Source organism: Salinispora cortesiana (assembly GCF_000484695.1).
Lineage (GTDB): Bacteria > Actinomycetota > Actinomycetes > Mycobacteriales > Micromonosporaceae > Micromonospora > Micromonospora cortesiana.
Map to the genome: position 1 here is coordinate 1 of NZ_AXVR01000039.1, position 47,293 is coordinate 47,293.

42 protein-coding genes and 7 pseudogenes are annotated in these 47,293 nt (G+C 68.7%); 28 read left to right on the top strand and 21 right to left on the bottom strand.

What is annotated here, in order from left to right; all coding sequences use genetic code 11:
* Both K228_RS0116820 and K228_RS0116825 read left to right on the top strand, forming a co-directional pair.
* A pseudogene (locus tag K228_RS0116820) lies at positions 1 to 286 on the top strand (IS701 family transposase); the annotation flags it as partial.
* Positions 287 to 397: 111 nt separating this feature from the next.
* The gene (locus tag K228_RS0116825; RefSeq protein ID WP_025619485.1) at positions 398 to 1,018 is read left to right on the top strand and encodes a YdeI/OmpD-associated family protein; all 621 of its coding nucleotides are present in this window, start codon (positions 398 to 400) and stop codon (positions 1,016 to 1,018) included.
* Positions 1,019 to 1,046: 28 nt separating this feature from the next.
* Here the strand turns inward: K228_RS0116825 and K228_RS29610 are convergent.
* A pseudogene (locus K228_RS29610) lies at positions 1,047 to 1,272 on the bottom strand (ArsR family transcriptional regulator); the annotation flags it as partial.
* A 336-nt stretch (positions 1,273 to 1,608) separates the two neighbouring features.
* Here K228_RS29610 and K228_RS27345 point away from each other — a divergent pair.
* The 3 genes and pseudogenes from K228_RS27345 to K228_RS29615 all read left to right on the top strand — a co-directional run.
* A pseudogene (locus tag K228_RS27345) lies at positions 1,609 to 2,163 on the top strand (ABC transporter ATP-binding protein); the annotation flags it as partial.
* Between the two features lie 127 nt (positions 2,164 to 2,290).
* The gene (locus K228_RS0116835; RefSeq protein WP_025619487.1) at positions 2,291 to 3,433 is read left to right on the top strand and encodes a sensor histidine kinase; all 1,143 of its coding nucleotides are present in this window, start codon (positions 2,291 to 2,293) and stop codon (positions 3,431 to 3,433) included.
* Positions 3,430 to 4,066 (top strand): annotated as a pseudogene (locus tag K228_RS29615) (response regulator). Before K228_RS0116835 ends, K228_RS29615 begins: the two are co-directional and overlap by 4 nt.
* Positions 4,067 to 4,110: 44 nt before the next feature.
* On the opposite strand, the gene K228_RS25765 reads toward K228_RS29615, so the two are convergent.
* The 4 genes from K228_RS25765 to K228_RS0116860 all read right to left on the bottom strand — a co-directional run bounded on the left by K228_RS25765 (position 4,111) and on the right by K228_RS0116860 (position 5,702).
* The gene (locus K228_RS25765; protein WP_245603498.1) at positions 4,111 to 4,524 is read right to left on the bottom strand and encodes a hypothetical protein; all 414 of its coding nucleotides are present in this window, start codon (positions 4,522 to 4,524) and stop codon (positions 4,111 to 4,113) included.
* A 227-nt stretch (positions 4,525 to 4,751) separates the two neighbouring features.
* Positions 4,752 to 4,901 (bottom strand): hypothetical protein, encoded by a 150-nt coding sequence (locus tag K228_RS28380; protein ID WP_155251588.1) that lies wholly within the window; start codon positions 4,899 to 4,901, stop codon positions 4,752 to 4,754.
* Positions 4,894 to 5,361, bottom strand: coding sequence for an SRPBCC family protein (locus K228_RS0116855; RefSeq protein ID WP_025619488.1), 468 nt, complete (start codon positions 5,359 to 5,361; stop codon positions 4,894 to 4,896). The genes K228_RS28380 and K228_RS0116855 overlap by 8 nt, the downstream gene beginning before the upstream one ends.
* Positions 5,358 to 5,702, bottom strand: coding sequence for an ArsR/SmtB family transcription factor (locus tag K228_RS0116860; protein ID WP_025619489.1), 345 nt, complete (start codon positions 5,700 to 5,702; stop codon positions 5,358 to 5,360). The genes K228_RS0116855 and K228_RS0116860 overlap by 4 nt, the downstream gene beginning before the upstream one ends.
* Before the next feature lie 421 nt (positions 5,703 to 6,123).
* Between K228_RS0116860 and queD the strand changes: the two genes are divergently transcribed.
* On the top strand, positions 6,124 to 6,507 hold the full coding sequence (queD, locus tag K228_RS27350; RefSeq protein WP_080671620.1) for a 6-carboxytetrahydropterin synthase QueD: 384 nt from the start codon (positions 6,124 to 6,126) through the stop codon (positions 6,505 to 6,507).
* 18 nt (positions 6,508 to 6,525) lie between these two features.
* Here queD and K228_RS0116865 read toward each other — a convergent pair.
* A pseudogene (locus K228_RS0116865) lies at positions 6,526 to 7,227 on the bottom strand (MFS transporter); the annotation flags it as partial.
* 84 nt (positions 7,228 to 7,311) lie between these two features.
* Between K228_RS0116865 and K228_RS0116870 the strand changes: the two are divergent.
* Both K228_RS0116870 and mraY read left to right on the top strand, forming a co-directional pair.
* Positions 7,312 to 8,049: a class I SAM-dependent methyltransferase gene (locus K228_RS0116870; RefSeq protein WP_025619491.1), complete on the top strand. Its 738-nt coding sequence runs from the start codon at positions 7,312 to 7,314 to the stop codon at positions 8,047 to 8,049.
* A 408-nt stretch (positions 8,050 to 8,457) separates the two neighbouring features.
* A complete protein-coding gene (gene mraY / locus K228_RS0116875) occupies positions 8,458 to 9,561 on the top strand; it encodes a phospho-N-acetylmuramoyl-pentapeptide-transferase (RefSeq protein WP_025619492.1) in 1,104 nt (367 codons plus the stop codon).
* Between the two features lie 101 nt (positions 9,562 to 9,662).
* Here the strand turns inward: mraY and K228_RS0116880 are convergent, their stop codons facing one another.
* The 3 genes from K228_RS0116880 to K228_RS25770 form a co-directional block, all read right to left on the bottom strand.
* On the bottom strand, positions 9,663 to 10,646 hold the full coding sequence (locus tag K228_RS0116880; protein WP_025619493.1) for a serine hydrolase domain-containing protein: 984 nt from the start codon (positions 10,644 to 10,646) through the stop codon (positions 9,663 to 9,665).
* A gap of 153 nt (positions 10,647 to 10,799) precedes the next feature.
* Positions 10,800 to 11,594 carry a thioesterase II family protein gene (locus K228_RS0116885; RefSeq protein WP_025619494.1) on the bottom strand — a complete coding sequence of 265 codons (795 nt, stop codon included), beginning with the start codon at positions 11,592 to 11,594 and terminating at the stop codon, positions 10,800 to 10,802.
* 10 nt (positions 11,595 to 11,604) lie between these two features.
* A complete protein-coding gene (locus K228_RS25770) occupies positions 11,605 to 12,141 on the bottom strand; it encodes a hypothetical protein (RefSeq protein ID WP_025619495.1) in 537 nt (178 codons plus the stop codon).
* A gap of 283 nt (positions 12,142 to 12,424) precedes the next feature.
* On the opposite strand from K228_RS25770, the gene K228_RS0116895 reads away from it, so the two are divergent.
* From K228_RS0116895 to K228_RS0116950, 12 genes and pseudogenes are all read left to right on the top strand, one after another.
* On the top strand, positions 12,425 to 13,012 hold the full coding sequence (locus K228_RS0116895) for a TetR/AcrR family transcriptional regulator (protein ID WP_025619496.1): 588 nt from the start codon (positions 12,425 to 12,427) through the stop codon (positions 13,010 to 13,012).
* 128 nt (positions 13,013 to 13,140) lie between these two features.
* Positions 13,141 to 13,383: a hypothetical protein gene (locus K228_RS0116900; protein ID WP_188116212.1), complete on the top strand. Its 243-nt coding sequence runs from the start codon at positions 13,141 to 13,143 to the stop codon at positions 13,381 to 13,383.
* Between the two features lie 206 nt (positions 13,384 to 13,589).
* Positions 13,590 to 14,057: a hypothetical protein gene (locus K228_RS0116905; RefSeq protein ID WP_025619498.1), complete on the top strand. Its 468-nt coding sequence runs from the start codon at positions 13,590 to 13,592 to the stop codon at positions 14,055 to 14,057.
* Entirely contained in the window at positions 14,057 to 15,466 is a 1,410-nt protein-coding gene (locus K228_RS0116910) for a hypothetical protein (RefSeq protein ID WP_025619499.1), read from the top strand. Before K228_RS0116905 ends, K228_RS0116910 begins: the two co-directional genes overlap by 1 nt.
* The gene (locus tag K228_RS0116915) at positions 15,463 to 16,806 is read left to right on the top strand and encodes a VWA domain-containing protein (protein WP_025619500.1); all 1,344 of its coding nucleotides are present in this window, start codon (positions 15,463 to 15,465) and stop codon (positions 16,804 to 16,806) included. Before K228_RS0116910 ends, K228_RS0116915 begins: the two co-directional genes overlap by 4 nt.
* Positions 16,807 to 16,821: 15 nt before the next feature.
* On the top strand, positions 16,822 to 17,934 hold the full coding sequence (locus K228_RS0116920; protein WP_025619501.1) for an ATP-binding protein: 1,113 nt from the start codon (positions 16,822 to 16,824) through the stop codon (positions 17,932 to 17,934).
* Positions 17,931 to 20,753 (top strand): DUF5682 family protein, encoded by a 2,823-nt coding sequence (locus K228_RS0116925; RefSeq protein WP_025619502.1) that lies wholly within the window; start codon positions 17,931 to 17,933, stop codon positions 20,751 to 20,753. The genes K228_RS0116920 and K228_RS0116925 overlap by 4 nt, the downstream gene beginning before the upstream one ends.
* A gap of 19 nt (positions 20,754 to 20,772) precedes the next feature.
* Positions 20,773 to 21,633: pseudogene (locus tag K228_RS0116930) on the top strand (DUF4132 domain-containing protein); the annotation flags it as partial.
* Complete coding sequence (locus K228_RS0116935; RefSeq protein ID WP_025619504.1) at positions 21,630 to 22,766, top strand: ATP-binding protein; 1,137 nt, start codon at positions 21,630 to 21,632, stop codon at positions 22,764 to 22,766. The pseudogene K228_RS0116930 and the gene K228_RS0116935, both read left to right, overlap by 4 nt.
* Entirely contained in the window at positions 22,766 to 25,039 is a 2,274-nt protein-coding gene (locus K228_RS0116940) for a DUF5682 family protein (protein WP_025619505.1), read from the top strand. Before K228_RS0116935 ends, K228_RS0116940 begins: the two co-directional genes overlap by 1 nt.
* Positions 25,036 to 26,181, top strand: a complete 1,146-nt coding sequence (locus K228_RS0116945; protein ID WP_025619506.1) for a VWA domain-containing protein — start codon at positions 25,036 to 25,038, stop codon at positions 26,179 to 26,181. Before K228_RS0116940 ends, K228_RS0116945 begins: the two co-directional genes overlap by 4 nt.
* Positions 26,178 to 28,274 carry a hypothetical protein gene (locus K228_RS0116950; protein ID WP_025619507.1) on the top strand — a complete coding sequence of 699 codons (2,097 nt, stop codon included), beginning with the start codon at positions 26,178 to 26,180 and terminating at the stop codon, positions 28,272 to 28,274. The genes K228_RS0116945 and K228_RS0116950 overlap by 4 nt, the downstream gene beginning before the upstream one ends.
* Before the next feature lie 278 nt (positions 28,275 to 28,552).
* Here the strand turns inward: K228_RS0116950 and K228_RS28890 are convergent, their stop codons facing one another.
* Positions 28,553 to 29,116, bottom strand: coding sequence for a phosphotransferase family protein (locus K228_RS28890; protein WP_025619508.1), 564 nt, complete (start codon positions 29,114 to 29,116; stop codon positions 28,553 to 28,555).
* 679 nt (positions 29,117 to 29,795) lie between these two features.
* Between K228_RS28890 and K228_RS0116965 the strand changes: the two genes are divergently transcribed.
* Positions 29,796 to 30,455, top strand: coding sequence for an acVLRF1 family peptidyl-tRNA hydrolase (locus tag K228_RS0116965; protein WP_025619509.1), 660 nt, complete (start codon positions 29,796 to 29,798; stop codon positions 30,453 to 30,455).
* 174 nt (positions 30,456 to 30,629) lie between these two features.
* On the opposite strand, the gene K228_RS0116970 is transcribed toward K228_RS0116965, so the two are convergent.
* The 5 genes from K228_RS0116970 to K228_RS0116990 all read right to left on the bottom strand — a co-directional run bounded on the left by K228_RS0116970 (position 30,630) and on the right by K228_RS0116990 (position 35,550).
* On the bottom strand, positions 30,630 to 31,139 hold the full coding sequence (locus K228_RS0116970; RefSeq protein WP_025619510.1) for a Pycsar system effector family protein: 510 nt from the start codon (positions 31,137 to 31,139) through the stop codon (positions 30,630 to 30,632).
* A complete protein-coding gene (locus K228_RS29620) occupies positions 31,136 to 31,603 on the bottom strand; it encodes a hypothetical protein (RefSeq protein ID WP_245603499.1) in 468 nt (155 codons plus the stop codon). Before K228_RS29620 ends, K228_RS0116970 begins: the two co-directional genes overlap by 4 nt.
* A gap of 292 nt (positions 31,604 to 31,895) precedes the next feature.
* Positions 31,896 to 33,950: a hypothetical protein gene (locus tag K228_RS0116980; RefSeq protein WP_025619512.1), complete on the bottom strand. Its 2,055-nt coding sequence runs from the start codon at positions 33,948 to 33,950 to the stop codon at positions 31,896 to 31,898.
* On the bottom strand, positions 33,947 to 34,768 hold the full coding sequence (locus K228_RS0116985; RefSeq protein WP_025619513.1) for a hypothetical protein: 822 nt from the start codon (positions 34,766 to 34,768) through the stop codon (positions 33,947 to 33,949). The genes K228_RS0116980 and K228_RS0116985 overlap by 4 nt, the downstream gene beginning before the upstream one ends.
* 110 nt (positions 34,769 to 34,878) lie before the next feature.
* Positions 34,879 to 35,550 (bottom strand): Crp/Fnr family transcriptional regulator, encoded by a 672-nt coding sequence (locus K228_RS0116990; RefSeq protein ID WP_025619514.1) that lies wholly within the window; start codon positions 35,548 to 35,550, stop codon positions 34,879 to 34,881.
* A 277-nt stretch (positions 35,551 to 35,827) separates the two neighbouring features.
* Between K228_RS0116990 and K228_RS25780 the strand changes: the two genes are divergently transcribed.
* Both K228_RS25780 and K228_RS27360 read left to right on the top strand, forming a co-directional pair.
* A complete protein-coding gene (locus K228_RS25780; RefSeq protein ID WP_025619515.1) occupies positions 35,828 to 36,766 on the top strand; it encodes a YunG family protein in 939 nt (312 codons plus the stop codon).
* Between the two features lie 111 nt (positions 36,767 to 36,877).
* Entirely contained in the window at positions 36,878 to 37,078 is a 201-nt protein-coding gene (locus K228_RS27360) for a DUF1737 domain-containing protein (protein WP_080671621.1), read from the top strand.
* A 221-nt stretch (positions 37,079 to 37,299) separates the two neighbouring features.
* On the opposite strand, the gene K228_RS0117000 is transcribed toward K228_RS27360, so the two are convergent.
* Both K228_RS0117000 and K228_RS0117005 read right to left on the bottom strand, forming a co-directional pair.
* Complete coding sequence (locus K228_RS0117000) at positions 37,300 to 38,604, bottom strand: MFS transporter (RefSeq protein ID WP_025619516.1); 1,305 nt, start codon at positions 38,602 to 38,604, stop codon at positions 37,300 to 37,302.
* Positions 38,601 to 39,074 carry a GNAT family N-acetyltransferase gene (locus K228_RS0117005; protein WP_025619517.1) on the bottom strand — a complete coding sequence of 158 codons (474 nt, stop codon included), beginning with the start codon at positions 39,072 to 39,074 and terminating at the stop codon, positions 38,601 to 38,603. The genes K228_RS0117000 and K228_RS0117005 overlap by 4 nt, the downstream gene beginning before the upstream one ends.
* 198 nt (positions 39,075 to 39,272) lie before the next feature.
* On the opposite strand from K228_RS0117005, the gene K228_RS29625 reads away from it, so the two are divergent.
* Positions 39,273 to 39,848 (top strand): class I SAM-dependent methyltransferase, encoded by a 576-nt coding sequence (locus K228_RS29625; RefSeq protein WP_080671622.1) that lies wholly within the window; start codon positions 39,273 to 39,275, stop codon positions 39,846 to 39,848.
* A gap of 265 nt (positions 39,849 to 40,113) precedes the next feature.
* Here K228_RS29625 and K228_RS0117015 read toward each other — a convergent pair whose 3' ends face one another.
* Entirely contained in the window at positions 40,114 to 40,467 is a 354-nt protein-coding gene (locus K228_RS0117015) for a hypothetical protein (RefSeq protein ID WP_029723682.1), read from the bottom strand.
* 382 nt (positions 40,468 to 40,849) lie between these two features.
* On the opposite strand from K228_RS0117015, the gene K228_RS0117020 reads away from it, so the two are divergent.
* On the top strand, positions 40,850 to 41,626 hold the full coding sequence (locus tag K228_RS0117020) for an SIR2 family NAD-dependent protein deacylase (protein ID WP_025619519.1): 777 nt from the start codon (positions 40,850 to 40,852) through the stop codon (positions 41,624 to 41,626).
* Between the two features lie 403 nt (positions 41,627 to 42,029).
* Here the strand turns inward: K228_RS0117020 and K228_RS30195 are convergent, their stop codons facing one another.
* On the bottom strand, positions 42,030 to 42,224 hold the full coding sequence (locus tag K228_RS30195; protein ID WP_342667123.1) for a DIP1984 family protein: 195 nt from the start codon (positions 42,222 to 42,224) through the stop codon (positions 42,030 to 42,032).
* A gap of 480 nt (positions 42,225 to 42,704) precedes the next feature.
* Between K228_RS30195 and K228_RS0117030 the strand changes: the two genes are divergently transcribed.
* Complete coding sequence (locus K228_RS0117030) at positions 42,705 to 43,877, top strand: acyltransferase family protein (protein ID WP_025619521.1); 1,173 nt, start codon at positions 42,705 to 42,707, stop codon at positions 43,875 to 43,877.
* 89 nt (positions 43,878 to 43,966) lie between these two features.
* Here K228_RS0117030 and K228_RS0117035 read toward each other — a convergent pair whose 3' ends face one another.
* Positions 43,967 to 45,340: a HAMP domain-containing histidine kinase gene (locus K228_RS0117035; RefSeq protein WP_025619522.1), complete on the bottom strand. Its 1,374-nt coding sequence runs from the start codon at positions 45,338 to 45,340 to the stop codon at positions 43,967 to 43,969.
* Between the two features lie 11 nt (positions 45,341 to 45,351).
* Complete coding sequence (locus tag K228_RS0117040) at positions 45,352 to 46,068, bottom strand: response regulator transcription factor (protein ID WP_025619523.1); 717 nt, start codon at positions 46,066 to 46,068, stop codon at positions 45,352 to 45,354.
* Positions 46,069 to 46,321: 253 nt separating this feature from the next.
* Here K228_RS0117040 and K228_RS0117045 point away from each other — a divergent pair, with 253 nt between their 5' ends.
* Both K228_RS0117045 and K228_RS0117055 read left to right on the top strand, forming a co-directional pair.
* Positions 46,322 to 46,609: a hypothetical protein gene (locus K228_RS0117045; RefSeq protein ID WP_155251589.1), complete on the top strand. Its 288-nt coding sequence runs from the start codon at positions 46,322 to 46,324 to the stop codon at positions 46,607 to 46,609.
* Positions 46,610 to 47,104: 495 nt separating this feature from the next.
* A pseudogene (locus K228_RS0117055) lies at positions 47,105 to 47,293 on the top strand (IS1380 family transposase); the annotation flags it as partial.

Here is a 47,293-nt window from a genome sequence, read left to right on the forward strand (position 1 = left end):
CCTGGACCAGCACCAGAACCGCCGCTGGACGTCCTGGCACCGCTGGACCACCCTGGCGATCCTCGCCCACGCCTTCCTCGCCGCCGCGACCACGCACCGCAGCCGCCCCGACCCGGCCGGGCTGATCGCGCTGACCGTCAACGAACTACGCCACCTGTTCAACACCCTGATCATCGAACCCGGCCGCCGCCGCTACGACCCACTGCTCTGGTCCGTACGCCGACGCCGTCACCAAGCACGAGCCACGACCAGCCACTACGCCCGACAAGCCCTCACCGAACCGTGATCACAATCCCCGGCTGGAGTATTAGGCGTGTGGGTGGATCTCACCCCCACCCTGATGGTCCCGCGAGTGGCCGGCGCGCTGGCAGCCCGGGGGGCGGGTTAGCCTGCGGTCATGGCGAGCGCTGAACTGGACGAGTTGATTGTCGAGGATGCCGAGGCACTACGCACGTGGTTGGCGACCAACCATGCTACGTCGCCGGGTGTCTGGCTCGCTCTGACCAAGAAAGGCGGCACCGCCACCACGCTGACGTGGCAGCAGGCGGTTGACGAAGCCCTGTGTTTCGGCTGGATCGACGGGCAGGGCCGGAAGCGGGATCGGGAAACATCCTGGATCCGGTTTACCCCGCGCAGGCCCCGCAGCTCCTGGTCACAACGCAATGTCGGCCATGTGGCCCGGCTGGAGGCGCAGGGGCGAATGATGCCCTCCGGCCGAGTCGCGGTGGAGGCTGCCAAGGCAGATGGGCGGTGGGCGGCCGCCTATGCCCCGTCGTCGGAGGCCGCGGTGCCGGACGACCTACTCGCCGCCGTCGCCGCCAACCCTGCCGCCCAGGCCATGTTCGACGTACTCACCAAAACCAACCGGTTCGCTCTTATTCAACGCCTTACTGCGGTCAAACGGACGCAGACCCGCGAGCGCAAGATCGGCGAACTCGTCGCCATGCTGGCCCGCCACGAAACGATCTACCCGCAGAAGGCCAAGCCGCCGGCCTCGCCGCAATCGGCGACCTCATGATCCAGTGCACTGGTCTGTTCCACTACCGCTAGCGCTGATCGCCGGGCCAGGTTTCGGGCTGTGAAGGCGAACGTGCCCTGCTGAGGCGAGCCACGACTGCGGCCCCGGCAGCACGTAGTTCGGCGCCTTCCCCCGAAGGTCAAAGTAGACAGCGGCCAGCCACTCCTGGGCGCGTACATCGCGGGGCTTCGGGTGCTGCCGACCAGGGAGCAGCGGTCGCCGTCCGGCTCGCGGCGGCCCATCGGCGGCCGGAAGTGATGCGGGAGCCGTACCCGAGCTGGCACGGATCCTCGCCGCGGTCTAGCCACCGTGGTCATGGCAGAGTGAGAATCCCATACCCGCGAAGCCGGCGTCCTGGCTGAATTCGTAGATCTTCTACCACCACGTCGGCCCGTGGTGGGCGTGCGCTGATCACTCACGAGGGGTATGGGTCCAAGTTAGCACCATCGACGTGTCCGCCGCTTCTGGCGACCTCCGCGTGACGTACTCGTTGTGGTGCCGGGTAAATTCCGTTGTCCATCGATCGGTGGACAACGGAATTCAGTCGGGTGGTCGTCCCATACGGACTGCGGCGACAAGACGCTGGAAGCATGACCGAATCGCTCGCCGCACGAGTGCGGGGCCTACGCAAACGCTATGGGAACAACCCGGCGGTCGACGGGGTCGACCTCGACATCGTCACCGGTGAGATCTTCGCGCTGCTCGGCCCGAATGGCGCCGGCAAGACAACGACGGTGGAAATCCTCGAAGGCTACCGCCGCCGGGATGAGGGCGAGGTGTCCGTCCTGGGCGTTGACCCGCAGCAGGCGTCACGGAGCTGGCGGTACGGCATCGGCATCGTTCTACAGGACGTCGCCGACCTGTCCGAGCTCACCGTCGGCGAAACGATTCGGCACTTCGCCCGGTACTACCCCGACGCCGGGGACCCCGATCAGGTGATCGATTCCGTCGGGCTGAGCGAGAAGACGCGCGCACGGGTGCGCACGCTCTCCGGCGGCCAGCGGCGTCGACTCGATGTCGCGGTCGGCGTCATCGGCAACCCGAAGTTGCTGTTCCTGGACGAGCCGACCACCGGCTTCGACCCCCGGGCACGCCGGCAGTTCTGGAGCCTGATCCGCTCGCTGACCTGGGCGCGTGGTGCATCGGAGGTCTCCTACTGTGCCGCACGACGTTTCGCTGGCGGGGACGCCGGGACGGGTAATCCCCGGCACCCGCTCCACAACAGGTCCGACCCCCCGCTCTGGCGCGGGTGGCGGATAGTGGACCAGCGACGTGGTGTGGGAGATCTACTACGTCGTCATCGCCGTCGCCACCGCTGCCCTCGTCCTGGGGTCCACGAACCGACCGGTCCCGGCCCGCGCCGGGGCGGTGGCCACGATCGCCGTGGCACTCGTCTGGTACGCCGCGTGGCGGCGCGTGCTCTCCGGCGGGGGTGGCGCCACCTGGCGCGGCTACGCCTACTTCGCCGGCGCCACCGGGTTGTTCGCCGCCGGTGTGGCGATGGCCAACGGTGTGTCACTGCTGCTGGCCATGCTGTGCCCGCAGGCGTACGTCATCCGGCCGCGCCGGCGGGCGTTCATCGCGGTGATGACGGTCAACGTCAGCTACCTGGCGGTGGTCTTCGCCGTATCGCGTGATCTGGTGGCCCTGTTCGAGGCGCCGCTGTGGGTGGCGATGATGACGGTGGTCGTCTCGGTGGTGTGCGGTACCTGGTTCAGCCACGTCTCGGACCAGAACGACGACCGCGCCGAGCTGATCCGCGCACTCGAGGCCAGCCGTGCGGAGGTGGCGCGGCTCAGCCACGAGGACGGCGTGAACGCCGAGCGGCAGCGCCTCGCCGCCGACATCCACGACACCATCGCGCAGGGGCTGTCCAGTGTGCTGATGTTGATGCAGGCGGCCGAGGCCGACCTCGAACAGTCACCCGGGAAGGCGCGGCGGCACCTGGCCCTGGCGATGGACACCGCTCGCGACAATCTGACCGAGGCGCGGGCGCTGGTCGGAGCGCTCACGCCGGCCGCGCTCGACGACTCCTCGCTGGCGCAGGCGCTGCGCCGGCTCGTTGACCGCTTCCGGTCGGAGACCGGCCTGCACGCGGAGTTCGCCGCCGACGTCAACGGACCGCCGCTGCCCAAGGCGCTCGAGGTGGTGCTGCTGCGTACGGCGCAGGAGTCGCTCACGAACGTCCGCAAGCACGCCCGGGCCAACGCGGTGGTCGTACGGCTGGAGCACCACGACGGATCGTTGGTACTGGAGACGCAGGACGACGGGTGCGGCCGGGCCACGACGGCGGAGTCGGGAGGTTACGGGTTGGCAACGATGCGCAGTCGCGTCGAGCAGATGTCCGGCACGGTGACGGTGAGCTCCGAACCCGGTTCGGGCACCCTGGTCCGGGTCGAGGTGCCGGTCCGGTGATCTCGGTGCTGCTGGTGGACGACCATCCGGTCGTACGGGCCGGTGTCCGCGGCATGCTCGACGGTGAGCCGGACATCGCCGTCGGCGGCGAGGCCGCCTCCGGGGCCGAGGCGCTCACGTCGGCGCGGGCCCTGCGCCCGGATGTGGTGTTGATGGACCTCCGCATGCCCGGCCTCGACGGCGTGGGCGCCACTGGTCAACTACGCACGGTGGCACCGGAACACGCGGGTCCTGGTGCTCACGACGTACGAGTTCGACGTGGACGTGCTGCGAGCCGTCGAGGCGGGCGCCACCGGGTATCTCCTCAAGGACTCCTCGCGCGCCGACCTGCTCGGTGCCATCCGGGCGGCCGCCCGGGGCGAGACGGTGCTGTCACCGAAGGTCGCGACCCGCCTGCTGAACCGGATGCGGCACCCGAAGCAGGACGCGCTGTCCCCGCGCGAAGCCAACGTTCTGCGCCTCGTGGCGGCCGGCATGTCCAATCCGGACATCGGTCGAACCCTGGCCATCACCGAGGCCACCGTCAAGACGCATCTGCTGCGTGCGTTCGCGAAACTCGGCGTCTCCGACCGCACGGCGGCAGTGACTAAGGCGATGTCGCTGGCGCTCATCCCACCCGACGCCGGAACCTGACGACCTACTTGCCTGCCGGTCTACCAACACTCGATGGGCTGCCCTCACCGCACACGTGGACCACCCGCTACGCCGTAGAACCAACGCCGATCGGTCGAAGGCACCGCCGGTAGCTGATCCCGGATCAAACTCTCGATCGCCTCGGCGAGATCCGCGACCACATCGCCGGCTACCTGCTCATGCCCCCGCAGGAAGTAGGGCTCATCGTCGATCAGGTAACGCTGAGCGGCCTCCGCAGATGTGACGATCCCATGCCCACGAAGCCGGCGTCCTGCCGCCGCGATAATCGAACGGGCGTAGTCGCGCTGCTCGGTGTCCCACTCATCAAGGTCCAAGGCGAAGAAGAGGCTGGAGCCGACCCGCACCTGGGTGCGGAGGTCTTCCACCACCACGTCGGCCCGTGGTGGGCGCTGCCCGGGCGCCGTCTCCGCGTGCACCAGAGCGGCCTCCAGGAGCAAGATCCCCAGGCTGACGTCGTAGGCCCAGAACCAACGGCCCCAAACCCAACCGGCACTGTCGTGCTCACTCCATACCCTCCTCAAGGGGCGGTGCAGAGCGCCTCCGACTTCCAGCGAAGCGCCCTTGGCGTGTCGTACAGCTCAGGTTGGTGTGGCTCGCACGGCGCTGGTGGACGCCACTCGGCGGCCGATAGCGATCACGGCGGCGATGGTGACCGGGACGAGTGTCAGGTGGCAGAGGGCCAGTGTGTCGCCTTGCTCATGGCGTCGAAGTCGGCGGGCAGGGTCATGAGGGCGATCGTGCCGACGATGAGATTGACCACCACGGCGGTGACGGCACCGAGAGCGACGACCGCCGCCCGGGAGGGCCTAGGCATCAGCAGGCTCGGTTCCGCGCTGACGGGTCAGGAACGCCTCGATCCGGGCGAATACTCCGTCCCACGCCTCGTTGGCGAAAGAGTCCCGGACCTCGGGGGTCGGGAAGCCGCTCTGGACGACGGTCATCAGGGTGCCGCCGTCTTTCTCTTCGAACATAACCTCGATGCGGGTTGTCATGGTCATGCCGTCCGGGCTGGAGCCGGTGGACTCGGGGACAAGCCGGTGCGGGCGGTCGATCTCGACGAAAGTCTGTGTCTCCCGGAACAGCATATCGGCGTTGGGTCCCCACACCGCGGTCTGCTGTCCACCAACCCGAAGATCGACCTCGATCTCGAGGATGCCGGGCTGTTCGTCGAGGAGGGTGAACCAAATCTTCTGCTTCTCGGCGTCCGTGTACGCGTCGAAGGCATCCTCGGGTGTCGCGGGCAGGTGTCGCGTCATCTGCATGTCGAGCGTCATGAGTGCTGTCCCTTCGGGTCGGGCTGGAGAGTGAGGTAGGCGTCGAGCCCGTCGAGGCGGCGGGCCCAGAGCCGTTGGTAGAAGCCGATCCAGGCCATCGCCTCATCCAGTGGCGCGGCGCCGAGGCGACACTGGCGTGACCGGCCGACCTTCTCGGTGACGATGAGTCCGGCGTCTTCGAGCACCTGGACATGCTTCTTCATCCCGGTCAGGCTCATCCCGGTGGGCTCGGCGAGCTCACCGATGGTGGCCGGTCCATCGCCGAGCCGGATCAAAATGCCGCGGCGGGTCGGATCGGCCAGTGAGGCGAACACCCGGTCCAGGACATGTTGGTGAACCATGCAGTTCACCTTACGACACTGAACCTTCAAGTTCAACGAATACTGCACCGGCGCTCGTGAGCAGTCCGCGGAGTCGATCGCGTTGCTGGTCATACCGGCGTGTCGACCAACCCGCCGCACATCGTCAGGCGTTGCGACGCGTACGGGAGCCACCCGGATCACGGTGGTCGCGATTGAGGCAGCGTTGAGCGGGAACTCGCTCGCGAGCTGTGAGGTCTGCCGCGAGAACGGGAGCGTGACTACCCGCAGCGGTTGGCCGAGTTGCTTGCCAGCCGGACTGACGAGCGGCGGTGGACTCTCTCGATGCCAACGGCATGTTGCCCCGCGGCGTTGGGTAGACGGTCGCTTACCGGGTTGCGGCACACCTAGGCCGAGAGCATCCCCAGCCGATGCCGACCGAACCAGAGAGACGGTGAGCGATATGTGGCGAATCGGGAAACAGTTCACGTTCAGTGCTGCGCACTGCCTACCGGGGCTACCCGAGGGTCACAAGTGTGGTCGTTTGCACGGGCATACCTACACCGTTGAGATCATACTCGAGGGCAACTCGCTTACTGGGCCTGGATTTGTTACTGACTTCGGCAACCTGGATCCTTTCAAGCAGTACATCAAAAGCCATTTCGATCATCGATACCTCAATGAGGTGCTAGGTGAAGATGTACCACCAACCAGTGAGCAGTTGGCGCGACATCTGGCGCGATGGCTGGAAGATCACCTGACAGATTCGGTAGGGGGTCGACTGGCGGCTGTCCGAGTTTCGGAGACGCCCAGCAGTTGGGCTGAGTACATCCTGGATCGGAAGTGAGCGCCGCCGACAGCAGGGTCAATGCGCGGCGGAGAGCACGGCGCGGCGCAGTGCCGGGCTCGACCCAGCGGCGAGCCCGGCAGCGGCCGCGAGCGCCGTCCCGCCCAAGAACGCCACCGCCGGCCCCCACAGCCCGGCGACCACACCGGTGATGGCGTAGCTGACCGGAATTCCACCGAAGCCGGCCAGGCTGCTCAGACTCATCACCCGGCCCAGATACTGCGGCGGCGTCTGCGCCTGCAGCAGGGCCGTCCCGAGCGTGCCGGCCAGACCGACGCTAACGCCGAGCACTGACGACGCGGCGACCGCCCACAGCCGGGCTGGGGCAAACCCGACAGCGGCGAGCGCGACCCCCGTCAGCATGGCGAGTGGGCCAACGAGCAGGCCAGCACAGGGAAGACGGCCGAGCACGGACACCGCCACCGCTGCCAGTGCGGCACCGATACCGAAGCCGCCGACGATCAGACCGACCCCCGCAGCACCCCAACCGTGCTCCTGGGCCAGCAGCGCGATGCCCACATTGAACGGGCCGGTGAAGCCCAACTCGGCGACTGCCGAGACGAGCAAAATCGTGCGCAGCAACGGTGACCGCGCGGCCACCGCCAGCCCGGCCCGGACCTCACTCCCCAACCCCCGTGATCGGTCGGATCCCTCCGCGGGCTGGGCGACCGCCCCCGGGTGGAGCCGGACCGTGGCGAGCGCGAGCACCGAAACGTCGTAGTCGCTCCACCGGAACTAGCGAGTGTGAACTGTCACAATTGGTCTCCTTGCCCCACGCCCTGCTGCCGCGGTTTGCTCATCGACATGGCTCGCATCGCATACGACCACACGAACGCGGGCGCATTCGCATCGACCCGGCACCTCGGCGACCAGGAGGCCGGCGAGTGGCGGGCAGCTGTGGCCCGGCACCTGGACCCGCGACCGGGCATGCGGCTGGTGGACCTGGGTGCCGGCACGGGCAGCTGGGCCCAGGCGTTCTCCGCCTGGTTCCCTGGCATCCAGGTGACCGCGGTCGAGCCGTCAGCAGCCATGCGCGAACGGTCGGTATACCAACCCGTCCTCGCGGGCGATGACGCCAACATCCCGCTCACCGACGCAAGCGCCGATGCTGCCTGGATCTCCACTGTCATCCACCACGTGCCCGACCTGAACGCCGCTGCACGTGAGCTACGCCGCGTCCTGCGCCCCGGTGCGCTCGTCCTGATCCGGTCCGCGTTCGCGGGCCGACACGAGGCGATCACCCTGTTCCGCTACTTTCCCGAGGCGGTCCGGGTACTGGACACCTACCCGAGTGTGGCCCAGGTCGAAGCAGCCTTCGCCGGTGAAGGGTTCTCCACGGTCAGCCTGGAGCAGGTCCCGCAGGTCACCGCCGCATCGCTGCACGAAGCGGCGAACACCCTGCGCCGAGCGGCACACACCCCGCTGCAACTGATTACCGACGAGGAGTACGACACCGGCGTACGCCGCCTGCGTCAGGCAGCGCTCACCGAAGCCGGCCCGGTGATCGACGCCCTGGACCTGCTCGTACTGCGCAGAAAGTGATCCGAAGGCTCGGTTAGACCGTGGGGCAATACGGCGGCTCAACAATCACCCGCTGAGGTCCCGAGTGTTCTTCGCTCGCTGCCGGATGGCAAGCTCGTGTCCCGTGACCGATGACTTTGGGAAAGGACGGCCTGCGCGGCAAGCTCCGACTGAATCACCAGGCGCCGATGTGCGAGCTCGATGGACTGTCCGGGTACGACTTTGCCCGTCGGTCCCCAGAGCCGCTGGGTGGATGGCGGGAGACGGAGGGCAGCGGCCTAGGGATTGGCGTCCGGTGCGGCTCGCGAACAACTGGGCGGCAATTGAGCGGACCGCGCAGGACCGACGGCTCACATCATGCCGACCTCTCCGGCACCTGTCGGGCAGTGGGGATGTCGTGCGAGACCCTGATCTCGTCGAGGCTCACCCGTGAGGGCGGTCGTCGTCGCGGCTGCGGTCGCGTTCATCATTTCCCTGTTCGCAACGCCGGTGGCGATCCGGGTATTCACCGCGCTCAAGGCCGGACAGCCGATCCGTTCCCTCGGCCTCGCCTCGAACGAGGGCAAGAAGGGAACGCCGGCGATGGGTGGCGTCGTGTTCATCGTGGCGACCGTCATCGCCTACGTCGCCGGGCACTTAGCACTGGTCACGCTGCCCGAGGGGCAAATCGCGCAGGTGCAACCGACCATGACGGCCCTCGTTCTGCTCGGCCTCTTCGTCTTCTGCGGCGCGCTCGGCTTCGTCGACGACTTCCTCAAGGTCCGCCAGCGCAACTCCGACGGACTGTCCGCCAGGGGCAAACTACTCGGCCAGGCGATCATCGGCATCGGATTTGGTATCGCCGCGCTCTACGTGGCGAGTTCCAACGGCCAGACCGTGGCCAGCGAGCACATCTCATTCGTCCGGGACATTAGCTGGCTGGACGTCGGCAAGGTTGGCTCGGTGATCGTGTTCGTATTCGTGATCACGGCTATGTCAAACGGCGTGAATCTCACGGACGGCCTCGACGGCCTGGCCACCGGCGCGTCCGCCCTGGTGCTCGGCGCGTACGCGCTGATCGGGTTCTGGCAATACCGGCACTGGTGCGCCGACGAGGCGTACGCTCAGGCGAACGACTATTGCTACCAGGTCCGCGATCCGCTGGAAATAGCCATCATCGCGGCTGCGGCCGCCGGTGCCTGCGTGGGCTTCCTGTGGTGGAACACGTCCCCGGCGCGGATCTTCATGGGTGACGTCGGCGCGCTCGGGCTCGGCGCCCTGATCGGCGGACTCGCGGTGGCAACCCGCACCACACTCCTGTCGATCCTGATCGGCGGTCTCTTCGTCATCATCACCGTCACCTGGATGATCCAGATTGTCTCGTTCCGCACCACCGGGAAGCGGGTCTTCCGGATGGTGCCGCTGCACCACCACTTCGAGCTGGCCGGCTGGAGCGAAGTCAACATTGTGGTCCGGTTCTGGACCGTCGCCGGCGTCTGCCTGGCGATTGGCCTAGGAGTGTTCTACTCGGACTACCTGGCGGCCGTTGGATAGAAGCCATACGACCTCATCGAAAAACACCCTGAACTGGAACACTCATCCACCCGGGCGAGGCGACCTGCGGAGCGGTGGGCCCGGGCCCACCGCTCCGCCCGTCAAGCCGCTGCGGGGAGGATGACCTGCTTCAGCACCGCGAGCGGGGCCCGCCACTGGTCGGGGTCGTCGTAGTTGCCGGCGGTGATAGCCACGGTGAGGTCCAGCTCGGGCAAAATGTACAGGCGCTGACCGCCGTTGCCCATGGCAGCCACCACAAGGTGCTCGGCAATAGATTCGACATACCACTGGTAGCCGTACTGCCCGGCCCAGTTGGTCGGCAATCGTGGCTGGAGCATCGTCCGAACCCAGTCGGCGGGGACGATCCGCTGACCGTCCCAGACTCCTCCGGCCAACACCAACTCGCCGATCCGGGCGAAATCGTGGGGGGCGAGTCGCAGCCCGGACGCCGCGGAGGCCACGCCATCGGAGCCAGCCATCCACTCGAACCGACCGATGCCCAGCGGTGCGAACAGCACGTCCTGCCCATACTGCGGCAGTGATAGTCCGGTGCCGTCGGCGATCAGGCGGCCGAGCAACGCCGTGGCACCGCCGCAGTAGGTCCATCGGACGCCGGGCGGCTCGAGGATCGGCCGCTCCAGGATGTATCGGTACCGGTCCGGCGCCAACTCCATCGCGATCTCGGCGTTGCCCGGGCTGTTGTACGGGAGGTCTTCACACCATTCCAGGCCCAACGACATCGTCAGCGCGTGCTCGACGGTAAGCCGGGCACGCTGGGGATCAGCCGCCAGGTCGGGGTACTGCGGGAACCGTGGCAGGAGCGGTTCCGTCGGTGGCGGGACCAGCCCTTCGCCGAGTGCGATGCCGTACAACAGCACGGTGACACTCTTGGTGACCGACCGGAGGTCGTGCAGCGTTTCGGGCCCGAATTCGACGACGCCCTGCGAGTCACCCCAGGCGAAGTCCTCGCCGGCCCCGTAGTATTCCAGCAAGGTTTTGCCACCACGAACCGCCACGATGGCATGCAAGCCATCGGCCTGGCCGGTTTGACGTAGCTCATGGAGGCGGTCACGCCACCGCTTCATCACAGCACCCTCCGAGATCCGCAAAGCTCCACTATCCACGCCGGTGAGGCGAATATCCACTGCATGGCCTCATGCTCCCCGTAGCAGAACGTCCCCGAACGGCGGTGGGTACGTGTTCACGGTGTGGATCGAGCAGAGGCCATCCCACTGGAGCTAGTGACCCGAAGTGGTGGGTCTGGTCGGCTCGCTCGGCGACAGCCGCTCCAGCTCGGCCCGGATCAGCCGGATCACGTCGTCGGCGTGGTCGTTGAGATAGAAGTGCCCGCCGGGATACACTTGGACGTCGCATCCACCGGTGGTGTGCCGATACCAGTCGTGCGCCTCGTCCAGGGTGGTCATCGGGTCGGCGTCGCCGGTGAGCACGGTGATCGGGGCGTCCAGCCGTTGATCTGGGTCGGCCCGGTAGGTCTCCACCGCCTTGTAGTCCCCCCGCACCGTGGGCAGGATCATCGGCAACAGCTCGGGGTCGCTCAGCAGCCGCGGGTCCGAGCCACCGAGCCGGGTCAGTTCCCGCAGCACCCCGGCGTCGTCCTGGGTGTGCACGTACCGCTCGGCCCGGACCCGGGACGGAGCCCGATGGCCGGAGACGAACAGTCGCAGCGGCGGCCGGCCCGTCCGCAGTTGCAACCGCAGCCCCACCTCGTAGCCGAGCACCGCGCCCATGCTGTGGCCGAAGAGCGCCACCGGCCGGTCCAGCCACGGCCGCAGCGCGTTGAACACCCCGTCGGCGAGGTCGGTGACCGAATCCAGTACCGGCTCATGCTGGCGGTCCTGCCGGCCCGGATACTGGATCGCCAGCACGTCAACGGCGGGTGAGAGGGCCTTGGAAACCGGAAACAGGTAGCTGGCCGCACCGCCAGCGTGCGGCAGCGCCACCAGCCGGATCGCGCTGGACGGCGCCGGATGGAACCGCCGCACCCAGAGGTCACTCTCGAAGGTTGCCGTCATCACTGGTCCCTTACGGATCGGCGCTGCGGGTACCTCCGCAGCGGGACGTCTGGAGCGGGATGTTCCCGTGCCGACGCGACCACCGAGTCGACGTCCGGCAGCACGCCCCGGCGTACCGGGGGCGGGCGCGGGGCAAGGTCGACCGGGCCGGTGCCTTCAGACCATGGATCGCCCGACCCGCCAACTGGGCCCTGCCCGGGCACCGACACACGCCGCGCAGCAGCACGGCCGCCAGGAGCGCCGTCACCAGCAGGGTGCCGGTCGAGACGATCGCGGCGGCCCGCAACTCGTCGGTGACGGCCGCCCGCGCGAGCGTCACCAGGGCTTCCGCCGCGGTCGCGGGGAGCGTCCGACTCATCTCGACCGCGCCGCCCAGGGTCTCCCGGGCGGCGGCCCAGGCCTCCGGTGGCACCCCGTCCGGTGCGGCCCCCGAGAGCTCCCGCCGGTAGACGTACGCGCCGACACTGCCAGGGATCGCGACGCCGAACACCGCCGCGCTCATCATCAGCAGTCGGCGGCGCCCGATCCGGTCCCCGAGTATCCCCATCAGAATCAAAGGCCAGCCGGTACAAGGCGTAGACGTCGGTGATCCCGAGGAACTGGCTGCTGGTCGGCTCACGGTCCGCCGTAATGAACGGCAGAGCGTAGGACCGCACGGTCATGTCCATGCTGATGATCAGTGTCACCATGACGAATACCGCGAGGCCGACCCACTCGCGGCGGCCGGCCTTGCCTGCGCACTAGCCATGGCCGAAGGCTACACCGAATTTTATACGTCCGTATACATCCGGTGGATGAATCAGGAGGTGGTTCCGAGTAGGGTGACGCCCGTGGGTCATCGGGAACGCCTGCTGGTAGGGGCCAGGAACTGCATCTACGAACGCGGCTACACGCGCACCACCGCCCGTGACATCGTCGCCGCTTCGGACACCAACCTGGCGTCGATCGGCTACCACTTCGGCTCCAAGGACGCGCTGTTGACCGCAGCGCTGGTGCAGGCCTTCGAGGAGTGGGGCGTCGAGATCGACCGGGTGCTGCGCGACGGCACCCAACCCGATCTGATGGAACGACTGGAGTCGATGTGGACTGGCCTGGTCGAATCGTTCGGCACGCACCGACCGCTCTGGGTCGCCGGGATCGAGGCGTTCGCACTGGCCGAGCACCTGCCGGTACTGCGGGAGCAACTGGCGGAGAGCTACGCCCGCGCCCGCCCAGCCCTGGCCACCTTCATCATCCGCGACGGTGGCGAGAACGTCGCGGACGAGACCCGCAAGGCCGTCGGCTCGTTCCTGTTGGCACTGATGACCGGTCTGACGGTGCAGCGGCTGCTCGACCCCGAGGCCGCCCCGTCCGGCCATGCGATGGCCGAGGCGCTGCGGCTGATCGCCGGCGCGGTCAACGACTCCGCCGACGCCTGACTCGGCCCACCGGGCTAGGACTCCGCCCCTCCAGTACCCGAACTTCAAATCAGTCGTGGCGAAAGTAAAGATTCACAGCAGTGACGCCCAGAAATCAGAATTGGCGATCGCTAGTGACAATCGACGCATTGACCAGCGATCGTGCGGAATACGAACACATCCGAACACTGGTTGACTCGGTGTTCGCCCTGGACCTGCGACTCCCGAATATGGTGTTCAGAAAGCCGGGACCGAACACCATATTCACAGATTTCCAGGTCGCCCTGTCGGATGAATTTTGGCCTGCGACCCAGGCCCTGGCGAGGACCCACGGCGACGAGTCGGCACATAAGGCCGCCGGCTCGTTCCTGTTGGCACTGATGACAGGCTGACAGTGCAGCCGCTGTCCGGCCCCGAGGCCAGCCCGTGTCGTACCCGCAGTCCATGATCCTGTCGTACCCGCAGCCCATGATCCCGGTCGTGACGTACGGCGACGGCTGACTCTGCCGGCGGCGTGGTGATGGGAAGTTCGGTGCGCGGCGGACGGAGAGGTCGAAGGGTGGCGAATGTGGACGATGTTGGGTGGGCGCGGCGAAGTATGGCGCGGGTGGTAGCCCCCGCTCAGCCTCGCAAGCTGGTCAAGGTGCCATTTGTGGAGCTGGCCGATGGGCGACTGCAGGGCGTGGTGTCCAGCGGGTCGGATACCGGGCGGGTGTACGTTTCGTCGATCACGGCCAACACCCACGCCTACCACTGCAGCACCAACAACAACCGGCCGTGCGGGGGCCTCCGCGGCGCTCCGTGCAAGCATTTGGAGACCCTGGCCGATGAGGCGGTGCTGCAGTACGGGTTCGATCGGGTGGCCCGATACCTGCGAGTCGAACCCGACGTAGCGGTGAACACGGGCGCGGCGCTGCTCCACAGCCTGGACGCGCGGCACGAGCCGAGCTCGGCTGCGGTGGTATTCAGCCGGTTTCTGCGTCATCTCTCCTACCTGGAGGTGCCCGGCAGCACCACGGCCCTGCCTGAGCTGCACTGGTTCCCGTCAACCAGGACGGCTCGCTGATGCGCGGAACGCAGATCGCCGCCCTCACCGCTGACCATCCGGCCGGTCTAACCGACGCCCTCAACCTGGTGGCAGACGTTGATGCCGCCCTGACCCGAGGCTTGGCCCGGGTTGGCGACGAGGACGCTGCGGCGCTGGCCGGCCTGGCCGGGGCGGTGGCGACCACCCCGTTGGCGAATCTGGTCGCCGAGGCCGTCGACAAGATCATTGCTGGGCTGGGTACCCAGGAGTATGTCGCTGCGCTCGCCGGAGCACGATCGGCGGTGCTCGGAGCGGTGCACGATGCCCTGCTCGGGCAGGTCGACGTCGCCTTGGGTCGCAGCCGCGCGCCGTGGGTGCCGATACCGGCCGCCGTACCCGGCGCGGTGTCGCCGGCCCTGGCCGGCGCACGCGCGTGGTTGTCCGAGGTGGCGGTAGCCGGATGGCGCGGCGTTGACCACGAGTTGGTGGCCGGGGCCGGGTCGGTGGTTGAGGCGACGCTGGCCGTACCTGAACTGCGGCGGCTCGCGGTGCTGCTTGACGGTCTCGCCGCCGAGCTACGCGCCTGCGTGCCGGTCGCCATGATGTCCCAGGTGCCACAGCGCCGCTGGGCTGACCTGTGGTCCCGTGGTGTGCTGCTCGCCCAGGACACCGCCGCCGGCGATGCTGCCCTCAGCGTCACCGAACGGGTCTCGGGGCGGCTGCTGCCGCTGGCGGTGGATGTGCACGAACACGACACCGCGGTGCAGTTCCAGGTGCACGCGCTTCTCGAGCCGGCCGATGGCGGGTCGACCCGACTGGTCCGTACGGCGGTGGGTGCCGCGAAGGTGGACAGCATCGTTGGTCCGGCGCTGTGGCGGCTGCTGCCGGCGCAGCCCGTCCTGCTGGCGGCGCTGGCGCAGCGACGCGGTGTGCTGGTGGCCGACGTGCCGATCCGGGGCGCGGACGTGCACTGGCACGACGACCGGGCGCAGCTCGACGAGCCGGTCGATCCGTTCGCCGCAGCACGGGTCCTGCTGCCGGACGCCCTGGCAGCGGCACCGCATCCGTTGGACCGGCACCCGGCTGGGATCGCCGAGCCGGTCCTGATCGAGGGGTACGCCGTGACCGACCAGGAAGGTGGGCTCACCGTGGAACTCGACGGCCACCGGATCGCCGTGGCGGTCGACCGACTGCCCTCCTGCGGTCCGCTCACCCCGGAGCTGGTCGCTGCCTCGTCGGCATGTCTCGGGCTGCTGCGATGGGATGCCGGCCGGTGGCTGCTGCAGCCGGTGGCGGTGCAGGCCACCGTCAAGCGCAAGATCGTCGCCGTGCACACCGGCGACTGGGCGTGCGGGGTCACCGACGCGAAGGTCGCGAAGGCCGACGCGAAGGCGGGCGACGCCGTGACGGTGCTGCGGGAACGGGCGGGACGGTTGCTGCGCCGATGACCCTCCCCCATCACGATCGTGCCGACAAGAATCGGCGGCAGGTGCTCTACTGGCGGCTACTGGCCCGGCTCTTCGACCCGACCGAGCAGCCCACGCTGGAAGCGGCGAGCCTGGCCGTGGTCGAGGACCTGGGGCTGCCCGCCGCGCTGCTGGACCCGGCCGTCTCGGTGGACACTGTGATCCAAATCTACCCGTCGCTCGCCGCGGAGCTGCACGGCCTGCTTACCGCTGCCGAGCAGGCACCAGCGGCCGACGACGGCGTCACACCGGAACCCGGCCCAGCCGAGGTGCGGCGGGCCGCGCTGGTGTCGAAAGTACTGCTCAACGTATTCGCCGCCGATACCGGGCCGGTCAACGCCAGCCAGCTGGCCCGATGGCAGTCCGACGCCGGATGGTTCGAGCAGGCGCTCGGTGCCGAGCCGGGCGAGCTACGCCGGCAGGGCGGGACGGGGCTGGGTGGCACTCTCGCCGCGCTGGAAGCCGACCTGGTACGCCGGATGCACCTACGCGAGGTGCTCGCCGACCCGGTGCTGGCCAGCCAGCTCACCCCGAGCATGTCGCTGATCGAGCAGCTGCTGCGGGACAAGGCGAACCTGTCCGGAACGGCCCTGGCCAACGCCAAGGCGCTGATCCGTCGGTTTGTCGACGACGTCGCCGAGGTGCTGCGTACGCAGGTGGAGCAGACCAGCGTCGGAACCATCGACCGGTCGGTGCCGCCGAAGCGGGTGTTCCGTAACCTCGACCTGGATCGCACCATCTGGCAGAACCTGACCAACTGGAGCCCCGAGGATCAGCGGCTCTACGTCGACCGCCTCTACTACCGGCACACCGCCCGCCGTACGACGCCGGCTCGGCTGATCGTGGTGGTGGACCAGTCCGGCTCGATGGTCGACTCAATGGTCAACTGCACGATCCTGGCGTCGATCTTCGCCGGGCTACCCAAGGTGGATGTGCATCTGATCGCGTACGACACGCAGGCGCTGGACCTGACCCCATGGGTGCGCGACCCGTTCGAGGTGTTGCTGCGCACCAAGCTGGGCGGCGGCAACGACGGTCCGGTCGCCATGGCGATGGCGCGGCCCAAGATCGCCGAACCACGGAACACCGTCCTGGTGTGGATTTCGGACTTCTACGAGTTCGACCGTTCGCAGCCGTTGTTCGACGGCATCGAGGCCGTACACCGTTCCGGCGTGCGATTCATCCCCGTTGGCTCAGTCAACAGCTCCGGCCAACAGAGCGTCAATCCCTGGTTCCGGCAACGCTTCAAGGACCTGGGCACCCCCGTGATCTCGGGCCACATCCGCAAACTCGTCTTCGAGCTCAAGAGCTTTCTCACCTAGGAGTCCAACCCCCTCATGTCTGAGATGCTGCGTGCCCCCGTTGAGGTCAAGTACGCCGACGAACTCGACTACCTGGCGTCGGTCGACGCCGATCCGAAGCCGTTTTCCTGGCGGCTCAGCCCACGCATGGTCCGGCTGTTCGTCCTCGGCTCCGAACGCGCCGACGGCCTGGACCGGGTGATCCCGCAGAAGTGGTTCGGCGACCGCAGCTTCGTCGAACGCAGCATCGTCACCCTGGCCTCTGACCGGGGTCTGCTGCTCATCGGTGATCCCGGCACCGGCAAGAGCTGGCTGGCCGAGCTGTTAGCCGCCGCGATCTGCCGCAACTCCACGCTGGTGGTGCAGGGCACCGCCGGCACCACCGAGGACCACATCAAGTACTCGTGGAACGTGTCCATGGTCATCGGCCAGGGGCAATCCCGAAAGTCGATGATCCCGTCACCGATCATGACCGCGATGGAACAGGGCGTTATCGGCCGCTTCGAGGAGCTGACCCGCTCCACCAGCGACGTGCAGGACGCGCTGATCTCCATCCTGTCGGAGAAGTACGTATCGATTCCGGAGCTGGACCACGACAACATCGTTTTTGCCAAGCCGGGCTTTTCCATCATCGCGACCGCAAACAGCCGCGACCGTGGGGTCAACGACCTGTCCTCGGCGCTGAAGCGACGATTCAATTTCGTCCGGATCCCAGTGGTGACCAACAAACGCAGCGAGGCAGAGATCGTCCGGTTCCGCACCGAGGAACTGCTGCGCCGGCACCGCATTGAGGTGGAGGTGCCGCCCACCCTGCTGGACATCCTGCTGCAGAGCTTCGCCGACCTGCGTACCGCTGCTGCGGGGGCGACCAGTGACGACGAGAAGCTCGAGTCGGCGCTGTCCACGGCGGAGCAGATCGGTGTGTTGGAGGACGCAATCCTGCACAGCCAGTTCTTCGGCGACCGGGCGCTGCGTGCCGAAACCCTGGCCGGGTCGCTGATGGGGTCGTTGGCCCGGCGGAGCCCGGAGGACCTGGCGATCCTCAACAAGTACCTGCACGGGGTGGTGGAGCCTCGGGCCAAGCAGGACGGCGGTGGTTGGGAGGGCTTCCTCGACGGTGGCCGCCAAGCGATCGCCGCGTTGTCGTGACCGCGCCCGATGCAGGTGGTCCCTTCACTGGTCTGCGCCACCAGCTCACCGCCGCCGCCACTGCCTTCGCCGACTCTCCGGACACCCTCACCGGCATCCTCGCGGGCATGGTTGACGACGTCGACCGGGCCCTCGCCGTGCCGCTGGAGATCTTCCCGGTGTGCCACCACTCGCCGGCCTCCGCGCTGGCCATGGTGCGCCGGCTGCGTGAGAAGCAGCCCCGGGTGATCTATCTGGAACTCTGCGAGGACCTGCAACCACTGCTGGGTGAACTGGGCAACTGCCGGCTTCCGGTGGCGGTGCAGGCCTTCGCCTCCGAGCTAGCGGGGCATCCGAGCGAGTGGGGTCCGCTCAGCGTCGTCGCACCGATCACCGAGGCCTCCGCCGAATACCAGGCAATCGTGTACGCCTTCCAGACACCTGGAGTCGAACTGGTGCTGGTGGACCGCTCCACCGACCACGTTTTCCAGTGGCTGCCCCGCACCCCTGAAGCCCAGCCAGACGGCGCCCTTCAGATGGGCGCGGGGGGCGGCCGGCCCGGTGACGACGCTGCCCTGCACGGTGACGCGGTGGGCGTGGAGATCGGTGACCTGCGCCCCGGCTTCGCGGAACTGGAGGCGTACCTGCTGCACCATGGCAAGGTGCGGCACTGGTCGGAGTGGTGGGACCAGTACGTCGAGCAGCCCCTTGCCGACGCGGACCATGACACCTACCGGCAGGTGATGGTCCTCATCGGCAGCCTGTTCCGCCGGCTGCGCCCGGCTCGCTCCGAGCGGCTGGACCGCGACGAGGACCGTGAGCGGTACATGTGGACGCGAATGCGCGAACACCTCGCCACCTCCGGCATTGACCCGAGCCACTGCCTCTACATTTGCGGCGCCTTCCACGCCGCCAGTCAGGTTGAGCAGTTCGGCCTCGCCTCCGACGCCCCCGGCTACGAAATCAGCCCCCGCACCGGCACCCGCTGGCGGTACGGGCTGATCCCATCCAGCCATTCCGCCATTGAGGCGCAGTTCGGCCTGGCCCCCGGCTCGGTCTCCATCGCCGCGGCGACCTGGACGAAAGCGTTGAAGCGCTCGGGTCTCACCCCGTACCGCCTGGATGGGCAGCGCGGCACCCGCACTCGCGGCCGGGGCGGACGGGACACCGCCGGACCTGCCACCGGTCCCACCGACCGGCTCTCCGGACTTCTCGCCGCACCACCCGCGCTCAACGGCATCGACGAGGCGGAACTCCGCGGCTGGTGTGTCGACATCGTCCGACTCGCCCGACGCAACGGCTACCTCGCCAGCACCGCCGACGCGATCGCCGTCTACGAGACCTCCATCCTCCTCGCCGGCCTACGCAACCGGGCCCGCCCCACCCCGTACGACTTCGCCGACGCCGCGGTCACCTGCATCGAGAAGGACGTCGTCCCCGGCCGGCGGGACGTCCGCCGGCTCTGCGAGATCCTGCTCGGCGGCGACCGAGTCGGCCGGGTCGGCTACGAGGCCCTCCCACCGCTGGCCCGCGACGTCCTCGAACGTCTCCGCCCACTCGGCTTGGACCTGGAGAAGCGGACTGTCCAGCGGGCCCTGCTCGACCTACACGCCGACTCCCGGCTGGCGCCCTGTTCCGATCTGCTCTGGATGCTGCGCTACCTGCTTCCGCACGATGCGGTTCGTCCCATCATGGGAGAGCGGCGGCTGGGCCAACGATCTATCCAGGAGAGTTGGGATGTCGCACTCGGCCGTAACCAACGGGCCCTGATCGAGCTGGGCTACGAGGGCGTCACCGTGGAGCAGGTGCTGGAGCAGCGGCTGCGTCGCGCGATACGCGGGCCGCAGGCGACCGCTGCCGGAGCATTGGCGGCCATCGAGGACGCCATCCGACTGCTCGACAGTCCCCGTCTGGTCGACGAACTCGGCGCCCGGGCCGTGGAGCTGCTCGCCACCGAACGCACTGTCGACGACGCCCCAAACGTGCTGCGCCGCATCCGCCGGCTACTGGCCCACCACCGTGCCACTGCGACGGCTCTGCCAGCCTGGTGCGAGGCGTTCGTGGCCGCCGGCTACACGCACTACTGCACCCTGCTGCCGACCGCGTTCGTCGACGAGCAGGCTGGGGTCCGGCAGGTCGGCGCCATGCTCGGCTTCCTGTTCAGCATGGAGAACCTGGCGTTGTCCATCGGCTGCGACCGGACGCAGCTCGAACTCGCCGTTGCCCAGGCGCACCCGGAGGCACCCGCCAAGGTGGCCCTGCACTGGGCAGCCCGACACCAGCTGGGTTTGCTGCCCCTCACCGAGTTGCGCGACTGCTGCGCCGAGCTGCTGGCCAACCCGCTGGTGGTGCCGATCTTCCCGCAGTACCTCTCCGGCTTCGTACAGGCCCTCGACCCGGTACCCGGGCTGGCATCGTTCGTCGTCGAGCTGATGTCGACGGCCTTCGCTCAGCTGCCCGACCCAATCCTGCTGCCCTGGCTACCCACTCTCATCACCACACTGCGCGAGCACGGCCCGGAGCTGGTGCCACTGCTGATCCGCGAGGCGGCACACACCTTCCCCGGCGCCCTGCCCGCGCTGGACAGCTGGGTGCCACCCTGGGCCACAGCCACCCCGGCGCCGGCGCCTCCGGTCGTGCCGGCGGGGCCGGTCGTCGGCCTGCTGACCGACAATCCCGATTCCGTGGACGCGATCGCCGCGCTGCTTGGCTGCTCCGACCCGTGGCAACGGCACGACCAACCCGGTCGCAGCGCGGTAGCGGCACTTCTCGCCCGGTATCCGGATACCGCGGCAGCCGTGGTAGACCTCCTGTCGGTAGATCGGGCGACTGCGCAGTAGCGCGGAAGTGAAAGCCCATGTGGTGGGCTTCGACGAACGGCTCAAGCCGTACGTGCGGGACGCTGACGGCAAGCGGCGCAAGGATCTGCCGAAGCCGGGAGTCAAGGACGACCCTGCCCTCGCGCCCGCTGCATACCAGCGGTTCGGCGGGCTGAAGAAGGACGTCCGTACCATCGCCAGCGAGCAGATCCGCCGGCTGGAGCAGGCGATGGTGACGCAGCGACGGTGGACGGGCGCCGAGTTCCGTCAGCTCTTCGTGGGGCACCCACTGGTGTGGCACCTGGTACGGCGGTTGGTGTGGGGGCGGTACGACGAGCGGGGCGAGCTGGTCGGTGCCCTGCGGGTGGCCGAAGACCGAACATTCGCCGATGTCGACGACGACCCGGTGTCGCTTCCCGACGACGCCGTGGTCGGTGTCGCCCACCCGGTGCAGCTGGCCGATGCCGTGGCCGCCTGGGGCGAGGTGTTCGCCGACTACGAAATTCTGCAACCGTTCCCGCAACTCGGCCGGGACGTACACACGCTGGCCGAGACGGAGCTGACAGCGCACCGGCTGACCCGGTTCGAGGGGATCACCGTGCACGTGGGCAAGCTCCTCGGCCTGGAGCGCCGTGGGTGGCACCGGACGTCGCCGGAGGACGGCGGGGTCCAGGGCTGTGTCGAGCGCGAACTGCCCGGCGGGGGCGCTGTCGTGATCGGGCTCGACCCGGGCATCGTCGTCGGCCTGGTTGACGAGTTCGTTGACCAGAAGCTGGACGAGATCTGGGTGCGGCGCGCCCAGGACAGCTACTGGGGCAACGCACGGGTGGCGTCGTTCGGCGACCTGGACCCGGTTTCCGCTTCCGAGAACATCCGTGACCTTGAGGAGATCACCGAATGAGCGCGGGTAGTGGGCGAACGACGGGCGCGGCGGGCGCCGACGGCGACGCGACGCCCCGGATGCAACGGCCGCCGGCCGAGATGCGCTACGCCGACGAGTTGGCGCGGCTGCGCGCCGAGGACACCGCGGAGCGGCCGCCCGGCTGGGCGCTGAGCCTGCAGGCGGCCCGGCGGTTCATTCTCGGTGACGAGCGGGCCGGCATTCGTCGCAAGTTCGTCGGTGACCCGTCGCTGATCGACCGCGCCCTGGTCACCCTCGCCACCAGTCGCGGCCTCATGCTCGTCGGCGAGCCGGGCACCGCCAAGTCGCTGCTGTCGGAGCTGCTGGCCGCCGCGGTCAGCGGAGACTCCACGTTGACCATCCAGGGCGGCGCGGCGACAACCGAGGATCAGATCAAGTACTCGTGGAACTACGCCCTGCTTGTCGCCGAGGGCCCGTCCCGGCGGTCCCTGGTGCCGGCGCCGCTGTTGCGGGGCATGGCGGAGGGCGGGGTGGTCCGGTTCGAAGAGATCACCCGCTGTCCCCTGGAGGTGCAGGACTGCCTGCTGTCGCCGCTGTCCGACCGGGTACTCGCGCTGCCGGAGCTGACCGGCGACGACGCGATGGTCTTCGCCCAGGAGGGATTCAACGTCATCGCCACGGCGAATACCCGTGACCGTGGTGTCAACGACATGAGCTCTGCGCTCAAGCGCCGGTTCAACTTCGAGACGGTCTTCCCGATCGCCGACTTCGACACCGAACTGACGCTGGTCGTCACCGAGGCGGGCGAGCTGCTCCGTCGCTCCGGGGTGACCGCCGAGCCCCGGCGCGACGTTCTCGAGGTGCTGGTTCCCGCCTTCCGCGAGCTGCGCGTCGGCCAGACGTCCCGCGGCGACGCGATGGAGCCCCTGTCGGCCGTGATGAGCACCGCGGAGGCGGTGTCGGTCGCCCACGCCGTCGGGCTACGCGGCTGGTTCCTGCGGGGCGAACCGGGCACGGCCGCCGACCTCGTGTCGTGCCTCGCCGGCACGGCCGCCAAGGACAACCCCGACGACCTGGCCCGGCTGCGGCGCTACCTCGAGCAGCAGGCCAGTCGGCACGCCGGCGGGCAGTGGAAGGAGCTGCACACCGCCCGGCACCTGCTGCCCGGCTGATGGGAGCCACCTTCATCGGCGTGCGCCACCACAGCCCGGCCTGCGCCCGGCTCGTCGCCGCGACAATCTCGGCACTACGGCCGGCGTACGTGCTGGTCGAAGGACCAGTGGACATGAACGGCCGGCTCGACGAACTGCTACTCGAGCACGAGCTGCCCGTCGCGGTCTTCACAAGCTACCGCGATGCGGAACGGCAGCATGCCTCCTGGGCGCCGTTCTGCGCGTACTCCCCGGAGTGGGTCGCGCTGACCACGGGCCGCGAGGTGGGTGCCCAGCTGCGCTTCATCGACCTGCCCGCCTGGCATCCCGCATTCGCCGGACGGCGTAACCGCTACGCGGACGCTGAGCAGCGGTACGCCGAGGTGATGGAGTCGCTGTGCCGCACGTTCGCGGCCGACAACGTCGACACGCTGTGGGACCACCTGTTCGAGGTCCCCCCGGCCGACGGCCTCGCCGAGCGGCTCGCCGTCTACTTCGACCTGGTCCGCGGCGAGTCGACGGCCGGTCCGGAGGACGCCGCGCGGGAGGCGTACATGGCCCGGTGGGTGCGGGCGGCCGTCGCCGACGCCGGGGACCGGCCGGTCGTGGTCGTCACCGGCGGGTTTCACCGGCCGGCACTTATCCAGCTCAGCGCCACCAGCGACAGCGCCCCGGTCGACCTCGGCTGGCCGCAGACGCCGGAGCTCCCGGCCACAGCGGCCGGCGGCAGCTACCTGGTGCCGTACTCGTTCCGCCGGCTCGACGCCTTCGACGGCTACCAGTCCGGGATGCCGTCGCCCGACTACTACCAGCGGCTCTGGGACATCGGCCCGGAGTCCGCCGCGGACCAGTTGATGGCCGCGGTGGTCGGGCGGCTGCGGGAACGGCGACAGGCGGTGTCGACGGCGGACCTGATCGCGGCGCGCGTCTCGGCGGAGGGGCTCGCCCGGGTACGCGGCCACCGGCACCTCGCCCGGGTCGACGTTCTCGACGGGCTGGCCGCCACACTGGTCAACGAGGCGCTCGACGTGCCCCTGCCCTGGTCGACCCGGGGCACCCTGCGCACGGGCACCCATCCCGCGATAGTCGAGATGGTCGCCGCCCTCAGCGGCGACCGCGTCGGCCGGCTGCATCCGTCGACCCCACTGCCGCCGCTGGTGCACCACGCCGAGGCCGATCTGGAGCGGCACGGGCTCGACCGGCCCGGCGACGTATCCCTGAAGCTGACCGACCCAACCGACCTGGAGCGCAGCCGGATCCTGCACCGGCTGCGAGTCCTGCGGATCCCCGGCTTCACCCGGCACGCCGGCCCCACCACCGGCATCGACCCGGTCCTCGACGAGGAGTGGAGCGTACGCGCCGACGACAACCGCCTGCCGGCCCTCATCGAGGGCGGCGGCTACGGCCCGACGCTCGATGAGGCAGCGGCCGCGGTGCTGGCGGATCGGATCGCCGCCGCCCGGGGTGACATGGAACAGCTGGCCGCCGCCCTGTTCGGCGCGGCCCTGTGCGGCAGCGGTCAGGTCTCCGACCGGGTGCTGCACGACGTCGCCGGGGCGGTCGCCGCCGCACCCGAGGTGGGACCCGTCGGCCGGGTGCTGGCCGTCGTCCTCGCGTTGTGGCGCCACGACCACCTGCTGGGCACCGCTGGCAGCGGAACGCTGGGCGCGGTCGTCAAAGCCGGGGTAGAGCGGGTCCTGTGGCTCGCCGAGGGGGTTCACGGCGGGGCGGCGCCCGCCGAGCCGGCGCGGATCGACGCGCTGGTGGCGGCCCGCGATGCCCTCGTGCACGCCCGGTCCGCGCTCGGGCTCGACCGCGAAGCGGCCCTGGCCGTGGCAGCCCGGATCGCCAGCAACGCGCACGTGCCGCCGGACCTCCGCGGGGCGGCGTTCGGCTTCGCCTGGTCGCTGGGCGCCCAGGTCGAGCCGGTACGCGCCGTGCGCGGCGCGTTCGCCCCGGCTTCGGTCGGTGACTGGCTCGCCGGGATGTTCGCGCTGGCCCGCGAGGGGGTCCTCGCGGCCAACGGGGTCCTCGACCTGCTCGACGAGCTGCTCAGTGGGATGGGCGAGCAGGAGTTCCTCATCGCCCTGCCGGCGCTGCGCCAAGCGTTCGCGTACTTCCCACCCCGGGAACGCGAGACGATCGCCCGGCACGTGCTGGCCCGGCGCGGCGTCGCCGGGTCGGGCCGGGCGCTGCTGCGGCTGCCCATCGCACCCGACGTGGTCGCGGCCGGCCGCGCCCTCGACGAACGAGTCGACGCGCTGCTCGCCCGGGAAGGACTGATGGGCACGTGACCGACCCCGAACCCCAACCCGACCTGGAACGGTGGCGGCTCGTCCTCGGCGAGCCCGGCGACGCCGCCCTCGGCTGCCGACCGCTCGCGGCCGAGACCGCGGCCCGCGACGCCGCGCTCGAATGGCTGTACGGCCGCGACGAGGAACTCGGTCGCCGGGGCGTACGCCGCGCCGGCGGCCGGTCCGGCGGCGACGGTCCCGCGACACTGACCACGGTCGACTGGCTCGACGACATCACCCAACTCTTCCCCCGCGAAACCATCGAGCGACTGCAGCGCGACGCGGTGGAGCGGTACGAGATCCACGATGTGGTGACCGACCCCGCCGTCCTGGAACGCGTGGAGCCCAACCAAAGCCTGCTCAGAGCGGTGCTGCGCACGAAGCACCTAATGAACCCGCAGGTCCTGCGGCTGGCCCGGCGCATCGTCGAAGCGGTCATCCGCCAACTCATGGACAAGCTGGCGACCGAGGTGCGGGTGGCGTTCACCGGCGCACGGGCCCGCCGGCCGAGCCGGTTCCGGCAGGCACGCAACTTCGATGTCCGGCGCACCATCAACGCCAACCTCGGCCACTACCGGCCCGAAGAGCAGCGGCTGTTCATCGAGACGCCGTACTTCTTCTCGCGCACCCGCCAGCACATCGACCAGTGGCAGGTGATCCTGCTCATCGACCAGTCCGGGTCGATGGCCGACTCGGTCATCCACTCCGCGGTCACCGCCGCCTGCCTGTGGGGACTGCCCGGCGTCCGCACCCACCTGGTCGCCTTCGACACCGACGTCGTTGACCTGACCAGCGATGTCGACGACCCGGTCGAGCTGCTGATGAAGGTGCAACTCGGCGGAGGCACCAACATCGGCCGCGCGGTCGACTACGCCGCGCGGCTCATCGAGCAGCCCCGGCGGGCCATCGTCGCGCTGATCACAGACTTCTACGAGGGCGGATCGGAGGAGCGGCTCGTGCGTGCCGTCAGCGGCCTGGTCGAGCAGGGCACCAAGGTGCTCGGGCTGGCCGCGCTCGACGAACAAGCCAACCCGGTGTACGACCGGGGGGCCGCGCAACGCCTGGCCGACGTCGGCGCGTCCGTCGGCGCGATGACACCGGGCGAGCTCGCCACGTTCGTCGCCGAGCAGGTGGGCCGATGAGCGCACCCCCCGCCACCACCCGCGGCGACCTGCTGGCCCTGACGCCCGACTCGCTGGCCGCCCTGACCAACCGAGGGCTCGTCAAACGGGCCACCAAGGAGCTCGACCAGGCCGCGCCGGCCGTCACCCTGGACGGCGACGACACCGTGCGCGCCACCTTCCCCGACGGCACCGCCGCCAGCCTGCCACCCGGCGGCCTGGACGCTGGCGCCTGCTCCTGCGACGCCACCACGGTCTGCCGCCACCTCATCGGGCTCATCCTCGCCTACCAGCGGCAACAATCCGCTGCCAGTTCCTTGGCCGACCAGCGGCAACACACCGCTGCCAGCTCGCTCGCCGGCTCCGGCCCGCAGCCGCGTTCGGGCTCCGCCTGGTCGGCGAGCACCCGGACCGCGTCCCCAATCGACGTTCCGTCCGCCGCACCACCGAGCACCGGCACTGGCCAGGCCGCGTGGTCACCGGGCTCGTTCACCGACGAGCAGCTCACCAGCCGCATCGGCACCCGACTGATGGCCGCCGCCCGGCGGGTGGAACGCGCCGGATACCTGGCCCGGGTACGCCGCCCCACACCCACCGACCCTGTCCCCACCGTCGAACTGGGCTCGGTCACCGTACGCTTCCTCGTCCCCCACGACCTCGGCTTCGTACACACCGACGCCGTCGCCGGCACCCGCGACGACGTCGTCGCACTCGCCGTGTGGGCGTTCCGGGTCGCGGACGAGCGCGCGCCCGGCCTGGCCGAGGCGCGGGTCGAGGTCGGCGGCCCGGCCAACGACGACGGCAGCGGCTCAGGGCTCGAGGCGACGCTCCTGCTCGCCGACCGGGTGCTGCGCGACGGCGCCGTGCACGTCGGCACCGGCATGGCGGCGGCTGTCGCCGAACAGCAACAGGCTCTGGACGCCGTCGGGCTGCGCTGGCCGCTGCTCGCCCTCGGCGACCTGGCCGACCAGCTGACGGCGTACCGGGAACGCAGTGCCCGGTACCGGCCCGACACGCTGGCCGGACTGGTCCTGGAGTTGCATGCCCGGCACCGCGCGGTCTGCAACGACAGCGGCAGCCTGCGGGCCCTGGTACTCGGCACGGACGAGGCAGCCGAAACCCCCCTTCGCCGGGTACGGCTCGACTCCCTCGGCTGCCGGGTGTCGGCGGTGGGCGAGCAACGTAAGGTGGAAGTCTTCTATGCGCACGCCGAGACGGCCACGGTGCTGGTGCTACGGCGTAGCTGGGACGGAGCGGCCGACGGCGCCGCCCTGGCCCGCCGACGCATCACTGGAGCCACCCTCGGTGCCCTGGCCGCGGGCAACGTGGTGACCGAGTCCGCCGTACGCAGCGCGAGCCGCGCTGTTCGGCTGGCCACCAGCCGGGTCGCCCAAACCACAGTCAACCCGTCGCAGGGGCATTGGGACGCGCTGCCCGAGGCGCTCGTCGTGCGGGACATCGACGCGCTCGGCGGCGAGCTCGACGCGCTGCCGCCGCGGATGGTCCGGCCCCGCATCGAGGCCGAGCTGGTACGCGTCGTGGCGGTCGCCGACGTCCTGACCGTCAACTACTCGCCCGGTCAGCAGCGCCTCGACGCCGTCATCGTTGACGCGCACGGCACCCGCGCCACGGTCACCGCCACCCACACGGTTGCCGCGCCCGGCCGACTCGATGCGGTCGCGGCGGCCCTCACCGGCAAGAACGGCCGGGTCCGATTCGTCAGCGGGATCGTGCACCGCTCCGCCGGCGAAGTGATCATCGATCCCCTGGCGTTCGCCGTGGACGGAACGATGGTCGTACCGGACCTGGCGCCTTCGGTGGCGAGTCACCTAGGGTTCGACGGCGGCGACAAGCCCAGCCAGCTGGTCGCCGCGCTGCAGGAAAGCCGGACGCTACTCACCACCGTTGCTCACCAGGGGCTGCTGCACCTGCCGACCACGTACCCCGACCGCCTGCTCGGCGCTGCCCGCGAGCTGACGAAGGTTGGGCTGCGGCGGGTGGCGAGCGCCGTCAACGGCTTCGCCGGGACGCTTGGCGCAGACCCCGGCGAAGACGCAGTGCAGGCATGGGTGGACGCCGGCTTACGAGTAGAGGTGGCCCTCGACCTGTGTTGATCCGAGTCCGAGGCATGGCGTAGCGGCATCGCCTCCCCGCTCGTCGACGGACCAGCCCGCACGCCAGGCGGTGACCTGTTGGTCGAACTGCAAGTCCGGCACCGGATCCGGTTGACCGCGGTCGCGGGCAGCACAACCTGGCTTGGCTAACCGGCGGTCAAACTGGACGGGGTCCCGACGAAGCAGATCGCCCTGGTGTTCTCGCTCGGTGGCATCGGCGGGATCGTCGGCAGGAACAGGCACCCGATCAACCGTCGTCGGCTCCGATACCGAACTCGCTAGCCCAGGTCAGCGCCCGGAGGGCACCCGAGCGGATGTCGTCCAGATGGCGTGCGAGCTCCCTCTCGGAGTCTCGGAACAGTCCCTTCCGTACGGCGGTCAGGCCAGGGCCGAGCCGCAGATGCAGGCCCCGACCGGCGACCTCGCTGAGCGCCCGTAGCGTAGTCGGTGAGCAGCGCCCGCTCGTCCAGCTCGCCTGCGCCTCCGAAGAGTTGGTAGAGCGAGACGAACATCGCGAGATCGATGCCGACTGGACCGGTCCCCACGTGCTCCCAGTCAATGAGCACCAGGCGCCTGTCGTCGGCAAGGCCAAGGTTGTGCACGTGGAGGTCGCCGTGGAGCAGGGTGGGTATGATCCGGCCAGCCTCGGCGATGAGCCGGTCAAGCGCGTCCAGGCAGGCGTGCAGCCGCCGGACCCGACCGGGCGAGAACAGGCTGGCGAGCCGCGGGTCCACACCGAGCAGGCTGAGGTTGTGGTGGCCCGCCGCCACGTGATGCGCGTAGGCGGCGTAGCCGTCCCGCTCCAGCCAGGGTGCGCCGAGCAGGCTGGGGTCGGCCGCCACCGGAATGGTGCAGTAGGGCCAGTCCGCGCGCCACGTGGTGCGCGTCCGCGGGGGTCCACCGACGGTCGATGGCTTCCGCGCCGTCCCGCATGAAGATCCAGTCCCGGCCGTCGTACCGCGCCACTCCCGCGTCGGGCGGGGTGCTCAGCTGCGCGGGGATGGCCCTCGGCATCGGGCTGGAGAAAACCGGACCTCCCGCTCGACGAGCGAGGGATCATTGTGCTCCAGTAGCGACTGGTTGCGGCCCGCAGGGATTTGGCGATCCACCGGGACGCACCGCCGTCGCCTAGGTCGGCGACGACGCTCAGCACGGTGGCCTGGCCCAGTCCTGGCGAGAGGTCCTCCGTCGCGAGAACCCTCGCCTCCGGGCGGCTCAGATACTCCCCCGGTGCTCGCGCGAGCTGCTCGGGAGCGGAAACCAGCGGTCGTTCATGTCGCCCATCTCCACCGTTAGGAACTGGTGCACCCGGGAGAGTCCCCGGGTGGCACGCTTGTGCGGATGCACTCCTGCAGGTCGGTCGGCTGCACGTCCCGCCGACGCAGGTTCTCCATGATCAGAGCGGAATTCTCCGCCACAAACGCCGGTCGAGCATCAGCACCTTCCGGTCTCGAAGCACCGAAGCCCTCCGGCCTTCACGATAATGGGTGCGAGCCGGCCGTTCCGATAGGTGGTGTTCACGTGGTCAAGGCGCGACCAGCCGCGGGCGGTGGGCGGTGGGTGGAGATCTCACCGGAGCGAATTCATGGTTGGCTCGACGGCTTCTACAGCCGCCATGACGGCGCCACCGAGCAGGGCCTCGTGCTGACCGGCATGAACAACGGTGATACCGCCACGCTGTATCCGCCGCCGGGGCTTGCCGAGGCGAAGGATGTCGACATGCTGCTGGCCCGCATCATCCGACCGCCCCGGATCGCCGTGCTGCTGGCCCGTAAAGGTGCAGTTGCCGCCGGCGTCGTGGACGGAACGACCATCACCGTCTCCAAGATCGAGCGCTTCTATGTACAGGGGCGCACCGCGGCCGGCGATTCCTCGCAGCAGCGCTATGCACGTCGCCGCGCCAACCAGGCCCAGGCTGCTACTCAGCGGGCTGCGGACATCGCCGCGCGGATCATGCTGCCCCATTCACCCGATGTTGTCGCCGACCCTCACGATGCAGTCAGGTCCCTGGTCTGTGGCGGCGACCGATCGATGATCGAGGCGATACTGACAGACCGGCGTCTGTCGCCACTGGCACTGCTGCGTCATCCACACCTGCTCGAATCCGCCGAGCCCCGTCTGACTGTCCTGGCGGATGCGGCGGTGGCGGCCAGACGGATCCGCATCCATCTGATGCCATGACCACCATCAGGTCCAGCAGGTCGATGACGACCGACCAGGATGACGCACGAAGATCGCGCGGCCGAGGCGGACTGATCCGGGGCCGCCACGTGCCGATCATCCAACGTACGGGTTTCGACATCGTGACGGGACGCAACGCATCCCGCCACCATGTTCGGCGACACCGCCGACTCGTCAGACCAACCCGGCCACGAGCCAGGCCAATACTCCGAGCACCAGAAGCCGAATTGACCACGTGACATAGGCAAACTTGCGACTCGCCACCATATGCGCCGCCCAGACGTGTCCCGCCAGCATCCGGGCGGTGGCGTGTTCATCGACTGTGGTTGCCAACCACGCGTCGACGAATCCCTGGCTGTTGCGTCCGTAACGCTTGGCCACGTACGCGAAGTGCTGCAGCGGCTCCGACGCAGCCGCCTCTCGTCGCGGCATCAGCGTGTGCAACGCGAGGAGCGCACTCGTCGCGGCCGCTACCGCAGAAAGCACCGGGAGCATTGGCGACCAGGCCGGACCCAAGCCGGTCAGGGAGTCCTGGCCGGAACACAGGCTGCCGCCCAGGAGCCCGGCGGCTGCAAGGACCGCAGCCGCCTTCACGTCGGCGAACCGAATGGTCTCGTGTAGTTGCTGGAGGGCGTTCCACCCAGCTTCACTCTGCGAACCGCAGAAACGGCGCGCCCCCGTCACGTCTCGACCCGGTCACTCGGGTCCCCCAGCTGGCTGGCGAGGTCCGTGCGGTCGAAGCTACGGAATACCCGATCGAGCTGGCCGATCAGGTGCCGACGCTCGTCCGCGCTGAGCCCGGCGACGAACTTTCCGATGAGCACACTGATCGGGTCCTCCTCAGCCTGTGGGGGCGCAGTCACGTGCGCACCACTGCCAAGTTGAGCGGCGATCGTATCGAAGAGCGGGTCTGTCATGGACCGAAGATCGGCCGGGTGGTGGAGATGCCAGTACATCCGAGCCAGGTCCGGCCTGCCGAAGATCTCGTCACGCAGCCACCGAAGCTGACGCAGTTCGCCTCCACGACGCTGCTCTTCCAGAGTCTGGCGTCGTTCGGCCTCCTCCCAGGCGGTGGTCACGGCAAGCGCCTCGGCAGGCGCGGTGATCCGGACACGCAGGTGGGTGAGGACCAGGCTGGTCTGCGGCACGGCAATCTCGCTAACGCCCCTGGCATTGATTAAATCGGCCAGGTGACTCGCACCCGTGACGCGCCGGGGGGCGGCCCACCGGGCGAGGTGATCCCAAACAAAGGCACGAACCTTGACCTCGGCCTCCGGTTCACATCCCCGCCACTCAACGGTCACCTCCGCCTGAAAATTCGCGCCGGGCAACGCGCTAACGAGCGTGGCCTGAAACGTGTGTGACGGGGACGGCAAAGGATAGTGCATTTCATCCCCCGACGACCGCTCCCGTAAGATGCCCCGCAATAAATTACGCATCTCATGCTCCTATGGTGAGTGGATCGACCTGGTGCAGGCTCTCGACGACGTGGTCACGCACGTCACGCCGATCCGGGCTGGTCACGTCGCGATCGACCGACTGCCACGCGAACGTCAGCTTCGAGAGGCGCACGAGACGGCGGGTCCCGCCGTCCCCACGACGCACCACATCTCCCAGGAACTCGACAATCCGGATCCGATTCACCTCGGACCAGAGCGCCGCGTCGAGCAGACTCTCGCCAAATTCCGTACGGGCCTCATCGACCTCGGACTGATCGAAGAGTCGGGCCACGGCCGCGACGAGCCCGCCGCGCAACGACTCGTCATGCCAGGTCACCAAGACGGGATGTGCCTCACTACGGGCGAGCGCCGCGAACACCGTCCACGCCGTTTCCGTGCGACCACCAGGTTCACCTTCGGACCAGTTGGTAAGCACCTCGACGATCCGAGGGCGTAGCCGGGGTACCTCCCAGAGCCGACTCACCGCCGTCACGAGGGCGTTCCGGACGACCGGAGAGTCACGGTGGGCAATGTGGCTCAGACGGGTCAGCGACACCCGGGGATAGAGCCGGGCGAGTTCGCCTGAGCAGACTTCGGCGATGGTGCAGAGGGACTGGTCACTCGCACGCTCCAGGCGCGACCAGCGGTAGAGCAGACTCCGTACATCGGCCCCCACCTCATCGCTCATGGCAGTGGCTGTCAGGGCCTGCACCACGTGGGGCTGCAGATTCGGCCGTCCGGCCCAGCGATTCAGCCATACCAGTGGGCGGGTGTCCCGGGTCCGTAACACGATGGCCACCAGACTCCCGACAATCCGTTCCGCCAGCCGGGTCTGCCGATGGTCATTCCGTCGTAGCGGCAGGTCCATGGCCCACTCCCACAACGTTTTGTGAAACCAGGCTGAGCGGTCACCATGCAAAAAGGTCAGTACTGCCGCGCCATAGTTCGCCCGCTCGAACCGGAGCCCACCGTCCACCACCTCAGCTTTGATCTCGCTCATCAGCGCCCGAAGTCCGGTTTCCGCGAGCCCGTCTGAGCGGGCGGAGGGCAGGTCACCAAGCGTCTGCCCGAGCGAGTTGACCGCATCCAGTACCTCTGCCGGCGGCTCTCCCTCGAGCAGGGCGGCTGCGACAAGGAATAGGCGATGCCGGACACTCCTGGCTACGCTGAACCAGTTGGCCAGGACATCGTCCCAGTCACCGTAGGCCCCGCACACCTCCTCAACGAGCTTCGTCACGTCCTGCTCGGGATGGTTACGGAGGGCGGTCACGATGATCCCGGAAAGCCGCATAGCGTCCACCACCGTGGCTCGGGTCAGCAAGTCACCGATTGCGGGGTTCCCGATGATGGGGGAAGCGTCGACAGCGTGCACCGCGCACTCGCGACGGATAACCTCCGCAAGGTTTGGGGGCGGGACCTGAACGATGGGGGCGGTTCCGACGCTGCCGGCGGCGGCCCAGACGGCTGGGGTCGCCACGACCACCAGATTCGCGCCCAGAGTCGCCAGGTTCGCGGCATGGGCCTGCAACCGGCCGCCCAGGTCGGGACTCACCCGTTCCCGCTGGTGCGGCAGACATAGCAGGTACGTCACTCCCCGTTCCGCCGGAAGCTCCATCGCAGCGAACGGGCGCCCCCGCTCCTCGTCGATCAGAATTTCCTCCAATCGCCGCCCCGCCTGGCTCGACTCGTACAGCAGCGCGACCGCAGCGGTCCGCAGCCCGGAGTTCGCCGGGCCCAGCATCACCACCCATGGCTGATCGCCGACGAGGCGGGCTGCCGCGGCCCGGTCGAGAGTGAGACCCTGGTCCTGGCTGGCTAGTCGGTAGCTGCGTGGCGCGAGTGACTGCACTACCTGCTCGACATAGGCCCGTAGCAGGTGGTGCCGGCGAGTGGCCTCGTTGATCAGCTTGTTTTCGACAAAGGTCTGGTGCACGCCCCCGTGCACGGTGCCGCCGGCGACCACCTGCCCGACGTTGATGCCGCTGACAGCCTCCGGGTAGAGGTCCTCCTCGAGCCGCTCGTCCTCGGTAAGAGCGACGGTCTCCTCGAGGCTCACGATTGGCTCCCGAGGGGGTTACCGCCGAAGGACTGGTGCATTCCGCCGTGCACGGTCCCACCCCCGATCACCTGCCCGTAGTTGGTGCCCACCGGCTGCTGCGACGGCTGGTGGGCGAGCCCTCGTGGGGACGGAGGCTCCGATGCGACTTCCGCTTCGCTCGTCCGGCCCACCGGCCAGGCCCCCGACGGGGTGGGTAGGTGCAGCCACGCACGCTGCGCGAACGCCTTGCCCTCCACCCGGGCCTCCACGTCAACGAAGTGGTCCGGGTGCAGACCGGAGTAGCCAGCACTGATCACGTCGTGGAAGACCCGGTCCGAGACGATCATGGCAACCAGGGTGATGCGCGGTTTGGCACCCGTCAGCACGCTCTTGACTACCCCGGAGTCCAGGAGTCGGTGCGTCTCGTTACGTGCTGCCCCATTTCCCCCCTGCCCCACTGCAGCCGGGTCGGTCGGCAGGGGACCCACGTGCAGGCTCACCCGTAACCTCAGCGGCTCCTCCCCTCGGTGTTGGCGCCGGTGGTCGTCCAGACGACTCTGCAGCATGGCCGGAAAGGGATGGACGAGATACGCGAGTATCCGTGTGGGCAAGCCCACAGCCAGTCCGTCCCCGGTTGGGCCATAGAAGTCGGGACTCGACCACTCCGCGTCCAGCCCGGCATCCCGCATCGCGTCCCCAACGAGCCGATGAATGGTGCGGGAGACGTTCTCATGCGTACAGCCGGGCAGGTCTGTGAAGCCCTTCGCGTCAACCGCCAGCACGGCGCGGTAAGGCGGTAGCGGGCGGGACTGCTCGAACGGGGATAGCTGCTCCATGTCGCGTTCCCTTCGCAGGCGGCCGGACAGGGGCAATCGTGTCCGGCCCGCTCGGGTAGCACTGCCCACCGCTGTGCACAGCAGAAGTGATGTAGCTATCAGCCACTGTGTTATCCGGCCCGCCGGTGCAGTGCATCGACGTCGAGGATCGATACCCGCATGCGGTGGGTGTCCAGCACGCCTTCGGCGCGGAGAACCCCGAGCGCGAGGACGACCGCGTTCCGGGACGCACCGATTAGCTCTGCCAGATCCTGTTGTGGCAGCTCGAAGGCGCGTTGGCCACCGGCAGCGTCAGCCGTCACATAGAGCCGGAGCAGTGCCCGGGCTAGGCGCTGCCGTACCGGAAGGACGGCGATCTCGGTCCGCTGGACGTCAGACTGTCGGAGGCGGTTGACGGTATACCGGGCGTAGGCGGCGGTGACGGAAGGGCGTTCGATAAACCGTTTGAAACTCCCCCCTGGGACCACCCGGACCACCATGGGGGTCAGCGTCGCAACCGTGCCGGAGCGGCGGCCACCGTCCATCACAGCCAGATCGCCCACGACGTCACCAGCCCCGCGAATCGTCAGAATCGCGCTCTTTCCCACTGCTTCGCCACGAACTACCTTGACCGCGCCGCTGAGGATCACGTAAACGTGCTCCCCCTCGTCGCCCTGTCGGAATAGCGGGTAGTCGGCAGCCATGAGGCATCGGGAACCGAGCGAGCACATCGCGGTCCAGTCCGTTGGTGAAAGGAGGGAAGCGAGACCGCCACTGCTGGCGAACAGGTCGTCAACGTCCACGCACAGAAGGTAACGAGTGATTTCCCTCCGGCCTACCCTGAAGCCGCCCCCTCCGCCGGAACTGCGGCATCACGGTAGGGCGGCGCCGGAGTTCCGACGGACTGGTCGGAAGGGGCCAGTCGCCGGCGCCGAGGGCGCAGCTCTTCGCCGCCCGCTACGCCGCCGAGGAGGAGGCATCACGTTGCGATCCACTTCGCGACGTGTTCAGGCTGTTCGATTGCGGCCTCGGTCAGTTGGTCGTGTGCGAACTGTCGTACCCCTGCGGCAGAGTCCCGGCATGGTGAACGTAGAGCTGCTGCGGCCCATGTTCCAGACGGCTTGGGGACCCGACACATGCGACCCGCATGACCTGGCTGACTGGCGGCCCGAAAATCCGGCCCGGGGCCAGTGCGGAACAACCGCACTGGTAGTTCAGGAGTTGCTGGGCGGCGAGCTGATTCTCGGTGAGGTCCATGTTGAGGGCGTGAAGACTGGCTTCCACTGGTGGAACAGGCTCCCCGACGGCACAGACGTCGACCTGACCGCCGGGCAGTTCCACCCCGGTGAGATTGTCACCGGCGGCGCGGTCCGCCGCCGCGAGCCTGGAACACCGCTCAAGCGCTGCCGCGGCCAGTACGAACTGCTCGGGCACCGGGTGCTCAACACACTGGCCGACAATCACCCGAGGATGAGTGTTGACCGTCCCCATATGGCAGGCCAGGCACGCTGCCACCCACCCGCCGATGGTTCGCCCACTCGGCCGGACGGACCGCCGATCCGCATCGCTGTGGTCGCGCTGACTGGCCCGACAGGTGCGGTGCTGCTCCAACTCCGCGACCCGCACGCGGCGGCCGAGCCCGGCCAGTGGGCGCTCCCTGGCGGGCACGTCGAGGCGGGCGAAACTCCGGCGCTGGCCGCCGTCCGGGAATTGGCCGAGGAAGCCGGCCTGACCACGAGCCTTAACCCACTATGGCAGGACCTACGGCCAGACCTGACCGGCTCAGCCTCCGCCGTCGAACTACACGCCTTCATCGGCACCACCGAGGAGACGACGATCGTGCTCGGTGCGGGCCGCCCAACGCGGTTCGTGCCGATCAGGGAACTATCCGAGGTGGACCTGAGCCCAACGGCAGCGGCCGTACTGCACCGGCTTCTCACCGTCGTTGTCGAAGCGCCAGCGGACACCGATCGGTCACGGTGCTCGCTCAGCCGAGCGGGGTGCCCTGGGCGGTCATGAAAGGCACCGGGTCGATCGCGCCGGCCTCGCCACGTACCTGCGCACCCGGACGCTTGACACGGGTCTGCTACACCCCACGGGTCACATTTCGCCTCTGGCATGCTTAGTGCTATGACTGACCAGCCCCCGAATGGCCTGCCGAGCTACCGCCTGCTGACTGGACCGGACGACGAAAAATTCTGCTACAGGGTGAGCGAGCTCCTCGATCTTGGGTATCGCCTCCACGGCAGCCCAGCGGTGACGTTCGACGGAGTACGAGTGATCGCCGCGCAAGCCGTTATCTGGCCAGGCGCTACCGCGGGACGTGGTTAGCCTGAGTCCGTGGACAGTCCTCGGGGTTGTTCTCTTGGCCGGATCGAGTCAATCTTGATCGAGCCAGGTCCGGACCGCCGGCAGGGATCCGGACCTGGCTCGCGAAGACTTGCTGCGTCGCGTCGTCGGCCAACGTCGCGCGCTGCCACTGAGCGGGGACTTGCAGAACTCCCGCGATGAGGGCGGCCGGGATCCTGGCAGTGAGTCTCCTTGACCGGGAGCTACCGAATTCCCACGGTTCCCCCTTGACTGCGCTGACGGCCCCTGACGGCAAGGAGTGTGCCTGCCCCCGCCGAGGTGAAGACGGCGGCCAGCACAAGCCAGCCGATCGCACCATGGGTGAGCGCGGTGGTGGTGATGACAAGGGGAGCGAGCATGGCACCCGCGGCGACGCTGGCTTGGTTGACTCCCTGATATGCGCCGGCAGAACTGTTTGGTGCGAAGTCGAAGGCCAAGCCCCAGCTGCCGATCTCGGCGGTGACCTCGCCGACGGTGTGCAAGACGGCGGCGCTGAGCAGCAAGCCAATTGCGATGGCAGTCGGTGCGGTGGCGGACGCCGAGTAGACGAGGCAGGCCAGCGCGAGGGTGAGTCCCGCTATGTGAACTGCTCGGGCGCTACGACGAATTCCATGAATGCGCCTCGCCAGGGGGGTTTGGATAGCGACGACGAGGGCGGTGTTGAGAAGTAGCACCAACGTGACGGTGATGGTGGGCGCTGAGGTGTGTTCGGTGATCCAAAGAGGAACGCCGACGGTGAGGAGGCCGGCATGCATGGCCAAAAGCGCATTCAGCCCGCTGACGGCCAGATAGCAGCGGTCCCGCAACGGTGATGATCCTGAGCGGCTCGCGGGCCTGACGGCACACGTCTCGTCGTCGCGCGCACGTGCGGCGAGTTTGCCGCGGATGGCCAGCAAAGGCCAGGTGGAGATCAGGACAAAGATCCCGGAGCCCAGGATCGCCATCACGTAGCCGACCTTGGTGTCGGCGAGCAGGGCCAATCCACCGCAGACCGTGCCGACGCCCATGAAGACGTTGATGACCACGCCGAGGCGAGCTCGGACGAGGACGCGCTCGGCGCCGGTGAACGCATGGGCCAGCACGGTGGCCCGGGCGGTGCCCTGAGCGGCTTTGCTGGCGACGGCGAGACAGGCGACCAGGGTGAATGTGGTGAGAGTGGCAGTGGTGGGGTAGGTGAGTAGGGCCAACCCCTGGCTGGCGGTCGTGGTGACCAAGACGGCCGATGCGCCGATTCGATCTGCGGCGCGACCGGCGACGAATGAGGCGGCGATCGCGATCGCGCCAGCAATGGTTAGCCCGAGGCCGACCTGGCCGACGCCCAGACCGACGACCCTGGTGAAGAACAGGGCGCTGACTGTGTAGAACACACCGTTGCTGAACGAGGAGGCCATGGCTGATGTGGTCAGTGCCGCAGCGACTGGGTCGGCTGGTCGCAGCGTCGTAGTGGAGCTCTGGACGACCACTCTCCATGGCCTGGATGCCGGACGTGGGCGGCTCGGGGCGGTCACGAGTGGCTCGGCGGGTCGAGGGTGCGTGCGAAGCACACCGACTGAGTGGCACCCAGGTAGGGGCCGAAGGTGGGGCTTGGATCGTAGCCTTCACGCTCGTAGAACCGCACAGCCTCGGGCTGTAATGTTCCAGTCTCGAGGACAAGCTGTCGAATGCCAACGTGGTACGCGCGTGCTTCGAGGTCGTGCAGAATCGCCTTGGCAACACCGGTGCCACGGTGCGCGGGGGTCACGTACACGCATTTGATCTCCGCCGTGTCCGGTGCGAGCATTCGCAATCCGCCACAGCCGACCGCAGCCCCGGCCGGCTGCCGGGCGACGACAAAGACGGCCATGTCGTCCGCGCTGAACGTGACACCCGGTTCGTGGTCGTCGCTTCCGTACCCGGAATCGAGTTCCGCTCGTTGCGGGGCGCGCAGTCTGGCTGCGTCCGGCGCTTTCCATGGCTCAGGGGTGACGAGCACGTCCATCCGGTCCTCCCTTTTTCGTAACAAGCGTTACCGTAACAGTTGTTACCGTAACACCTGATACGGGGACCGCGTTGGGTGTGACGGTTCGACAGGGAAGGCGGGATGGCTCGTACTCGCCCTGTCTGTCAGGGGGAGTTGAGGCCAGCGGCTCGCAGCAAGTCCGCCGGACAGGGCAAGTTCAGGATCGAGAGTCGTTGAATGCTGCTCAGGCCTGCGCCACCCGTCGGTCCGCCCCGGGGGCGGTCAACGCCGTGGCCCTCACCGGAGTCGCTGGCCTGGCCGACGTACGGGCAGTTGCGCCACCAGCTTCACCGCCGGCCGGTCTGTGAGCTGGGTATAGTCGGCGACCCGGCAGGACCGGTCCGGGGGCTGCGGGCATACCGGGTTGAGAGCGTCGACATGGCGGTCGCCACCCTCATCCACACCGACGTGGGCGACTGGGCCGCCGTCGTGGCCGAGGCCCGCCGAGTGCTACGGCCAGGGGGCCGGTTCTGCTACGTGGGGGTGCACCCCTGCTTCGTGGGCCCATTCGCCAAACGGGACGGTGACACCGTACGACTGCATCCGGGGTATCGGGACCACTCGGTGACGTTCACCGGGCCCGGGCCCGGGCCCGGCGTCGGGATCCGCTCCCGGATCGGGGTGTGGCACCGCACCCTGACGGAGCTGCTCGACGCGGTCACCGGACCCGGCCTCCAACTGCTCCGGGTGGCCGAGTACGAGACGACCGGACCAGTGCCCGGACTGCTCGGCATCGTCGACGGGCGCGGCTGAACGCCCAAGCCGGGTCAGCGGCCAGGCGGAGCGGACGGCACGACTGCCGGCCCTGGCGGGGACCAGCGCGGCCTGCCCGCGCCGCAGCCGGGCGGTCTCCGTGCGCACCACGTCGCCACCCGGGCCGGCGGCGTCCCGGCCTGTCCCAGGGTTCAGCCCGTCGGCGTACGACAGCAGGCGGTGCACCATGCGCACCGTCTCGTTCAGCGAAGTCCCTGCGGCCACACTCAGGATCTCATCCTCGTCCGCTGTCACCAAGTCCCCTTCAGCAGCCTGGCCGGAACTCGTGGACCACCTCAATCAGCCCAATAATGTGCCGGTTGAACTCGTCGAGTTCCTCGGCCGGCACCCACAGCTCGAGGATGTCGCGGCCGCCAGCCTGCCGGACCGGGTAACGGGAGGCGAACGCGCGGTCGACCTCGAACCGGGTGACGTAGCCGACGCCGGAGGCGGGCACGTTCCAGTCCCGGGCGATCATGATCGCGTACTCCTCGTTGAGGACCGGGTAGAAGATCGACTGGTCGGCCAACCGCGGCGGCCACGCCTTCCAGCCGGAGGCGCGCACGAGGTCCAACTCCTCGGGGCCGGTCGGCCGCCACAGAATCGTCGTCTCGACCATCGCGGCGCTCCTTCCTGGCGGGCGAACAGTACCGGCTGGCCCACGGCGTGGACCAGCCGGTTTCCGGCTTCGTTGCCGTACCGATCAGTCGAAAGCCGAACGCCTGGGCAGCCTCAGCGCTGCCGCCGACCAGCCACTGCTGACAGCGCAGGTCAGCGTCGGAGATCCACTGAACGATCTCGTCAACCAAGCTCCCAGGGTCACCTGTCAGCACTTCGATCAACGCGACGAACGGCAGCCACAGATCTCCCACACCGGCGGTCGTGTCGCCACCCATCCGGGATGACATCCATCGTCTGCACTATGTCTATCCGGTGGTCGCAGACGCCGCCTGGCCTGCCCGAAGCGGTCGCGCCGCCACGTCGTGGCAGGATCTCCTCGTATGGAAGGTCTCCTGCCACACCGAGCTGCCCAACTCCTCGGCGACGCCCGCCGGGTCGTCATCTTCACTGGCGCCGGCATCTCAGCAGAGAGCGGCGTGCCCACCTTCCGCGACGACCTCACCGGCCTGTGGGCGCGTTTCGACGCCCAGCAGCTCGCCAGCGCGGAGGCGTTCCACGCCGATCCGGACCTGGTCTGGGGCTGGTACGAGTGGCGACGCGCCCGGGTACGCCGAGCCGAGCCCAATTCAGGGCATCTGGCCATCGCCGCCATCGAATCCCGAACCCCCGGCCCTACCGTCATCACGCAGAACGTCGACGACCTGCACGAACGCGCCGGAACCCAGGCCGCGATCCACCTGCACGGCAGCCTCTTCACACCCCGCTGCGTGGCGGCGCCTGCTCACCCGGCAACCTTCCCAGACCCACCCGACGCTGAGGCCGCAGAACCGCACGAGGGCCGCCGCATCTCGCCGCCCCGGTGCGCCTCCTGCCGGGCGCTCGTCCGCCCTGGGGTGGTGTGGTTCGGTGAGGCGCTGCCCGAGGCCGCGTTGACCGCAGCGGTCGAAGCGGCCACCGCCTGCGACGTGCTGCTGACGGTCGGCACCTCCGGCGTCGTGTACCCGGCCGCCGAGATCCCCCGGATCGCGGCAAGCTCAGGGGCCACCGTGATCCAGGTCAACCCCCAGCCGACCCCACTGGACCGGATCGCCACCATCAACCTGCGCGGCACCGCCACACAGGTCCTCCCGACCCTGGTAGCAGCCGCGTGGAGGTAACTGGAGAAGTATCGGCGCCCGGCCGCCTGGCACCACATGCACCTCAACCCCGTCTCGACAACGACCGGTAGCGCCCGAAGCTGAGCGTGCCTTTGCTGCCGGACGGTGGCGGCCCGCTATCCGGCAGTCGGGTCAGCCGTCGCCGTTCGTGTGACGCCGACAGACCTGAGCAGGTCGATGTCGTCGCGGCGCCCGGGTCCGAGGTTGCGGAAGTCCCTGTCCCACCCTCGCCGTCGTGGATCTACACCCTGTTCGCCGTCACCTGTGTGCCGTGCTGGGCATGCGATGTGCGTCGGGGAGTTGAACCCCACGCCCGCCCTCGGCGTGCCGGGAGTAGGCCGGATTGACCGCCGGCCTGCGGTCTTGGGTACGCCTCCACGTCGGCTACCTGCACCGCAACCGTTCAGTCCAGCAGCTCGGCCTCCCAGTTCGTGCGCTGGATCATCGTGTCAACCTCGCGCAGCTGCCGGGCCAGAACGTCCGCCTGCCTCCGCAGCTCCACCACCGGCAGCGCCGGAACCATCTTCAACTCCGACCACGGCTGCCGATATCCACGTTGGCCTTCCCCAACGGCGGCATTCGCGGCGACGGTGATCATGCTAAGCCGGAGCACGTAGAGCGGAGGCGTCCTCCGCGGGCGCCTCACCTTCCTGGTAGCGGGCGGCCACAGCCGCCACGACGATCAACAGCGCCGAGAGCAGAGGCTGACGCCCCGCAGTATGCCGGGTGCGCGCGGCAGTAGCTGTGTCCATCGCCGCGATCCCGCCAGAGATCGGCTCGTCCCACGGTCCTCGTACGCTGGGCTGCCGGCTGCGCTCCTCAGGACAGCGGCACGGCGCAGTGCAGGCGCCGGAACAGGTGCCCGGCTAAGTCAGCTGGCTCGTCGTGCCCGTACTGATTGGTGACGCTCGCCAGGGCGGGCTCGCTGGCCGGTTCTTGACTACTTCTTGCCCTTTTCCAGACGTACCTTCACCTTGCGCTGCCATCGTGAGGCCTGCCGAAGCTGCGCACCTCCCACTCACCGTGTCCGGCGGTGCGTCACCACCTTTGTGGATTCATCGAGTGAGGAAGACGTCTGTTGCTCAACACCAGGAGAAACGCCGTTCCGTCGACCGGCGATGAGGGGGCAAACAGTGCCACCTCCTCGGCCCTGCCAGCGGTGGGACGAGACCGCTACCTTGACCTCCTGCGGTCCGTCGCCATCCTTCGCGTGGTGGTGCTACACACCGCCGGGGCACCCTGGATGACGCTGGCCTTTCCATCCATGGGCATCATGTTCACGCTCGGTGGAGCGATGATGGCTGCGTCCCTCGATCGCCGGAAGGGAGCCACGACCGTCATTCGGGGCAGGATGCGTCGGCTACTACCCCCGCTGTGGATGGTGGCGGCGGTCGCCCTGCCGTTGATGTGGTGGGAGGCACACGGGTCGGATGAGCCGTTCCGCCCGACGTGGCAGTATCTCTTCTGGCTCCTGCCGGTGGGTGACCCGCCCGCCGGCGAGTCCGAGCTGGGTGGCGGCTTCACCGGCGTGCTGTGGTACCTGCGCGCGTACCTGTGGTTTGTGCTGCTCTCGCCCCTGCTGCTGCGCATTTTCCGCCTGAGTCCCTGGGCGGTGCTGGCTGTGGCAGGGTGCGGGGTGATTGCCCTCGACCTGTCAACCGTCGGGGGTGAGGGGACCCTGAGCTCGATGCTGAGCGGCTCGGAAGGGCTGTTGAGCAGCTTCGTCGTCTACCTGGCCTGCTGGCTTTTGGGATTCGCCCACCACGACGGTCTGTTGTCCCGCATCAGCGGCTGGGCCACCATGCTCCTGGCCACCGGGCTGACAGCGGTAGGTTTGTGGTGGACCTACCGGGCCGAGCAAGAGATCGAAATTAGCTCGCTCAGCCTCTATGACAGCCTGGTGTTGAATACGCTGTTGTCGCTCGCGTTCGCCTTGGTGTTGCTGCGCTTTCGGCCGGGTGCCGGGCTGATCGACCGGGTCACCCCGCTCCGTGTGCTGACCGAACGGATGAACTCCCGGGCGGTGACCATCTACCTCTGGCACTACCCGTTGCTGCCTCTGGTGTGGTGGCTGAGTGAGGACGGCGTATTCGTCGGATGGCCCATGCCGGAGGTGATGGCCATGATCTGCGTGGAGTTCTCGCTGGTCCTGGTCGCGGCGTGGGTGTTCGGGTGGGTCGAGGACCTTGCTGCCCGCAGACGTCCCTCGCTGCTGGGCGGGGGCAGGAAGCGGTCCCCGGCGCGTGCGTGAAGTTCCGCAGGCCGACGACACAGAGGGGGCCACGTGGCGGCCATGCACCGGTCAGGCCGAGGTTGGGCTGGTGGGCGCAGGTGCTCGGTTCAGCGCTCCGGCAGCTCGAAGCCGATCGTGGCGCCCCCATCGTCGCGGTTGTGCGCGAACACCGTCCCGCCGTGCGCGGTCACCACATCCCGGACGATCGCCAGGCCCAACCCCGAGCCTCGCATGCCCTGGGCCTCGGGAGCCCGGTAGAACCGGTCGAAGAGCCGCCCTTCGGGTAGGTCTGGTATCCCGGGTCCGCGGTCCCGCACCTCAACCCGGCCCCGGTGGATCACGATCTCCACCGGGGCCCCGGAGGAATCGAACTTGGTGGCGTTCTCGACCAGGTTGGTAAGGGATCGTTCCAGGGCCTGTGGCCGGCCGGTGACGACGGTAGCGTCGACCTGCGTCGTGATCTCCCGGCTGGATCGGGTACGGAAGCGCTGGGCAACCCTTCCCGCGATCTCCGCGAGCTCAACGGGCTCGGTCGCCTCCAGTTCTCGGGTGTCCGTCGCAAGCTCCACCAGCTCGTTGACCAGCTTGATCAACTCCCTGGACTCCATCGTGAGGTCGGTCAGCAGTGGACCGCGGGCGGCCAGGGGCAGTTCGTCGAACCGGTACAGCAGGGCGATGTTGGTCCGCATGCTGGTCAGTGGAGTGCGCAGCTCATGGCCTGCCTCCTGCACCAGTCGTTGCTGGGCGTCCCTGGACCGGGCGAGCTGACCCAGCATCCGGTCGAAGGCCGTGCCGAGGCGGCCGACCTCGTCTCGCCCGCCCGCAGGCACGGGCAGATCCAGCCGTCCGGTGACGGCTACCTCCTCCGCCACCTTGGTCAGTCGGAAGAGGCCGCTGGTCACCCGGGTCGTCACGAACCAGCCACACACCCCGGCCGCCAGCGAGATCGCGACGCCGACCGCCGTGATTCTGGTCCTGAGGCTCGTGAGTAGCGAGTCCACCTCGCTGAGCTGTTGTGCCACCTGGATAGCTCCGCGCCCTCCGCCGAGCGCGACCGTGACAACTCGTACCCGGGTGTGGTCCAGCTGCGCTTCGCTGCTCCGGGTGTGCCCCGGATCCCCGGCCGCGGCCACCGCCCGGTCCACGTCCGACACCGAAAGCGGCTGGGGGTAGCCCTCGTCAACGACCTGCCCTCCGGGTCCGAGGATCTGGCCGATGAGCGTGTCGGATCCAGCGAGGACATCACCGAGATCAACGCCGAAGTCATCGTCCAGCTCGACCAGGTCATCCGGCGTCAGGTCACCCGCATCGATCGTCAGCTCCGCCACGGCCTCCGCCGCCCGGTCGAAGTCGTCGTCGGTCTCCTGCCAGATCAACCCGGACGCCTGACCATAGCTCAGCGCGCCGACACCGACGGCGACCAGCGCCGCGACCGTGGCGAACAGCAGGGAGAAGGTCAGCCGCAAGCTGGGCCGGGTCATGTCACGCAGAGTCATGATTCGCGGAGCGTGTACCCGACTCCCCGGATCGTGTGAATGATCTCGGGTGCGCCCGGGCGGGCCAGTTTGCGCCGCAGGTAGCTGATGAAGACGCTCAGGTTCTTCGATCCAGGGCCGAAGTCGTAGCCCCAGATGCGGTCGTGAATCGTGGTGCGGTCCAGCACCACCCCGCAGTTACGTATCAGTAGTTCGAGCAGGTCGAACTCCGTCCGCGACAGGATGATCTCCGCACCACCCCGCCATGCTCGGCGCGCTGCCAGGTCGAGCCGTACCCCGGCTGCTGTCAGTTCGTCGCTGGCAGGGTTGTCCGGACCGATGCTCGGGGCCGCCCGGCGCAGCAGGGCGCGCAGCCTGGCCAGGAGTTCCTCCGGCTCGAAGGGCTTGACGAGGTAGTCGTCCGCACCGGCGTCGAGCCCAGCGACACGGTCCGAGACCTGGGTTCGTGCGGTGAGCACGAGGATCGGGGTCCAGTCGCCCTGTGCCCGCAGGACCCGGCAGACCGTGAGGCCGTCCAGGCCGGGCATCATCACATCCAGGACGAGTAGGTCCGGGTTGTCCCGGCGGATCGCGGCAATCGCCTCAAGGCCGTCACCCGCGGCGACGACATGGTAGCCCTCAAGCAGCAGGGACTGCTCGACGGCGCGGCGGATGGCGGGATCGTCCTCGGCGAGGAGGATCGTGGGCACGGACACCACCGGACTGTGCCACATCTCGTCCGACCGGAGCCACCGCACCGGGCCTCCCCACATTCCGCCAGGCCCTCGTCTTCGACACCCCTACGCTGGCCGGTCTTCGCCACCCCTGCGCTGACCGGCGCCAGAATGTGCGTCCTGCGGTCACTGACCACGCCACCCGCCGGGTCCGCGTCCTGGACACCGTACGAGCCCGGCGTGGCGGCACACCGCTCCCCCGGCCGCTGCGACACCTCGCTCCCCGCAGTGGCGGCGGAGCGGCCCGGCCTTCATGTGGAGGGTGCACCCCTGCTTCGTGGGCCCGTTCGCCGAACGAGGCGGTGACACCGTACGACTGCATCCGGGGTACCGGGACCACTCGGTGACGTTCACCGGGCCCGGGCTCGGCGTCGGGATCCGGCCCCGGGTCGGGGTGCGGCACCGCACCCTGACGGAGCTGCTCGACGCGGTCACCAGAGCCGGCCTCCAGCTGCTCCGGGTCGCCGAGTACGAAACGGCCGGACCGGTGCCCGGACTGCTCGGCATCGTCGGCGGGCGTCGCTCATCACGCCGACGTTGAACAGCTGGACGCAGCAGAGCTTCATCACCTCCGTGTCGCCGTAACCCTGGCTCTGCCGCTCAAGCTCGGCCAGGGCTGGCCCAGGTCGCGGATCTGACACCGGGCCCTCGATCTCCCCACGGACCACATACACGCCACAACACGCATGCCGAGATGCGTACTCCAGGGCTTGCACATCACGCTGCGCGGGTCGGGGTGTCACCGCTACGCAGGTAGGCCAGGGCAAGCAGGGCTTGCCGGCCGGCGTCGTTCAGGAGAGGTGTCGAGCCAGGTCCCGGGCAGCCTCCTCGCCATATCCCTGGCGCATGCGATCGAGGAGCACGGTCGGGTCGACCTGGTACTCCTGGACGCCGATTCTCTCCAACCCGGGACATTCACCAGGTGGTGATCTTGTAACGGTTTCGTGAGGTCCGGAAAGGCGAAAGTGCCTGCCAGGCAAGGGAAAATGGTGATTGCGACATCTACCAGGATCTCTTGCGAGGAGGCACTTCCGACGTGCGTGAGCTTACCGGATGGTCGAAGGGCCTGCGCGTCACGGCTGACGGTGACGGGGTGGTGGCGATGGTGGGGGTGGCGGGCCTGCGGATGCTCGCCGACCGTACCGGCCTGACCGCGGGCATATCGAGGGTACTGGCCAAACCCGGGTTCCAGCCGGTCCACGACCGGGGCCGGGTCCTGACCGAC

What these genes read in the sequence shown, in the direction of transcription:
- K228_RS0116825 (WP_025619485.1), top strand. Translation starts at nt 398, where the DNA reads ATGGCGAGCGCTGAACTGGACGAGTTGATTGTCGAGGATGCCGAGGCA.
- K228_RS28380 (WP_155251588.1), bottom strand. Translation starts at nt 4,901, where the DNA reads ATGCCTAGGCCCTCCCGGGCGGCGGTCGTCGCTCTCGGTGCCGTCACC.
- K228_RS0116855 (WP_025619488.1), bottom strand. Translation starts at nt 5,361, where the DNA reads ATGACGCTCGACATGCAGATGACGCGACACCTGCCCGCGACACCCGAG.
- K228_RS0116860 (WP_025619489.1), bottom strand. Translation starts at nt 5,702, where the DNA reads ATGGTTCACCAACATGTCCTGGACCGGGTGTTCGCCTCACTGGCCGAT.
- queD (WP_080671620.1), top strand. Translation starts at nt 6,124, where the DNA reads ATGTGGCGAATCGGGAAACAGTTCACGTTCAGTGCTGCGCACTGCCTA.
- K228_RS0116870 (WP_025619491.1), top strand. Translation starts at nt 7,312, where the DNA reads ATGGCTCGCATCGCATACGACCACACGAACGCGGGCGCATTCGCATCG.
- K228_RS0116880 (WP_025619493.1), bottom strand. Translation starts at nt 10,646, where the DNA reads ATGAAGCGGTGGCGTGACCGCCTCCATGAGCTACGTCAAACCGGCCAG.
- K228_RS0116885 (WP_025619494.1), bottom strand. Translation starts at nt 11,594, where the DNA reads ATGACGGCAACCTTCGAGAGTGACCTCTGGGTGCGGCGGTTCCATCCG.
- K228_RS25770 (WP_025619495.1), bottom strand. Translation starts at nt 12,141, where the DNA reads ATGGGGATACTCGGGGACCGGATCGGGCGCCGCCGACTGCTGATGATG.
- K228_RS0116905 (WP_025619498.1), top strand. Translation starts at nt 13,590, where the DNA reads ATGGCGCGGGTGGTAGCCCCCGCTCAGCCTCGCAAGCTGGTCAAGGTG.
- K228_RS0116910 (WP_025619499.1), top strand. Translation starts at nt 14,057, where the DNA reads ATGCGCGGAACGCAGATCGCCGCCCTCACCGCTGACCATCCGGCCGGT.
- K228_RS0116915 (WP_025619500.1), top strand. Translation starts at nt 15,463, where the DNA reads ATGACCCTCCCCCATCACGATCGTGCCGACAAGAATCGGCGGCAGGTG.
- K228_RS0116920 (WP_025619501.1), top strand. Translation starts at nt 16,822, where the DNA reads ATGTCTGAGATGCTGCGTGCCCCCGTTGAGGTCAAGTACGCCGACGAA.
- K228_RS0116935 (WP_025619504.1), top strand. Translation starts at nt 21,630, where the DNA reads ATGAGCGCGGGTAGTGGGCGAACGACGGGCGCGGCGGGCGCCGACGGC.
- K228_RS0116940 (WP_025619505.1), top strand. Translation starts at nt 22,766, where the DNA reads ATGGGAGCCACCTTCATCGGCGTGCGCCACCACAGCCCGGCCTGCGCC.
- K228_RS0116950 (WP_025619507.1), top strand. Translation starts at nt 26,178, where the DNA reads ATGAGCGCACCCCCCGCCACCACCCGCGGCGACCTGCTGGCCCTGACG.
- K228_RS0116985 (WP_025619513.1), bottom strand. Translation starts at nt 34,768, where the DNA reads ATGGAGCAGCTATCCCCGTTCGAGCAGTCCCGCCCGCTACCGCCTTAC.
- K228_RS25780 (WP_025619515.1), top strand. Translation starts at nt 35,828, where the DNA reads ATGGTGAACGTAGAGCTGCTGCGGCCCATGTTCCAGACGGCTTGGGGA.
- K228_RS27360 (WP_080671621.1), top strand. Translation starts at nt 36,878, where the DNA reads ATGACTGACCAGCCCCCGAATGGCCTGCCGAGCTACCGCCTGCTGACT.
- K228_RS0117005 (WP_025619517.1), bottom strand. Translation starts at nt 39,074, where the DNA reads ATGGACGTGCTCGTCACCCCTGAGCCATGGAAAGCGCCGGACGCAGCC.
- K228_RS29625 (WP_080671622.1), top strand. Translation starts at nt 39,273, where the DNA reads ATGCTGCTCAGGCCTGCGCCACCCGTCGGTCCGCCCCGGGGGCGGTCA.
- K228_RS0117015 (WP_029723682.1), bottom strand. Translation starts at nt 40,467, where the DNA reads ATGGTCGAGACGACGATTCTGTGGCGGCCGACCGGCCCCGAGGAGTTG.
- K228_RS0117020 (WP_025619519.1), top strand. Translation starts at nt 40,850, where the DNA reads ATGGAAGGTCTCCTGCCACACCGAGCTGCCCAACTCCTCGGCGACGCC.
- K228_RS30195 (WP_342667123.1), bottom strand. Translation starts at nt 42,224, where the DNA reads ATGATCACCGTCGCCGCGAATGCCGCCGTTGGGGAAGGCCAACGTGGA.
- K228_RS0117035 (WP_025619522.1), bottom strand. Translation starts at nt 45,340, where the DNA reads ATGACCCGGCCCAGCTTGCGGCTGACCTTCTCCCTGCTGTTCGCCACG.
- K228_RS0117040 (WP_025619523.1), bottom strand. Translation starts at nt 46,068, where the DNA reads ATGTGGCACAGTCCGGTGGTGTCCGTGCCCACGATCCTCCTCGCCGAG.
- K228_RS0117045 (WP_155251589.1), top strand. Translation starts at nt 46,322, where the DNA reads ATGTGGAGGGTGCACCCCTGCTTCGTGGGCCCGTTCGCCGAACGAGGC.